Here is a 57,305-nt window from a genome sequence, read left to right as displayed (position 1 = left end):
CAGCAGGGCGGCGGTGAGCAGCACGGTGGCGGGCGCGGCGACGGCCCCGAAATGGTTGACCCACTTGGTGGGCGTGAACACCAGCGACACCAGCGCCAGGCCGGTCAGCACGGTCGCGACCGCGAGCAGCCGCCCGGTCGGGCCGCGGGTGCCCCGCCTGCGCCCGACCGACAGCAGCCCGAGCACGAGCACCGCGATCGTCAGCAGCACCGGGAGCCGCTTGCCCCACGAGCCGGTGTCGGCCGGGGCGAGCAGCGCCGCGTAGTGGACGTACTCGTCGTACCAGGCGTACTGGCGGTAGTACCAGCGGTGCACGGCGACGGACTCGAGCACGTCGCCCAGCGACGCGTCGGCGAACCCGACGGGCACCACCACCGAGGTGGCCGCGACCGCCGCGAGCACGGCGGCGACCCGGGTGCCCCGCGCGGCGCCCCGCCACCAGCGGCCCAGCCAGGTCAGGGCCAGCAGCAGCGGGACGACGGCCACCAGGGCCGTCGGGGACACCGTCATCGCGAGCGCGGCCAGCGCCGTCGCCGCGACGAGCGCCCCCACCGAGCGCCGGCGCCGCGCCAGCTCGACCAGCACGAGCACCCCGGCGGTCAGCACGACGATCAGCGGTTCGGGCCGCAGCGTCATGCCGTAGGGCAGGAACCACACCAGGTGTGCCGCCGCGAGCGCCCATGCGGCACGGCGCCCGGGGCGTCCCCGCCCGACCCGGCCCAGCGCGGTGGCCAGCAGCACGCGCAACAGCAGGTAGGTCACGAGGCCGTAGACCAGCGGGAGCACGCGCAGCCACAGCAGGCTCCAGCCGCCGATCCCGCCCCAGGCCTGCATCGCGTACTGCGCCAGCACGAACGGGTTCTCGGTGACGTTGAACTGGTAGACGTGGTTGCCGACGTAGCCCGACGCCGCCGCGCCCCGCGCCATCAGCGAGTACCAGGCGTCGTCGACGTTGACCGGCCCGATGACGGCCCACACCGCCGAGACGGCCAGCACCAGCACGTCCGGGACGCCGGGCCGGGGCAGCCGCAGGCCGGGCCCGCGCCCCGGCCAGGCGCGCCACGCCACCACCAGCAGCGCGACCAGCGCGAGGCCGTGCCCGATGAGCAGCGCGGTCTTCAGGGGCGAGGGCACCGACTGGTACCGCGCGTCGGTGTGGATCTCCACCGCGAGCCCCGCGGCCTCCGGGCGGCCCTGCGCGCCCGTCTCCAGCTGGGCGACCTGCGGGGTGAGCAACCCGGGCCGTTCGGCGACGAGGGTGCCGTCGCGCAGCACCCGGGTGCCCGCACCGTCCGCCTCGACGGTGTAGGCGGCGCACCCCGCGGCGAGCGGTTCGGTGACCAGCCGCTGCCCCGAGGAGTCGATCGTGACGGTGCCCCCGGCGGAGGCCACGACCAGCCCGGAACCGAGGGTCGCGTCGACGTCGGCGGGCAGCGTCCGCAACACCTCGCCGTCGACGGCGCGCAGCGTGGCGCACGGGATCTGCGCCCGCAGCTCCAGCGGGCGGTAGGGCGCCAGCGGCACGACCGTGGACGTCGGCGCCTCGCCCGCGCGGGGCCAGGTCAGCACCGGTTCGTCGGCGTCGACGGGGGCGAGCACCGCGGCCACGCCGAGCAGCCCGGTCAGCAGGGCCAGCACGACGACCGGCAGCCAGGACGGCCGCGCGGGCCGGGCCGGGACGGCCCGCCGGGGCACCGGCCGGGTGTCGGTCAGCACGGCCGGGAGCGCCCCAGCACCGGTGGCCGCCCCACCACCCGTGGCCGCCCCAGCACCGGTTGCAGCAAGGCCACCTTCACGCAGCCCCGTTGCGGCAAGGTGGCCTTGCTGCAATCCGCGGCCCACGGAGCGAGGGCCGCACCGCCGTCGCGCGGGCCGTCGTTCATGCGTCGAAGATGCGCTTCCAGCCCTCGCGGCCCGTCAGCTCCGGGACCGCCGCGCGGTAGCGCTCCCGCAGCTGCGGCCAGGCCCGCCCGATCTCGCGCAGCTGCGTCACCGAGGTCCGCATCATCGACCGGAACAGCGCGGGGTCGCGGCGGCGGAACGTGACGCCGCGGCCGTCCGGTGTGGAGACGGTGGCCGAGTCCAGGCGGGAGAGCACGAACCACTGCGCCTGCTTCGACGGCACGTTGCGCTGCGGCACGACCTGGTGGGCGGGGTCCACCGCGCGCAGGTTGTGCAGCACGCTGCGCGCCAGCCCCTTCACGATCGCCAGCTTCCTCGTCGGCGGCTCCGGGAACACCTGCGCGGCCAGCGCGTCCAGGTCGGAGTGCGGCACCTGCGTGGCCGAGTCGAGCGGGCGACCGTCGTCGAACTCGGCCCTGATGGCCCGGATCTCCCCCAGCGCAGAAGGCAGCTTCGGGAACAGCTGCTCGGGCCCGGCCAAGAAGTCGCGCAGCGCCATCTCCTGCAGCGCCATCGCCGAGTACTCCATCAGCATCAGGTGCCGCAGCGAGCGCTTCACCGTGTCCACGAGCAGCGCGCGCGGGTTGTCCGGCCCGTGCAGCGCCGCCGCGACGAACCGGTTGCGGTAGTGGAAGTAGGCCTGCCAGTCGCTGGTGTCGTCCTTCTCCAGGAACGACATGTGCCAGATCGCGATGCCGGGCACGGTGGCCGTGCGGTAGCCGCGCGAGCGGGCGCGCAGGCCGTACTCGGCGTCGTCCCACTTGATGAACAGCGGCAGCGGCAGGCCCAGGTCCTCCGCGACGGCGCGTGGGATCAGGCACATCCACCACGCGTTGTAGTCGACGTCGGTGCGCCGGTGCAGCCACGGCGTCTGCCGCAGCGTCTTCTCGGCGAGGTCGTGGTGCGGCTCGGTGCCGGGGGCGTTGCGCCACAGGAAGGCGTTGCGGTCGACGACCTCGCCCATCGTGGACAGCTGGGAACGTGCCTGCAGCGACAGCATCTGCCCGCCGACCAGCATCGGCTCGCGGCTGTAGCGGGAGAACGCGACGGCGCGCAGCACCGAGTCGGGCTCGAGCAGGATGTCGTCGTCCATGTAGAGGATCTGCTCGCAGTCGGTGGACCCGAGCGCCTCGTACATGATCCGCGCGTAGCCGCCGGAGCCGCCCAGGTTGGGCTGGTCGATGATCCGCAGCTTGTCGCCGAGCAGCGCGGCGACCTCGGCGAACCCCGGCTCGTCGCGCACCTTCTTCGTGCCCTGGTCGGGGATGATCACCGTGACGACCGTGTCGAGCACCAGCGGGTCCTCGGCGATCGCGTTGAGCGTGGCCACGCAGTCGGCGGGACGGTTGAACGTGGGCATCCCGATCGTCACGGCTGCGCGCGTCGCCGACTCCTGCGCGGCGAACCAGCCCCCGGAGTGCAGCGTCAGCTCGCCGGAGTCGGTGGTGAGGTCGAACCAGTACCAGCCACCGTCCTCGAAGGGCCGCAGGTCCAGCGCCATGTCGAGGTCCAGCCGGCCGTCCACGACCTCGCCACCCACGAAGATCTGCGAGCCGTCGGCCTTGGTGCGGTAGACGTCGACGCGCCCTGAGCCCGACAGCGCGAGCCTCAGGTGCACCTCGGTGAGCGCCGACCAGTGCCGCCAGTAGCCCGCGGCGAACGCGTTGAAGTAAGCCCCGAAGGACACCTCGCTCTGCTCGGGGACCAGCGCCGAGGTCCGGGAGACCACCCGCAGCCGCCGCGCGGTGGCGGCCGTACCGATCAGGTTGACCTCGCGCAGCGGTGAGCCCGGCAGGGGCGGCGGCGTCGTCAGCCGCACCCCGGTCCGCTCGTCCAGGTACAGCGAGCGCACGCTCATCGGGTCGCCGGAGCGGGGCAGGATCACCCGCTGCAGCAGGCCGCCGGTGCCGCCGCCCGTCGTCGGGGCGGCTGCGGGGGCGGGTGCGGCGGTCGTCGTCACAACGCTGTCCTCGGGATGGTCGTCAGGGGGTACCGGTCCGGTTGTCGAGGGTAGCGGCGTGATGGCGGCTACCCCGGTCGGGCTCGGGTGGCGCGGCGGGGCGTCCGGCACCCGCGCACCTTCTGGCGGCCCGCGCACGTCCCGACGTGCGCACATGACTGAAGAGTGCGCAAGCGCCCCGGGACGATCGAGGGCCGGCGGGTCCGGTCAGTCCTCGCCGGTCTCGGTGCCGGACAGCGCCCGCCCGTCGGTGAAGTACGGGGCGATGCGGTTGTCGAACATGGTCAGCGCCGAGCCGATGGCCATGTGCATGTCGAGGTACTTGTAGGTGCCCAGGCGGCCGCCGAAGAGCACGTTGTAGTTGGCGGTCTCCTTGCGGGCGAGCTCGCGGTAGCGGGCGAGCTTGGCGCGGTCCTCGGGGGTGTTCACCGGGTAGTACGGCTCGTCGCCCGGTTCGGCGAAGCGGGAGTACTCGCGCACGATCACCGTCTTGTCCGAGGGGTAGTCGCGCTCGGGGTGGAAGTGCCGGAACTCCAGGATCCGGGTGTAGGGCACCTCGGCGTCGTTGTAGTTGACGACGGTCGTGCCCTGGAAGTCGCCCGTGTCCGTGAGCACCTCCTGCTCGAAGTCGAGCGTGCGCCAGGACAGCGGACCCTCGCTGTTGCCGAAGTACGCGTCCAGCGGGCCGGTGTAGACGGTCGGTGTGCCGGCCGGGATCTCGTCGCGGACCGCGAAGTAGTCGGTGTCGAGCCGGACGTCGATGTTGGGGTGATCGGCCATCCGCTCCAGCCACGCGGTGTAGCCGTCGACCGGCAGGCCCTCGTAGGTGTCGTTGAAGTACCGGTTGTCGAACGTGTAGCGCACCGGCAGCCGCGTGATGATCGACGCGTCGAGCTTGCGGGGGTCGGTCTGCCACTGCTTGGCGTTGTAGCCCCGGATGAACGCCTCGTAGAGGGGGCGACCGATCAGCGAGATCGCCTTCTCCTCGAGGTTCGTCGCGTCCTTCGTCTCGATCTCGCTCGACTGCTCGGCGATGAGCGCCCGTGCCTCGTCGGGGGTGTGCGAGCGGCCGAAGAACTGGTTGATCAGCGCCAGGTTCATCGGGAACGCGTAGACCTGGTCGCCCACCTTCGCGAACACCCGGTGCTGGTAGCCGGTGAAGGCGGTGAATCGGTTGCAGTACTCCCACACGCGGGTGTTGGAGGTGTGGAACAGGTGCGCACCGTAGCGGTGGACCTCGATCCCGGTCTCCGGCTCGCGCTCGGAGTAGGCGTTGCCGCCGATGTGCGATCGGCGTTCCAGCACCAGCACCCGCTTGTCCAGCTCGGCGGCGGCGCGTTCGGCGACGGTCAGGCCGAAGAACCCGGAGCCGACGACGACGAGGTCGTATCCCGCATACGTCACGAGCACCGAGGGTAGCGGCCGGTACGGGCACGCCGACGGGGGCCGGGGCCCAGGACCCTTCGCCTACTGGTCCACCCGTTCTGTCAGAGTCCTTCACACGTCGCCGACGTCGGATCCGAGGTCGCCGTTCCACGTGCTCGACACCCCCGTCTCGGGCCGATCGCGGCAGTCGATCAGACCCGGTCGAACGCGAGGCGGATAAAGGTGTAGTCGAGCCCGGTCCGCTTCCAGTGCACCGGACGCTCCGAGTGATCGAACGTCAGCTCACCGCGGATCTTCAGGCCGTGGGTACCGGCGATCTCGACCAGCTCGCGGATGCCGGCGGGCGAGAAGATCCGGACCGGCTGCCCGTAAGCCCGATGTCCCGACACGTCGGGCGGATCCTGGTCGTAGTCGGTCGAGATCACCAGGAGGCCACCCGGACGAAGGATCCGCGCGCTCTCGGCGAGGAAGGGACCCACCGGTACGCCGTGCTCGATCACGCTCATGCAGGTCACGGCATCGAATCGGCCATGGGGGAAGCCGGTGGACGTGATGTCCCCGTACTGGAACCGGACCCCGTCGCGACGGACCTCGGCGCCGAACTCAAGGTTGTTGCCCACCAGGTCCGTGAGCCCGTAGAGCCGCAGCCACGGCAGGACCGACGAGTAGCGGGCGCTTCCTGCGTCGAGCACGGACCCGTCGCGCCCGACGACGTCGAGCACGGTGGCGACCGCCCCCAGCGCATCCCAGTTCTTGGGTCGATCCCAGTGCAGCGGGAGTCGCAGGCGCCGGCACTCCGCAGCCGCGGCTCGCCACTGAGCCGCGGTGCGCAGAACATCCGTCGGAGGCATCGGCGCGGGCGCCGGGCGGTCCCGCCCCGGCAGTGCGCGCTGCACACGCACCCGCGCCCACAGCGCGTGCTCGACGACGCGCTTGGCCGCTGCGAGACCGACCCCGCCCGGTGGATTCGCCTCAGCCACGTCCGCCCTCTCCCTCACGATGGGGAACCGACCTTACGGTCCCCGCGGGTTCGTCCGACCCACCACCCGGCTGCGAGCGCGGCGTCGACGAACATCAGGGCGAAGCGGGAGACCAGGACCACCGCGATCGCCTGAGGCACGGCCAGCACCCCGGCCAGTCCCGCGGCGAGCGCGAACTCCCGAACGCCGGCACCGGCCGGGGACGGCAGGAAGAGCACACCCGCGCAGAACGCCAGGGCGAACGCCCCGATCGCCAGCGCCACCACCCGCGGTCCCGCGGCGCCGACCGCGGCGACGAGTACGTAGCAGTGCAGCCCGAGCAGGATCCAGCTCAATGTCTGCCAGAGCGCAGCGCGGCAGGTACCCGACCAGCTCGGACGGACGGTGAGGGGCGTTCTCCGCAGGGCCCTGAGCAGGAGGTTGACGCCGCCGACGGTGACCGCCGGGTGCAGCGCGGCGGCCAGGACCGGCAGCGCGAGCAGGATCCACCAGAAGGAGCGCAACGCCTCGGCGGGACCGACCAGCAGCGTGGCGGCCGCCACCGCGGCCCCGACCGTGAGCGACAGCACGATCGCCAGGATGCTCACGGCGAAGGACACCGCGCGTGGGACCTTCAGCTCACGGCCGAGCTCGATCTGCGCGAGGAACGGCCACACCGAGCCCGGCACGTACTTGCCCAGCTGGCTGGTGAAGTAGACGCGTCCCGCGTCGCTGACCGAGAGCTTCGAGCCGAGATCGGCCAGCAGCGTCCGCCAGGCCAGCATCGCCGCAGCTACCCCGCCGATCGCGGGTGGCAGTGACCCGGCCAGCGCGAGCCACCCGATGCTCCCGAGCGCCACCGAGATCTCGTCCCAGCTGTCGACCACCAGCCAGGTGGCTGCCACGAGGACGGCCACACCGAACCCGATCTTGGTCCAGAACAGGAGGCCACGTCGTGGACGCGCTGGCCCCTCGTCGTTCGGCTCGTCGGCTGGGGGAATCACGCGTCCGCAGCGTCCACGGTTGCGACCAGGGCAGCGCAGTAGCGGTCCCAGGCCGGGCCCGAGTCGACGGATCCGACGCCCGCTCGCAGGCGCGCCGGCTCCCCCTCGCGGTAGAAGCGTTCGATCGCGGCACGCAGGGAGTCGACGTCGTCGGGCTCGCACAGCACGCCGTCGACCCCGTCGGTCACGTCGTGCTCGATCGTTCCGACCCTCGTCGCGATGACAGGGACACCGTGCTCGAATGCCAGGAACGCGTTGAGCGACGCCGTCGCCGAACGGTACGGCAGCACCAGCGCATCGACGTCGGCGAACAGTTCGGGCACGGCCGAGCTGTCGACGTAGCCGGACCGGAGTTCCACCCGATCGCCGAGACCCAGTCCCGCGATCAGCCGGTCCGTCTCCGCGGTTCCGCCCCAGAACTCGCCGGCGACCCGGAGTCCGATGCCGTCCGGGCCCGCGGCGAGCGCGCGCAGCAGCACATCGAGGCCCTTGTAGGGCCGGACCATCCCGAAGAACAGCAGCCGGGACCGGATCGGACCGCCGGCGCCCCGTCGGCCGCCGGCCGCCACGACCAGCGGCGACATGTGTTCGACAGTCACCGGTCGTGCGGTGAGCGCGGCAGCCTGCTCACCCTGCGAGACCGAGTGCACGACGACCCCGTCGACCCGGGAGAGCACGGCGCGCACGAGAGCGACGTCGAGGGCCGACTTCTCGTGGGGGAGCACGTTGTGGCACTGGGCGACGACCCGGGTGTCCCGACGTCTGCCCAGTCCGGCGAGGATTCCCAGGTACGCCGGGACCTGGACGGAGTTGACCATCACGAGAACGACGAGATCGACGCCCCGCAGGCGCCGCCCGCATCGGAACCACGAGTCCGGACGTCGCCAGGACAGCCGTCGGTGTGTCGGCGCGAAGAGCGGTAGCTCCGGTTCCGTGACCGTCAGCTGACCCGGGTACAGCGCGGCCGGGTACTGGTGCGACCAGGACTCGATGCAGGCCTCGTGACCGGCGGCGCCCAGCCGGCGGGCGAGCTCGGTGGTGTACTGCGCCACCCCGCCCTTGTACGGGTGGGCGGGGCCGATCACGGCGATCCTCATGCGCGGCCCCCATCCGTTCGTCCGCGGCGGGCACTCTACCCGCGGGCCTCAGCGGTCGCCGTGGGGCAGGTGCTGGCTATCCTCGCGACGTGCGGCGTCGAGCCCGCCGACTTCTCGATCATGGGACCAGATGGCTGAGACACCGACGACGACCGCGGCGGCCGTGACGCCGGAACCGGTACCGGGGGCCGCAACCAGGCGCCGGAGGACCGCGGATCCCCTGACGGTCGTCGCGGTCGCGGCGCTGGCCCTGTTCACGGTGCTCGGCATCGGTGGGCCGCTGTTCGGCCACGGGGTCTTTGCCGGTACCGACGAGCTCGTCACCAACGCCCCGTACGAGGGCGCCGGCTTCGCCACGTCCCCGGTCCGCAACGACTTCCTCGACGACACCTGGGGCTCCGGGATCCCGAGCACGTTGCTGTTCGCCGATGCCGTGGGCGAAGGCGAGTTCCCCAGCTGGAACCCCTACGTCTCGGCCGGCTCACCTCTGGGAGCCACTCCGACCAACGCGCTGCTGCACCCCATCACGGTCCCGTTCCTACTCCTCCCCGGGTGGCTCGCACCCGCCTTCGTGAAGCTGCTGGAGATCGTCGTCGCGGTCTTGGGCTGCCACTTGTTCCTCCGGCGCCTCGGACTCGGACGGACTGCGGCGGTCACCGGCGGCTTGGTGTTCGTGACCAGCGCGTTCATGGTCGTCTGGACGAACTGGCCGCAGACACGGGTGGCGGCCGTCGTGCCGTTCCTGTTCTGGGCGGTCGAACGCCTGTCCACGCGCCGCCGCCCTGCGGACGTCGCGCTGGTCGCCCTGCCGGTGGCTGCGATGCTGGCAGGCGGCTTCCCGGCGGTGACCGGCTACGCGCTGCTCGCCGCCGGCATCTGGTTCGTCGTCCGGGTCGTCGCAGAGCATTCGGGCGCGCCGGTACGGGCGATGTGGACACTGGCGGCGGGCGCGGCAGGAGTCATCGGCGGGGCCGCGCTCGCAGCCGGGCAGTTGGTGCCGTTCGCGTTGTTCATGCGGTCGGCGTACGTCGAGGGCCGCGCCCAGACCCCCGAGGATCATCTCGCGCCAGAGAGCCTGATCACCGGCATCGCACCGTGGGCGCTGGGCGGGGTCGCGCCGGACGGGTCACCACGGTGGTTCCTGGAACAGAACTTCGTCGAGTCACTGTCGTATGTCGGGGCGGCTGCACTGGTGCTCGCGATCGTCGCCGTGGCGTCACCCCGGCCGGCCCGCGACATCCTGCCGCGCGGCGCCTGGGGGGTACTCGTCGCTCTCACCGGTTTCGGGATCCTGGTGGTCTGGAGCGGCGGCATCCCGCTCGCGGTGCTCCAGCAGCTGCCTGTGCTCTTCTCCGACAACTTCGTCGGCCGGGCCAGGAGCGTGCTGGGTCTCCTGGTCGCGGTTCTGGCGGCGGTCGGTCTGGAGGTGCTCCTGCGCGGTTACCGTGCTCGGGACGAGGCCCGTGCCCGGTCGTGGCCCACCCTGTTCGGCCTACTCGTCTGGATAGGAGCTGCGGCGGTCGGATTCCTCGTGTGGCGTCGAGCCCGGTGGGCCGCCGACGCAGCCGACGACCGAGCTGCCGACGGCGTGGACCGGCTGGCTCAGCTCGACACCCAGGTGGCGCTCGGCCTGGCCTTCGTCCTCGCGGCGGTGCTCTGTGTGGCCGCCTTGCGTTGGGTGCCGACGGCAGCTCCGCGTCGTGCCCTGGTCTCGACGACGGCCGTCGTCCTGCTCTCGACGCTGATCGTGGTGCAGGCCCTCACCCTGGTCCGGCCCTACTGGCCTCGCGTCGATCGGGACACCTTCTACCCCCAGACCACCACGCATGAGTTCCTGACAGCCTCACTGGGCAGCGAACGGTTCGCGGGCACCTGGGGGGCGATGGTCATGGGCGCCGACGCCGCACAGCGGATCCGGGCCGTGACCGGGCACTCGTTCGTGGACGCGAACCTCGGTGAGCTGGTACGCACGGTCCCGGGCACCGAGAACCTCTACCCCACGTACATCAACTTCTCGGCCGCGGTGGAGTCCGCCACCGCCCCGGCCCTCGACCGTCTCGGCACCCGCTACTTCGTCACCGCACCGGAAGCACCGGTCTTCGGTTCGCTGCGTGAAGGCTCGACGGACGGGTCGACGACGATCTTGCGGCCGTCCGAGCCCGTACGGATCGACCTGCCCGGCGCCGGTCCGCTGCGCGGCGTGGGAGTGGTTCCGCTGGGACCGGTCGCCGACGACGCCACGGTGGAGATCTCTGTGCGTGATGCCGCGGGCCGGGTGGTGGCCGACAACGACCGCGGTCTCGAGGGTGCCGGGGACGGGACGCCGTTCGTCGTCCCGGTCGCGGGCGAGGCCGTGGCGCCCGACGAGGACCTCGTCGCGACGGTGGTGCTGCGGTCCGACGAAGCCCTCCCGGTACAGGGCTCCTCCGGGGCGCCGACCGTGACGACCGTCGCCGCCGCCGATGACGGTCTGCGGCTCGTGTTCGCCGACTCCGGTGTCGTGTACGAGCGGCTCACGGCTCTCCCGCGGATCCGCTGGGCACCGCGCAGCGTCGTCGAGCCGGACGAGGACCGCCGGCTCGACATGCTCGGCACCGGTGCGGTCGCCTCGGACGTCGTCGTGCTGAGCACCCCGTCGGCGCCGTCGTCGGGAACCGCCGCCGAGTTCGACGTCGTCGAGGACGGTCTCGACGCCATCGAGGTACGGGTCGACGCGGACGGTGCCGGTCACCTGGTGGTCGCCGACGCCCTGCAGACCGGCTGGGTAGCAACGGTCGACGGAGTCTCCGCACCACTGGTTGCCGCCGACCATGCCGGCGTCGCGGTGCACGTTCCCCCAGGGCAGCACATGGTCCGGCTGATGTACCAGGCGCCCGGAGGGGGCATCGGAACGGGGATCAGCATGGCCGCAGTCGTCGTGCTGGCCGGCCTTCTGGGTTCCCGCCGTCACACGGAGCGGGCGAAGCCGTCAGTCGCCGCGCGACCGCACGATCAGGTCGGCCAGTAGCGCGACAGCGGCGATGATCAGACCGGTCACGAACAACAAGGTGGCGTTGGTCGTGATCGCGAGCGAGAACCGGAAGAGGTCGGTGGTTCCCTTGACGATGCCCGCGAGAAGCAGGATCAACGCCAGCGGCATCAGCACTTTGAGCGGATTGAAATACATGACCATCCGCAGCACCTGCAGGATGTAGCGGTAGGCGTCACGCACGAAGTGGAACTTCGAGGTGCCGGCCCGCTTGCCGTAGTCGATCTCCAGGTAGTCGATGGGGTGCTGGTTGGACAGGAACGACAGGGTCAGCGTGGTCACGCAGGAGAACCCGGGCGGCAGCAGCCGCAGGTAGGGCAGGGACACCTCGCGGCGGAACGCCCGCAGCCCGGAGTTGAGGTCAGGGATCTTCGTGCCCGCCAGGAATTCCGCGGTCCGCCGGATCGCCCACTTGGCCGGCACGCGCAGGATCTTGTGGGTGCCCTGCTCGGTGGTCCGCGCCCCGACCACCTGGTCGACGTCGAGGTGCTCGTGGAGATACTCGACGAACTCCGGGATGCGCTCGTTCGGGTAGGTCATGTCGGCGTCGGTCCACACCACGATCCGCCCGGCGGCCTCGGCGGTGCCGATGCGGCGCGCGGTGCCCGACCCGCCGTTGCGCCGGAACGGCATCAGGCGCATGTGCGGGAAGCGCGGCAGGGCCTCCTCCAACACCGCCAGCGTGCCGTCGGTGGACTTGTCGTCGATGACAAGCAACTCGTAGGACAGGTAGCTGTTGTCGAGGGCCTTCGTGATCCGCTCAACCTCGTCGAGCACATGGTCCTGCTCGTTGTAGCAGGGCAGCACGACCGTGACGTCCACCCGCTCCTGATCGGCCCGGTCGGCGACCAACCGACCAGAGGGATCTGACACAAGGGACGAGTGCCGTTGCGGGACCGGGCTCGTGGGGGTCATCGAGACCTTCCGGGGCGTTGGGGGACGGCGTCTTCAGACACTTCGACGACGCCGAGCGTATCGCCCGAGCCACCATCGGCATGCGGGGTACCACCGCCAGGAACGGGCGACCGCAGTGGCGACGCCGATCCAGATGCCCGGGACCGCCGGACACCGTGTCGAGGTGAGCGCGACGGTGTGAACGCCTGGGGGCACGTACCGACGCACTCGCCGTGCCGCGCTTGCGGCCCGGGATCTACCCTCGGCCCATGCTGCAGGTCGCGATGCGGTTCGTGGATCGGGCGCCGTGCCCGACCGCGACGTCGCGGACCGCCCGATGATCGACTGGCCGGCCTGGGCCGCAGCCACTCCGGTGCTCCTGGTCGCCGTGGCCTGGGTGACCGTGCCCGGGCTGGCCGCCACCTACGCGCTCGGCCTGCGCGGCATCGGTGCGTGGGGACTCGCCCCGGTCGTCTCGATCGGTTCCGTCGCGGGCGGCGCGGTCGTGGCGGGGCAGCTGGGTCTGCCGTGGTCGCCCGCGGTGGCCGTCGGGCCCGCGGTGGTGCTCGCCCTGCTGGCGGTGGGCGCCCGCCTGCTCCCCGCCGCACGGCGACGGCGGGGCGGTCCCGCCGGCGGGGCGTCCCGACCGGGCGCCGACGGCGCCCGGCACGCCCTCGCGGCGACCGCAGGCATGGCGGTCGCCGCGACGATCGGGACCCTCACCGTCGCGTCCGCGATCGGCACGCCGTCGCGGCTGTCGCAGACCTACGACGCGGTGTTCCACTACAACGCGGTCATGGAGATCCTGAGCGACGGAACGGCGTCGTCGCTCCAGCTCGGCAGGTTGACCACGCCGACGGCCGACATCGCGTTCTACCCGGCCGCGTGGCACGACCTGGTCTCGCTGGTCGTCCTCACCACGGGGGCGTCGGTCCCGGTCGCGGCCACCGCCGCCGTCACCGCACTGGCCTGCGTCGTCTGGCCGCTGAGCTGCCTGGTGCTCGTGTGGGTGATCTGCGGACCGGTGCCCGCCGCGGTGGCGCTCGCCCCGGTCGTCGCGGTCGGGTTCGTCTCGTTCCCCTGGTCGCTGATGGGGTTCGGCGTGCTGTGGCCGAACCTGACCGGGCTGTGCCTGACGCCCGCGGTGCTGGCCGTCGTCGTCGCGCTCTGCCGACTCGGCCCGCCCGTCGATCTGGGGCGCGGCACCGCAGCGGTGCTGCTGCCCGTCGGGGCGGGGACGCTCGGCCTGGCCCACCCGAACGCGCTGTTCTCGCTGGCGTTGCTCGCGGTGTTCCCGGTGGCCTGGGCGCTCGGGCGGGCCGCACGGCGACGGCTGCGCGGCGGGGAGCGGATCGTCCCGGCCGGGCTGGTGCTCGGCCTCGCCGCCGGGATCGCGGCCGCGGTGTGGTTCGTGCTGACCAGCCCGGTCTTCGACGACGTCCGCGAGTTCGACTGGGCCGCCTACCAGGACCCCGGGCGCGCGGTGGGGGAAGTGGCACTCGGGGCGACCAACAACCGCCCCGCCGCCTGGGCGCTGGCCGTCGTGGTGTTGCTGGGCCTCGGGGCGGCCTGCCTGCGGCCGGCGTTCCGCTGGCTCGTGCCCGCGCACCTGCTTTCCGGGGCGCTGTTCGTGCTGGCCTCGGCGCAGGAGACGGAGTTCGCCGCAGCCGTCACCGCCCTCTGGTACAACGACTCCTACCGCCTCGCCGCGGTGCTCCCGGTCACCGCGGCGCCGCTCGCGGTCCTGGGACTGCTCGCCGTGGGCCTGCTGGTGTCCCGAGCCTGGCCGGTCCGCGCCCGGCCGCCGTCCGCCGCGGCGGGGGCGCTGGTCGCCGGGCTGCTCGTGCTGGTGGCCTCCGGCGGGATGTACTCCGCGCGCAACGCGGAGTTCGTGCGGAGCTCCTACCCCGGGCCGCAGGCCGAGTCGGACCTGCTGGACCCGGACGAGGCGGAGTTCTACGAACGCATCGGCGGCCTGATCGAGCCCGGTGCGGTCGTCGCCCAGAACCCGTGGAGCGGCAGCGCGCTGCTGTGGCCGCTCACCGGACACGAGGTGCTGTTCCCGCACCTCACCGGTGACTGGTCAGCGGACCAGGTGCTGTTGGCCCGCAGGCTGCGCGACGTGCAGGACGATTGGCGGGTGTGCGCGGCAGCGGACCGCCTCGGCGTGCGCTACCTCCTGGCCGGCACAGCGGACTTCTGGCTCGGCGACTCCCGTGCGCGTCGCTATCCCGGGCTGGAGGCGCCCGCACCGGACAGCGGCTTCCGGCTGGTCGCCGCCGCCCCCGACGCCGACGAGAGCGCCCTCTACGAACTCACCGCCTGTGACGGCGCGCCGGGGAACCGCCCGGGTTGAGCCGGGCACCGCCCCGGCCGGGACGGTGCCGGCCGACCACTAGAGTGGGCGTCGGCCGAGATCACCAGCGGCCGGAGCCACACCCGACCGCGTCCGGCACGGAGGACAGATGCCGGATCCCGGCACCGCGACCACCCCGATCCTGATCATGCTGATCGTGGTGGCGGTGCCCGGTCTGCTGTTCGCGCTGGCGGCCGGCCTGCGCGGCTGGCTGCTCGCCGCGACCGGTCCCCTGTGCACCTTCGGCCTGATCGGCATCGGGGCCTCGGTACTGCCGGTGCTCGGGGTCCGGTGGAGCCCCGTGACCCTGGCTCTCGGCACGGTCGTCGTGGCCGGTCTCGTGGCGGTCGCCCGCTTCACCCTCGGCCGCCTGCGGTCGCGGCCCGCGGGTGGACCGCCCGCCGCCCGTGCGCCCTGGCGCCGGGTCGACCACGCCGCGGTGGCCGCCGCGGTGGTGGTGAGCACCGCCGTCGGCTTCGGCGTGATGTCCACGGGCACCGCCGGGTTCACCGCGATCCCGCAGTTCTGGGACACCGCGTTCCACGCCAACGCCATTCGCTACATCAGCGACACGGGCGCGTCCGCACCGTCCGCGCTGGGCGCGCTGAGCGGCGCCGAGGGCGAGTTCTACTACCCGAACGCGTTCCACGTGGTCGCGGCCACCCTGGTGATGATCACCGACGTGCCGGTGACGGTCGCGCTGGAGCTGCTCACCGCGTTCGCCCCGGGCCTGTTCGCCCTCGGCACGGCCGCGCTGGTGCGCACGGTGTCGGGACGGCCGTCGATCGCGGTCGCGAGTGCGCTGCTGACCTGCGCGTTCTCCGCCTTCCCCTACGACCTGGCGGGGGTCCTGCTCCCCTATGTCGTCGCGCTGGCCCTGTTGCCGGCGTTTCTCGCGCTCTGGGCCGACGTGCTGGCTCCCGACCGGCCCCGGCGGGTGACGCGGGCGGTGTGCCTGGCCATCGCGACCGTCGGGCTGATCGCCCTGCATCCGAGCGCGGTCGTCGCGGCCGCCGTACTCGGGGCCGCATACCTGGTGCAGCAGTGGTGGACCCGCGGACCGTCCACCCACGACGCGGTCGTCATCGGGGTCGGTGCCGTCGCGACGGTGCTGTTGGGCGCGCCGCTGGTGATCGCCTCGGCCGGGGCCGCAGGCGGCGGCTCGTTCGACTGGCCGGTGGCGATGTCCTCCGCCGAGGCCGTCGGCACGCTGCTGACGTTCGCGCACTCGCACGAGCACCCGCAGTGGTGGCTCGCGGGCGCCGTCGTCCTCGGCCTGGCCGGGGTGCGTCGGCATCCCGAGCTGCGCTGGCTGGCGGCGAGCGCCCTGCTGTTCGGTGCCGTGTTCGTGATGGCCGCCGCCTACGAGGGCGCGCTCGTCGAGGTGCTGTCGCGACCGTGGTGGAACGACCGGTTCCGCCTCGTCGCGCTGTGGGTGGTGGCGCTGGTGCCCCTGGCCGGCAGCGGCCTGGTCGTCGTCCGCGACGTCGCACTCGACGCGCTGCGCAGGCTGCGGGTCCCGGACGCCGTGCCGGCCGCACGGGGACGGCTGCTCCCGGCCGCCCTGCTGGCCGTGCTGCTGTTCGGTGTCGTCGAAGCCAGCGACGGCCTCTACTTCGGCCGCAACAGCCAGCGGATCTCCGAGGGGTTCACCGACGGCCCCGCGGTGAGCTACGCGGAGGAGCGGGCCTTCACCCGCCTCGCCACGATCGTCCCGCCGGGTTCGCTCGTCATGAACGACCCCTACGACGGGTCCCCGCTGATGTACGCGTTGAGGGGTGTGCGCCCGGTGTTCCCCCAGCCCCTGCACCAGCAACTCGACCTGGCGGGACTCACCCCCGACCGGGCCCTGCTCTACACCTCCTTCCGCGACATCGACACCGATCCCGTGGTGCGCGAGGTGGTGCGGCGGATGAACATCACGCACGCGATCGTGTCCGCCGGTCTGGTCTACAGCGCGCCCGGCAACGCCCCGGGGATGGTCGGCCTCGACGCGGTCGACTCCCTGCGGATCGTGTACAGCTCGCCGACGACGATCGTGTACGAGGTGCAGATCGACGACCAGCTCGCCGCAGGCTGAACCGGCGCGCTCAGCGCTGACCGAAGGCGTGCCGGGCCAGCGTGCGCATCCCGTCGGTCCGGCCGTGGCGGACGGCCACCGGGAGCCGGATCAGCGCGTTGATCCGCGACGACAGGTGCCGGCGGGCGGCGCGGGCGGCGCGCGGCCAGCCGTGCGCGGCCAGCCGGTCGGCGGTGCCGGCGAAGAAGTCGCGCTCCTCGGCGAAGCGGCGCCCGTCGGCGGCCTGGGCCGAGGAGACCGAGCCGCCGTGGCGGCGGTAGCGGAAGCAGGTCGACGGCTCGACCAGCAGCGACTCACCCGCCAGCACCAGGTCCATGACGAGCGCGAGGTCCTGCACCACCGAGAGACCGTCCCGGAACCCGGTGCGCCGCAACGGCCCGGACCGCCAGCAGATCGACGGGAAGTACAGCCAGTTGCCGCGCATCAGCCCGGTGGCCAGCTCCTCCCCACGCAGCACGGTCGCTGCGGCGATGCGCGGCGCGTACACCCAGCGCTTGGACAGGTCCACCAGCGTGCGCGCCGGCCGGCCGTCGCCGTCGACGACCTCCACGCCCGGCTGCACCATCGCCACGTCCGGGTGGGCCGCGTGCGCGGCCCGCACCGTGGCGACGTAGCCGGGCAGCATCAGGTCGTCCATCCCGATGAGCACCGCCAGCTCGTGCTCGACGAGGTCGACGCAGCGCTGGAAGTTGCGGTTGATGCCCAGGTTGCGCTCGTTGCGCAGGTACCGCACCCGCGGCTCGTCGAGGCCGTCGAGCCACGCCGCGAGGCCCTGGTCGGGCCGCTCGCCGGAGTCGTCGACGACGGTGAGCCGCCAGTGCGGGTCGTCCTGGGCGAGCACGCTGCGCACCGTGTCCTGCACGAGGTCCAGCCGCCCGTAGTGGGGCAGCATGACGTCGACGATCACCCTCGCAGGCTCGGTCACGTGCGGTCGGCGGTCGGGACCGGGGTGCCCTCACCGGTGGAGACGACCGGCGGGGTCGTGACGCCGCGCTCGGCGTTGACCACCTCGGCCTCGCGGATCGCGACGGTGCGGGCCAGCTCGGTGTAGCGGCGGTCGACGATCCGGAAGCGCTGGTAGAAGCTGAACATGCCGGCCATGAACGCGACGACCAGCGCGTAGAGCACCAGGTCGGTGCCGCGGCCGACACCGAGGACCCGCGCGATGGTCGTCAGGTCGTCGGGGCGCATCACGGCGTAGATGTTGGCCAGCGCGAACAGCACGAGCGCGATGCGCTTGCTCGCCTGCACGTACACGGCCCCGCTGCTGCGCACGAACAGGAACAGCAGCCCGAGCACGGCCAGGACCAGCAGGATCTGGATCAGCACGGCTCAGCCCCCTCGCTGGCGGATCGACAGGTCGAACAGGATGTTGACGCCGTTGAGCAGCGACTGGCCCTTGCTGCGCGAGTACTCCGTGTAGCGGATCGTCACGGGCACCTCGCGCACCCGCCACGACGAGCGGCCCAGGTAGGACACGATCTCCGAGGCGTGTGCCATGCCGTTCATGGTGATCTGCAGGTCGTCGGCGACCGGTCGGGTGAGCACGCGCAGCCCGTTGTGGGCGTCGGTGAGCTTCAGCTTGCGACCGGCCGGGCTCAGCAGCACGGCCGTGCGCAGCACGATCCGCTTGAGCAGCGGCACGGAGCCGGCGTTGTCGGCGAAGCGGGTGCCGAGCACCACGTCGGCGGCGCCGGTGCGGGCGAGGTCGACCATCGCCGACGCGTCCTCCAGGCGGTGCTGCCCGTCGGCGTCGAACATGACGAAGTACCGCGCACCGGGCTGGGCCCGCGCGTAGGTGAGGCCGGTCTGCAGGGCGGCGCCCTGGCCGAGGTTGACCGGGTGCCGGACCAGGTGCGCGCCGGTGCGCAGCACCGCCGGCACCGAGCCGTCGCCGCTGCCGTCGTCGACGCACACCACGTTCGGGAACACCGCGAGCGTCTGACGGACGACCTGCTCGAGGACCTGCACCTCGTTGAAGACCGGGATCACGACCCAGACGTCGCCGTTGATCGGACCGGGGTCGGTCACCGTCGAGCTCCTCCCGCCGTCTGCACGTCAACCTACCCGCGGCGCGACGGCGGCCACGTCCGGGTGGCCCGCCCGCAGCGCGTGCACGGCGCCCCCGGAGAGCAGCGCGACGACGACGGCGGGGCCCGCCAGCTGCGCGATCAGGGCCGCCGTGATCGGGTCGAGCGGCAGCACGAGCAGGCCCAGGAACACCACGGTGCCCGCGACCCAGGCCACGGTGACCACCTGCTGGCGGCCGAGCGCGATCAGTGTCGGCTGCATCACCATCGCGACGAGCATCAGCATCGTGGCCGCCCCGAGCAGGCCCAACGTGGCCACCGGCGGCCGCTGCGCGGTGTTGAACAGCACCTCCGCGGCCCACGGCCCGACCAGCACGCACCCGAGCACGCCGACCGCGCCGACCCCGACCACGACCCCGACGACCTGCCGCAGCCGCCTGCGCAGCTCGGCGCCGTGGCCGAGCGTGGCCGCGCGGGTCAGCTTGGGCAGCAGCACCGCCTGGACCGGCGCGAACAGGAACAGCGGGATCCGCGCCAGCACGAAGGTGGACGCGAAGACGCTCGCCGAGACCAGGTCGTCCGGCGAGCGGAACGTGACCACGACCGGTGCCAGGTTGGCCACCAGCTGGCTCAGCGCCACGGCGACCATCAGGTAGGACAGCGATCGGCCCATCCCGGCCGGGACCGCGGGCGCCGCGTCGGGCACGCGGGGCGTCGCGACGGTCGTGGCGACGCTCAGCGCGGCCAGCGCCGACCCGAGCGCGAACGCGAACCCGTACGCGGCGGGCTCGGCCACGGCGAGCAGCACCAGTCCGAGTCCGGGCAGCAGCCGCACCGCACCCTCGACGTAGAGGGTGCGCGCGTAGGCGGTGAACCGCTGCTGCCCGCCGAGGACGCCGCGGGCCCAGTACACGGCCGCCGAGCCGGCGATCGCGACGAGCAGCGCGGCGAGCAGCCCGACCCGCCCGTCGAGCACCCGGTGCAGCAGCAGCGGCCACGCCACCAGCACCACCGCGACCAGCACCACCAGCGACCGCAGCACCAGGACCGCGGCGTGTCGCGCGACCGGTCGCACCGGCTCACCGCGGGCGACGGCGGCGCTCACCGCGCGGCTGGTCTCCTGTTCCAGCGCGGCGAAGATGCCCGGGCCGACGATGTTCACGACCAGGTACAGCGAGATCAGCGCGCTCAGCGCGCCCGCCTCGTCGGGCCGGGAGAAGACGTGTCCGACGACGGCGACGAACGCGTACCCCGCCGCACCGAGTACCCCGAGGCCCAGGGCCAGGTGCAGCGCGGTGCCGATCCGCGCGCGCCCGCCCATCACGTCCGGGCGAGCGTGACGAACTCGTTGTACGGGAAGACCTTGCCCACCGGTCGCGGGAACGGGAACGAGTACTGCCGGTCCACGCCCAGGCCGACGGCCCCGCACAGCGCCGCGACCTCGGCGAACCCGCAGAACCGGACGTGGGTGGCGTCGGTGGTGTAGCCCTTCTCCTGCGGCGTGATGAACACGACCTTGCCGCCCTTGCGGACGTGGGGCAGGTACTCGCGCAGCAGGCCGAGCGCGTCGTCCTCGGTCATGTGCTCGACGACGTGGGCCAGCAGCAAGCTGTCGAACGCGCCGGGCCGGGCGTGCGGGCTCTCGGCGAAGTCGTCGGGTGTGTAGGCCTCGAACCCGCGCTCGGTGGCCAGCGCCACCGACGACGGGTTGTGGTCGACGCCGACACCGTTGCCGTCGAGGTGGGCGAGGTTGCGCCCGAGCCCGCAGCCGACGTCGAGCGTGCGGCCCAGTGCGAGCAGGCGGATGTTCCAGCGGTAGGGAGCCTGCACGTCGAGACGCTGCTTCCAGCCTGCGCTCTCCATCGACGCCAGGCGCTGGGTGTAGTCGGCGGCGTCGGTGCCCGGGCGGGGTTCGGGTGCGGTCACCCGACCAGTGTGCCGGGAACCACCCGGGCCCGACCATCCGGACCGTCCTGCCCGCCCCGGATCCTCCTTCCTCGGACCGTCGGCTCCCCCGCCTGCGACACTCGCGGCCGTGAAGATGGTGCAGACGTCGATACCCGGGTTGCTGGTCGTCGAGCTGACGGTGCACGCCGACGGCCGCGGCTGGTTCAAGGAGTCCTACCAGCGGGCGAAGCTGGCCGACGCCGGGCTGCCGCGGTTCGAGCCGGTGCAGAACAACGTGTCGTTCAACGCGGAGGTGGGGGTCACGCGCGGCATCCACGCCGAACCGTGGGACAAGTACATCTCGCTGGCGCACGGGCGCGCGTTCGCGGCGATCGTGGACCTGCGGCCCGGCGAGACGTTCGGCCGGGTCGAGACCGTCGAGCTGCACCCGGGCAACGCGCTCTACGTACCCCGGGGCTGCGGCAACAGCTACCAGACCCTGACCCCGGACGTCGTCTACACCTACCTGGTCAACGAGCACTGGTCGCCGGACGCGCGGTACACGCTGGTCCAGGCGTTCGACCCCGCGCTGGGCATCGACTGGCCGATCGGCGAGGACGCCGCGATCCGGTCGGACAAGGACCGCGCCCACCCGGCCCTGGCGGCGCTGTGAAGGTCCTGGTCCTCGGCGCGGGCGGGCAGGTCGGGCGCGCCCTGGCCGCCGCGCTCCCCGACGCCGTGGCGCTGACCCGGGCGCAGCTCGACCTCACCGATCCCGGCGGCGCCGACCGGGCGGGGGTCGACTGGGCCGCGTTCGACGCCGTGGTCAACGCCGCCGCGTACACCGACGTCGACGGCGCCGAGACCGCGGGGCGCGTCGCCGCCTGGCGGACAAACGCCACCGGTCCCGCCCGCCTCGCGGAGCTGGCCCGCACGCACGGATTCACCCTCGTCCACTTCTCCACCGAGTACGTGTTCGACGGGACGTGGCCCGGTCCGGTCCCGGAGGACGCACCGCCCGCCCCACTGGGCGCCTACGGCGCGTCGAAGGCGGCCGGGGACCTCGCCGTCGCCTGCACCCCCGCGCACTACCTGGTGAGGCCCACCTGGGTCGTCGGGGACGGCCGCAACTTCGTGCGCACCATGCTCGGACTCGCCGCCCGCGGGATCGAGCCGACGGTGGTCGCCGACCAGATCGGGCGCCCCACGTTCGCGGCGGACCTCGCCGACGCCGTCGTGCACCTCCTGCGCACCGGGGCCCCGCACGGCACCTACCACCTCACCGGCGGCGGCGAGCCCGCGTCCTGGGCCGAGGTCGCCCGCGCCACCTACGGCCTGGCCGGGCACGCCGATCTGCGCGTCACCGACACCACGACCGAGGCCTACTTCGCCGACAAGCCGCACGCCGCCCGCCGCCCCCTCAACAGCGTGCTGGACCTGACCCGGATCGAGCACGTCGGCGTGCGGCCACCCGACTGGCGCGACCGTCTCGCGGAGTACGTGCGGCGCGGGTAGCGACGCAGCCGAGGCCGAGCAGCGGCTTCGCGCGCCGAACCGGGTCTCGCGCGCTGCCGACGGCGCGCGGAACCCGGTCGAGCGCGCGAACCGGGGCCCGGCCCGCGCGGACCGCTCAGCGGGTCTTGAGCGGCTCCCACCACGCGCGGTTCGCGGTGTACCAGGCCACCGTGTCGGCCAGGCCCTGGGTGAACGGCACGCGCGGCGCGTAGCCCAGCTCGTCGGCGATCTTGGACCAGTCGACGCTGTAGCGACGGTCGTGGCCCTTGCGGTCGGTGACCTGCTCGACCATCTCCTCGCCCGCCCCGACCGCGGCCAGCAGCCGGTAGGTCAGCTCGCGGTTGGTGAGCTCGGTGCCGCCGCCGATGTTGTAGACCTCGCCGTCGCGGCCCTTCTCCGCGACGAGCTGGATGGCGCGGCAGTGGTCGGCGACGTGCAGCCAGTCGCGCACGTTGAGGCCGTCGCCGTAGAGCGGCACCGTGCGCCCGTCGAGCAGGTTGGACACGAACAGCGGGATGACCTTCTCCGGGAACTGGTGCGGCCCGTAGTTGTTGGAGCAGCGCGTGATGCACACCGGCAGGCCGTGGGTGCGGTGGTAGGAGCGGGCGAGCAGGTCCGAGGACGCCTTCGACGCCGAGTACGGCGAGTTCGGCTCCAGCGGGTGCGTCTCGGGCCACGATCCGGAGTCGATCGAGCCGTACACCTCGTCGGTGGAGACGTGCACGAACCGGTCGACGCTCGCGTCCAGCGCCGCCTGCAGCAGCACCTGCGTGCCGACGACGTTGGTGGAGACGAAGTCGGCCGCGCCCGAGATCGAGCGGTCGACGTGCGACTCCGCCGCGAAGTGCACCACCACGTCCGCGCCGTCCATCGCGGCGGTGACCGCGCCTGCGTCGCGGATGTCGCCGTGGACGAACGTGTACCCGTCGGCGGGCAGGTTGGTGCGGGTACCGGCGTAGGTCAGCAGGTCGAGCACCACCACCTCGGCGCCGGCGAACGCCGGGTACTCACCGGCGAGCAGCGAGCGCACGTAGTGCGAGCCGATGAAACCGGCGCCGCCGGTGACCAGGACCTTCATCGTGCGCGCTCCGCGACCGCCATGACGTACTCCCCGTAGCCGGACTTGCCCTGCGCCGCGCCGAGCGCGTGGCAGGCGTCCGCGTCGATCCAGCCGCGCTCCAGCGCGATCTCCTCCAGGCACGCGATTCGCACGCCCTGCCGGTGCTCGAGCACCTGCACGTACTGCCCGGCCTCCAGCAGCGAGTCGTGGGTGCCGGTGTCCAGCCAGGCGAACCCGCGGCCCAGGTCGATGAGGCGGGCCGCGTCCTTGTCCAGGTACGCCCGGTTGACGTCGGTGATCTCCAGCTCGCCGCGCGCGGACGGCGACAGGCCGCGGGCGATGTCGACGACCCGGTCGTCGTAGAGGTAGAGCCCGGTGATGGCCCGGTTGGACCGCGGCCTCGCCGGCTTCTCCTCGATGTCGACCAGCCGCCCGCCCGCGTCGGCGACGCCGACGCCGTAGCGCTGCGGGTCGCGCACCGGGTAGCCGAACAGCACCGCACCGTCGTCCCCGCGCTCGACCCCGGCGATCGCGCCGCGCAGCGTGTCGGCGAAGCCGGGACCGTGGAAGATGTTGTCGCCCAGGACCAGCGCGCAGGACTCGCCCGCGATGTGGTCGGCGCCGATGAGGAACGCCTGCGCGATGCCGTTCGGCTCGGGCTGCGCGGCGTAGGAGATCGCCAGGCCCAGCTCCGCACCGTCGCCGAGCAGGCGCCGGAACATCGACTGCTCCTCGGGCGTGGTGATCACCAGGATGTCGCGGATCCCGGCCAGCATGAGCACCGACAGCGGGTAGTAGATCATCGGCTTGTCGTAGACGGGCAGCAGCTGCTTGGACACCGCGCGCGTGATCGGGTGCAGCCGCGTACCGGCCCCACCGGCGAGGATGATGCCCTTCACGCGTACACGGCGACGGTCAGGGTGGCGATCCACAGCACGGCAAGGACCTGCAGGACGCGGTCGCCGAGCGCGATCTCCTCGGGCTCGCCGCCGGTGCCGTTGTCGACGTCGACCGCGTAGCGCAGCACGGCCACCACGAACGGCACGATCGACACCGCCGACCAGATCGGGTTGTTCTCGGCCTCCCGGATCTCGAAGGCCCACAGCGAGTACGTGGTGATCAGCACCGTGGCCGAGAGGCCCCACACGAACCGCAGGTAGGACGCCGAGTAGCTCTCCAGCGACTTGCGGATCTTCGCACCGGTCCGCTCCGCCAGCATCATCTCCGCGTAGCGCTTGCCGGCCACCATGAACAGCGACCCGAACCCCGCGACCAGCAGGAACCACTGCGACAGCGCGATCCCGGTGGCCGCGCCGCCCGCGATGGCGCGCAGCAGGAACCCCGAGGCGACGATGCAGATGTCGAGGACCGGCTGGTGCTTGAGCCAGAAGCAGTACGCGAGCTGGACGGTGACGTACACCGCCAGCACGGCCACCAGCTGCATGCTGGCCAGCAGGCTGACCGCGACCGCGGCGGCGAGCAGCACCACGGCCACCCCCACGGCCAGTGCGGGCGGCACGATCCCGGCCGCGATTGGCCGGTTGCGCTTCGTCGGGTGCGCCCGGTCGGCCTCCACGTCGTTGGCGTCGTTGACCAGGTAGATGCCCGACGCGGCCAGCGAGAACGCCACGAACGCCATCGCCAGCTGGAACGCGATGCCCGGCGCCAGCAGGTCGCCCGCCGCGAACGGCGCCGCCAGCACCAGCACGTTCTTCACCCACTGTCGCGGGCGCATCGTCCGGAGCACGCCGCGGGCCACCGATCCCGGCGTGCGGGGCATGTCGGTGGCGGCGGCCGGCACGTCGGTGCTGGTCATCGGGTCTTCCTCCGCTTCGGTACGCGGCGCGCGGCGGCGGCGACCGCGGCGCCGAGCAGGGAGCCCGCGACGACGTCGCTCGGGTAGTGGACGCCGAGCACCAGCCGCGACAGCGCCATCGGCGGCACGAGCACCGCCACGAGCGGCCGGTGCAGCAACGCACCGAACAGCACCGCCGCCGCGGTCGTCGACGTGGCGTGGGCCGACGGGAAGCTGAGCCTGCTGGGGGTGCCGACCCGCACCTGCACCGCCGGGTCGTCGGGCCGCGGGCGGCGCACCACGCGCTTGACGCCGATCGACACGCCGTGGGCGAGAGCCACACCGGCGGTGGCGACGAGCCAGTCACGGCGGCGCGGCCGGTCCAGCACCGCGCCCGCGGCACCGAACGCGAGCCACCCCGCGGCGTGTTCGCCGAACAGCGACATCCCGCGCGCCACCCGGACCACGGGCGGTGGGCCGACGGTGCGCTGGACGGCGCTGAGCGCGCGCACCTCGATGGCGCGGACGGTGCCGGTGGGTGGCTGGGCCACGACAGGGGCCTCCAGGGCGGCGCGAATCGGAGTCCGCGGGCGGATCGGCGACAGGGATCGGATCGGGATGGATGCTACGCGGACGCTCAGAACCAGCGTTCCAGCACCAGCGCCAGCCCGTCGTCGCTGTTGCTCCCCGTGACCTCGTCGGCCACGCCGTGCAGCACCGGGTGCGCGTTGCCCATCGCGACGCCGTGCCCGGCCCAGCGCAGCATCTCCAGATCGTTGGGCATGTCCCCGAACGCGACGACGTCGGCGGTGGCGACGCCGAGCCGCCGCGCCACCTCGGCCAGCCCGGTGGCCTTCGTGACCCGCGGCGGGGAGAGCTCGACGAGCCCGCCGGGATGGGAGAACGTGAGGTCGGCGACATCGCCGACGGCCGGGGCCAGTGCCGCCATCATGATCTCGCTGGGCAGCTCGGCGCACCGGACGAGCAGCTTCACCGCGGGCCGCGACACGAGCTCGGCGCGGTCGACGACGTGCTCGTCGGCGTCGGGCCACGCGTGCCGGTAGGAGGGCTCGGCGACGAAGTGTCCGTGGGCGTCGTCGAAGGCGCTCGCGCCGACGCGCTCCACCGCCAGCCCGCCGGTCGGCAGGGCGGCCGTCACGGTGGCGGCGAGCTCGCCGAGCGTGTCCGGGGCCAGCGTCCGGCTCCACAGCACCCGGTCGTCCACCGCGTCGTAGAGGACGGCGCCGTTGGCGCACACGGCCAGCCGGGTCTGCGGGAGCTGTTCGACGACCGGATGGATCCACCGCGGCGGCCTGCCGGTGACCAGCACGAACCCCACGCCGGCCGCCACCGCGCGCCCGATCACGGCCGCGGCGCGCGGCGTGACCCGGTCGTACGGGTCGAGCAGCGTGCCGTCGACGTCGGTGGCGACCAGAAGGGGAGCCTGCACGGACCCAGCGTACGGGGCCGGCCCGCTGGCGACCCGGCGTCGCGGCGGGTCGGTCAGAGCCGGACCGGCATCAGCAGCGAGTACGTGCCCGGCCGGCCGGACGGCCGGATCGTCACCGGGGCCAGCGGGCCGTCCAGCTCCAGCCGCAGCTGTCCCGCTCCGCCGGCGTCCACCGCCTCCAGCAGGAACTCCACGCTGACCCCGGTGCCTTCGGGTCCCGTGCCGACGTGCAGCCGCCCGTCCGCGTCCACCGACAGCACCGTGACGTCGACGTCCACACCGTCCTGCTCGCGCCGCACCTGCCTGGTCCCGGCCGCGGCGACGGCCGTACGCAGCTCGGTCGCGTCGACGGGTACCTGGTTGCCCGCGGCGGGCACCAGGCGGCGGAAGTCGGGGAACGCGTTGTCGAGCAGCCGGTCCTGCACCGTGGCGGCGCCGCACCGGGCCGACACCGCCGACCCGTCGATCCGCAGTAGAACGTCGCCGGCGTCGAACCCGGCGAGCTGGTCGGCGAACCTCGCGGGCAACAGCGCCGCCACGGCCGGGGCGGCGCCGCGCCGCACCGTGGACACGGCGAGCCGGTAGCGGTCGGTCGCGACGAGCGTCACGACGTCCGCCGTGACGTCGAGCAGCACTCCGCGCAGCGCGGGGTAGGTCGGGTCGGAGCCGACGGCGAAGCGCACGGCCCGCAGGGCGGCAGCGAGGTCGGCGGCGGGCAGGGTCACGGTCGTGGACACGGGGGTCTCCTCCGGAGCGGTCAGCAACGTGCGGACGGAGGAGAGCTCGCGCCGGGCGTCGGCCACGCCCTGTTCCAGGCGCCGCAGATGGCCGTCGAGCAGCGCGTCGACGGCGTCCGGGTCGTGCCGGTGTTCCAGCACCTCCCGGATCCCGGCCAGCGGCATGCCCACCCGGCGCAGCGACGCCACGAGCCGGGCGACCACGAGCTGGTCGGGCGCGTAGAAGCGGTAGCCGCTGTGCGGGTCCACGTGGGCGGGCCCGAACACCCCGGCGCCGTCGTAGAACCGCAGCGCGCTGACCGTCAACCCGGACTCCCGGGCCATCCGGCCGATGCCACGCCAGCTCTCCATGCCCGCGAATCTCCCGTCTCGACCAGGTCGAGGGTCCACTCACACGCGGACGATCTCGAGCCCGGCGATGCCCTCGACCGGGGCGAAGTCGTCGTCCTGGGTCACCACGGGTAGGCCCCGCGCGGCCGCGCTCGCCGCGATCCAGAGGTCGTTGACGTTCACCCGCCGCCCGGACCCGGCGAGCTGCACGCGCATCCGGGCCCACATGTGCGCCGCGGCCTCATCGATCCCGATCAGCTCGATGTCGGCGACGGCGTCGAGGGTGAGCATCCGTCGCGCGCGGGTCTCGACGTCGGCTGCAGCCAGCACACCGGCCTGCAGCTCGGCCAGTGTCACGACCGAGACCGCGGACTCGTCGGGGAGCAGGTCCGTGCGCAGCGGGCGCCCGCTCTCGGCTGCGATGAAGACGCTCGTGTCGAGAACACCCCTCACCGGATCGGGCCCAGGTCGTCCGTGCTGTCCCCGGCGAGGCGGGCGAGGTCGGCCCGCAGCCCCGGATCGGCCTGCACCCGGTGCAGTCGCGCGGCGAGGTCGTCACGGCCGATCCAGCCGCGACGGGACCGTTGCACGGGAACCAGCTCGGCCACCGCGCGCCCGTTGACCGTGACCGTGACCCGCTCGCCCTCCTGCACCCGGCGCAGCACGCCGGCGGTGTCGTTGCGCAGCTCCCGGCTGGGCACCTCACTCATGCTACGACTGTAGCATTCGTGTAGGCCACTCCTCAGATGATCGCGACCGCGACCACGAGCCCCAGTGCCACGTGCGCGGCGGCGATCACGTAGCTCTGCGGGAGCATCCGGTCGGCGGCCAGCACCGCGCCGATGTCGATGCCCATCACCCACTCCAGCAGCCGCACCGCCCCGACCTGGGCGAGGATCCCGACGATGCCGAAGACCGCGGTCTGGATCAGCCCCTCGGTGAGGAGACCCGACGAGGTGTAGATCGCGGTGACGACGATCAGCGCCATGCTGACCATGCCCGCGGCCGTGACGACCACGGCGTTCGGCAGGCCCTCGCGCACCATCACGTTGAGCTTTCCGGGCGTGGTCAGGTCCACGGCGTAGAAGCCCAGCAGCATGAGGATCACGCCGAGCACGGCATAGAGCAGGATCGCACCGATGCCGATGCCGATCACGGAGAAGAAGCCCGGGTTGATCATTCGGGGAGCCTTTCGGGTCTATTCGGGGATGCGGTGGGGGACGAACGCCGCGCCGTCGTCGGTCACCAGACCGACGGTCTCGCGGATGCCGAGGCCGGCCGCCGTGTCGCCGACGACCCACGCGCCCAGCGCCGGGCGGAAGCCGTCGAACTCGGGGAGCGGGGCGAAGAGCTGGTAGACGTAGCCCTCCTCGCCGTAGACACCGCCGGTCTCGTGCTCGGAGCCGGGCGAGACGATCGAGATGTTGGCGCCCTCGCGGCCCAGCCGGGGCTTGCGGACGTACTCGGTGAGCATCCCGGGCTGGTCGAGGTAGGCGGGCAGCAGGTTGGGGTGGCCGGGATACATCTCCCACAGCACGGCCAGCAGGGCCTTGTTGGACAGGACCGACTTCCACAGCGGCTCGACCCACAGCGTCTCGGGCAGGCTCGCGAGCACGTGCCTGCCGAAGTCGTCGGTGACGACCCACTCCCACGGGTAGAGCTTGAACACCGCGGCCATCGGCGACTCCTCGAGGTCGACGAAACTCTCCAGTGCGGAGTCCCAGCCGATGTCCTCGATCGCCAGCCCGACGGTGTTCAGCCCGGCCTCGGCGGCGGTCTCCTGCAGGTAGCCGACGGTGACGTGGTCCTCGCCGCTGGCGTCGGCGCCCGACCACGTGAAGTAGATGTCGTCGCCGGGCAGCCGGGCCCTGAGCTCGGCCCAGCGCTCCACGAGCTTCTCGTGCAGCGAGTTCCACTGGTCGTCGGCCGGGTGGACGTCCTTCAGCCAGTACCACTGCAGCAGTGACGCCTCCAGCAGCGTCGTCGGGGTGTCGGCGTTGTACTCCAGCAGCTGCGCCGGCCCGGAGCCGTCGTAGCGCAGGTCGAAACGGCCGTAGACGTGCGGGTCGCTGCGCCGCCACGACGCCGCCACGCCGTCCCAGGCGTACTCGGGGATCGCGAAGTCGCGGAAGCGCTCGGTGGTCACGACGTGGTCGACGGCCTCCAGGCACATCGAGTGCAGCACCTCGACGTCGGCCTCCAGCGACAGGACCTCGTCCATCGTGAACGTGTAGTGCACCGACTCGTCCCAGTACGGGCGGGCGAGGCCCCCCTGGCCACGACCCGGCGCGCCGAACACCATCCCCTGCTCGCGGACGATGTCCGCCCATCCCGCGCGCGGCTCACCGCGGCCCCGCTCCACCTACGAGCCACTCGAGGAACCGCCGCCGGAGACGCCCAGCCCGCCGCGGGACACGCTGCTGCTCGACGCGCGCGGCGAGACGTCGCGGCCCGAGGACGAGCGCACGCGGGTGCCGTCCGGCGGCACCACCGTGGTGCCGCCGCTCACCCGCTGACCGACCGTGCCGCTGCCGCCGTAGTTGTAGTGGTACTGCCGCCCGCCGCCGCCGATGAAGATCGGGTAGAAGCCGCCGCCGTAGCCGCCGCTGTTCGCCACGGGCGTGACGCAGTTGGAGTCGTCCACGATCTCCTGGGTCTCCTCGTCCACGCACTGGGCCGCGACCTCGTCCTCGGAGCGCACCACGGAGTAGCCGACCGCGATGAGCGCGACGACGCCGACGGTCACGCCCGCCCCGACGAGGACCCGCCTGCGCGTGCGGGCCGAGCGCTCCTCGTCGTCCGCGGCCTGCCGGGCGGCGGCCTCCTGGCGGCGCCGCGCCTGCTCGCGGGCGCGCCGCTGCGCCAGGGTGGGCTCGCGGGGTGTCGTCGAGCCGTCCTGGAACCGCATACTCCCGGGTTCCGGCCGATCCTCGTCGCTCATGAGCGCCCCCTCACCGATCCGACACGCGCGCGCACGGTACCGGCCACGGCGAGCGGGACGGACGGCGACGCTCGCAGCACGGCGACGACCGATGGTCGCGCGGGAGCGACCGCGACGACGGGCCACCCGCCAGGTCACGGCATGATGACGGGCGATATGGACCGCACCCTCACCGCTCCCCGGCCCGTGAGAGACGACGACGCTCCCCCGTACGAGTCGCCGTCTCCGAGTGCCGGCGGGCGTCTCCCCGTCACCCCGCCGGGCCCGCCGATGCACCCGGTCTGGCGGATCGTCACGGGCATCGTCATCGGCGCGCTCGCGATGTTCGGTGTCGCCGCGTTCGACACCGTCACCGGCACCGAGGTCCCGGTGCTCGGCTCGTTCGCCGCGCTGCCGGCCGCACCCGACGAGCCCGAGGTCGTGGAGGTGCAGGCCCCGCCCGCCGTGCCCGGCACCTGCCTGAACTGGACCCGCCCCGACGCCGCCGACACCGCGCTCGTCGACTGTGCCCAGCCGCACCTGTTCGAGCAGGCGGGCACCGTCACGCTGCTCGACCAGGTGGAGCTGCCCACCGACGCCACCTTCCGCCAGCTGGTCGACGAGCGCTGCGGCCCGGTCGTCATGACCTACCTGAACGACGTCTTCGACCCCTACGGCCGCTACCGGATCGGTGCGCTCAAGCCGTCCCCGAGCAAGTGGGAGCAGGGCGACCGGGAGCTGCGCTGCGGGTTGCAGAGCGCGTCGCGCTCGGGCGCGCTCTACCCGCTCACCGGCAAGGTGGCCGACGGCGACCAGGCCGACGTCCAGGAGCCGGGCGTGTGCCTGGGGATCAGCGGCCGCAGCGTCGGCGACCCCGTGGACTGCGCCGGCACGCACGCGCTGGAGACCGTGGGCATCGTCGACCTGAGCGCCGACTTCCCCGACGCCTTCCCGTCCATCGCCGACCAGGACGCGCTGCTGCAGCCGCGCTGCAACGAGCTGGCCGCGCAGTACGCGGGCGGGCCCACGGTCGTCGCCGACAAGGGGCTGACGGTGTACTGGAACAACATCCAGGAGGAGTCCTGGGCCGCCGGCACCCGCCGCGCCAACTGCAACGTGGCCACCCTGCTGCCCGACCGCAGCGGGTTCGCGCCGGTCACCGGCTCGGTCAAGGGCGATGTCGTGGTCGGCGACCAGGTGGCGCCGCAGACGGAGGACACCCCCGACGCCGGGGTGCCCGCCCCGCCCACCCCCACTCCGGCCGCCCCGTCGGAGGCCACCGCGCCCACCTCGCCCGCCGAACCCGGTGCCCCGTCCGGCGAGCCGGAGGCCCCGGCGGACGGGGCACCGGCGCTCCTGCCGCCGGAGCTCCCCGTGCCCGTCGGCGGGGCGTGACCGCCGGGTCATGGAGATGACCCGGCGGCACTTCGAGGAGCTCGTCGCCGACGCACTGGACACCATCCCCGCCCAGCTCACCGCGGCGATGGACAACGTCGTCGTCCTCGTGGAGGCCCGCAACGACGAGGAGCCCGACCTCCTCGGGATCTACGAGGGAGTCGCGCTCACCGAGCGCGACTCCACCTACGGCGGCGTCCTGCCCGACCGCATCAGCATCTACCAGGACGCCATCCTGTCGATCTGCCACACCGATGCCGAGGTGGTGCACGAGGTCGCCGTCACCGTGGTGCACGAGGTGGCCCACCACTTCGGCATCGACGAGGACACCCTGCACGCCCTCGGCTGGGGCTGACGCACCCCCACCCCGCGAGTCGCCCTCCGTGCCCGCGAGTCGCGCCCTCCGTGCGCAGCCTGCACCGGCTCGCGCACACGCACACCCCGACTCGCGCACACGCACACCCCGACTCGCGCGCACGCACACCCCGACTCGCGGAGGGGCGGGTCGGTCAGTCGGGGGGGCCGCCGGCGGTGACGTCGCCGGGGACGGGGACCGCGTCGTCCCAGTGCTCCAGGGTCCAGCCCGCCCCGCTGCGGTTGAGGATCACCAGGCCGGTGTTGGGCACGTACCGGGTCTCGGCGTGGTCACCGAGCAGAGCGGCCGCGGCCAGCCGGATCGCGGCTCCGTGGCTGGCCAGCACGACCGTGCCGGTGACGTCGCGGGTGATCCGCGCGACGGCCGGGACGAAGCGGGCGTTCAGGTCGAGGGCCGACTCACCACCGGGTAGGCGCGCGGCGAGCTCGCCGCGGGCCCACGCGCCGTAGACGGCGTCGAACTGCTCGCGAGCGTCGTCGTCGGCACGGCCTTCCAGGTCGCCGCAGGAGACCTCGTGCACGCCCTCGACCACGCCGACGGCCAGCCCGTGGGCCGCGGCGACGGGCGCGCCGGTCTGCTGGGCCCGCGTGGCCGCCGACGCGTGCACCGCGACGATCGGCTCCCCCGCCAGGCGCATGCCCAGCGCCGCCGCCTGCCCCAGCCCGAGCGCGTTGAGCGGCGGGCCGGGCGGGCGGGAGTCCAGCACGCGACCCACGTTGGCGTCGGTCTGCCCGTGCCGCACCAGGATCAGGCGCGTCATGCCCCCTCCCCGCCGACCGGCGACGGGCCGCGACGTGCGGTGCGCCGCGGTGAACGCGCCTGCCCGGTCACGAGGCGCTGCCCGCGCGCAGGCCGTCGACCCACTGCTGGGCCGCGGCGAACTCGGCGTGACCGCTCCCGCCGAGCGGCGCGGCCGGATCGCCCGAGCCGTCGGCCGGGACCCCGTTGCCCGCTCGCGGGAACGAGCCGAGGAACCGCACGCGGTCGCAGCGGCGATGCAGCGCCGCCAGCGCCTCGCCCATCGCGGGCTCGGCCACGTGGCCCGTGCAGTCGATGTGGAACCAGTACTCGGCGTGCCTGTCCTTGATCGGCCTGGATTCGATGCGGGTCAGGTCGATGCCCCGCATCGCGAGCTCGGTGAGCAGGCCGAGCAGCGAGCCCGGCACGTTGCGGGTGGTGGCGGCGAACGTCGTGCGGTCGCGGCCGGTGGGGTCGGGCGGCGGCGCGGGCGGGGCCAGGAGCACGAATCGGGTGACCGCGCCCGGGTTGTCGGCCACGTCGTCGACGATCACGTCGAGCCCGTGCTGCTCGGCGGCCAGCGGGGCGGCGACGGCGGCGTCGAGGTCCCCGCGCGCCACCTGCGCCGCCGCCTCGGACGTCGACGAGGTCAGCAGGACCTCCGCGGCGGGCAGGTGCGCGGACAACCAGCCACGGGTCTGCGCGACGGCGTGCGGGTGCGAACCCACGCGCCGGACGTCCGCGGTGACCGTGCCCGGCCGCGCCATCACCGCGAACCGGACGGCCACCAGCGCCTCGCGGACGATCACCAACGGCGGGTCGCCGACGAGCCCGTCGAGCACGGCACCGACCGCCCCCTCGACGCTGTTCTCGATCGGGACGCAGCCGGCGTCGACCTCCCCGCGGCGCACCGCCTCCAGCACCGCCGGGCTCCCCGCACACGGCACGAACTCGGCGTCACGGGCTTCGGGGAGCGACCGCAGCGCCTGCTCGGTGAAGGTGGCGTGCGGTCCGAGAAACGCCAGTCGACCCACGCCCGGAACCCTAGCGCCGGGCGTCGCGGGCACGCGGAGCGCCCACACCCGCCGGTCCCGGCCGGTCAGCGGGGAAGCAGGCCCAGGCCGGCCAGGGTGGTGTTCGGGCCCTGGTCGGGATCGGTGCCGCAACGCGACAGCAGGCCGCGGACACCGGCGACGGCCCGCTCGGACAGGGCCGCCAGCTCCGCGGCCAGCGCGGCCCCGTCGGTGCTGCGCAGGGCGCCGTCGACGTCACCGCCGCCCAGCGCGCGGGCCACCGCGACGAGCATGTTGACGATGCCGTGGCGACGTGGCCCGGCACCGTCGACGCGCACCGACTCGTACAGGCCCAGCGTGGTGAACCCCCGACCCGCAGCCACGACGACGCCGACGAACTCCTCGACGTCCCGTGTGGACGGCGCGTCGGACGGCCGCGGACCGCCGCAGCGCAGCCGGGGCGCGCACCCCTGGTCGGCGACGCGGCGCACGGCGTCGAGCCAGGCGCCGGTGCCGCCGGGGTCGCCCTCGACCGGCCTGCGCGGCTCCACCACCGCCACGACGTCCTCGGGCACGAACTCGGCGACGCGGTCGAGCCAGACGGCGTCGACGTCCGGAGGGGCGGCGGTCTCGATCGTGCGCGGGGTGAGCAGGTTGGGCCGCGACAGGACCGTGGAGAGCGCCTTCGGCACCGCCCCGAGCCCGGTGTCGACGACCAGCGACAGGTCGACCGGGCGGCTCGGCGCGGCTCGCGCCAGCTCCTTGACCAGCGCGGGAAGCCGCGACACCGGGCACACCAGCTGGCCGACGAGCCCGCCGTTGTGCCCGTCGCGCGCCCGGAGGTAGCGCGCCACGACCGTCTCGGTCGGCGGGCCTGCCGCTCTGGGGCGCAGCAGGCTCGTGTCGTCGACGAGCTGCGCGAACAGGGGCGGGGTTCCCGCCGTCGGCACCGTCGTCACGGCCACAGACGCTAACGGGTGGGTCACGGCGACCCGACAAGGGCTGCTGCTTGCGCAGATCCACCCTCCGAAGCTAGCTTAGGCTCACCTAAACTGGAGGTGCGCCTTGGGAACCACCCGCCTGCGCAGGCCCCCGGCCCCGACCGCCGCCGAGCGCGCCCGCAGCGTCGCGGCCCGCTCGGGCAGCGTGGCCGCGCTCGTCGGCACCGGATCGCCGATCGCGCAGCCTCGGACGCACCACGTGCACGCCGACGGGTCCGCGGTCCTGCTGCTCGCCGACGACGAGCCGGTGCTGCGGCGGATGCAGGGTGGGCCGGGGCCCGCCTCCACAGCCGGCGGGCCGGCTTCTGCCTCCACAGCCGGCGGGCTGGAACCTGCCTCCACAGCCGGCGGGCTGGCCGTGATGCTGGAGCTCGCCGACCCGGCCCCGGTCGACCTGCGCGAGCCGGTGCGGGGCCTGCTGTGGATCACCGGGCACCTCACGTCCGTCGACCCCGAACGAGCCCGGCGCATCGCCGTCGGCCTCGCCGACCACCACCCGCATCCCGCACTGCTCGAGCTCGGCCACGGCGCCACGATGGTGCGGTTGACACCCGGGTCGGCGGTGCTGTCGGACGCGGAGGGCAGCGCGGTGTTCGCCCCCGTCGACCTCGCCGCGGCCCGACCCGACCCGTTCTGCCACTACGAGCAGCAGTGGCTCACGCACCTGGAACAGGCCCATCCGCAGGTCTTCACGGCGCTGGCCCGGCACCTGCCGACACCCCTGCGCGACGTCCGGGACGCACGGGTCCGCCCGCTGGGGGTGGATCGCTGCGGGCTGCGGCTGCGCGTCGAGGCCGGCGATCAGGACCACGACGTGCGGCTGGCATGGGAACACCCGATCGCGACACCGGAGGAGCTGCGGGTGCAGCTACAGCGGCTGGTCGGCTGCCCGCTCCGACGGCGCTAGATCGGCGCGCACCCGACGCGTGACCATGCGCTCGGCCACGAACGACGCGATCGGCACGGTGCCCGCGAGCAGCACCACCAGCGCCTCCAGCGGCTTGGCCCGCACCCGCTCGGCGAGGATCAGCGTGCAGACGATATAGATCATGTACAGGAAGCCGTGGGTGACGCCGACGACGGCGACCGGCCCCGGGGTGTCGAAGAAGTACTTCAGCGGCATCGCCACGAACACCAGCACGATCAGGCCGATGCCCGTGATCCAGGCGGCGACGCGGTAGCTGCGCAGGGCGGTCGGGATCGACACGTCGTGGTACCTCTCAGTTCTCGCGCTCGGCGAGCTCGCGGAGCATCCGGTTGTAGGCGACGAGCTGGGGGTTCTCGTCGACGGTGAGCGCGGGCGCGGCGGCCGGTCGGGCGGTGAACGGGCTGGGCCCGTCGTCGACGGCGGGCTCCGGGCCGGCGGCGGGCGCCGGTTCCGGTTCGGCCGGCAGGTCGCGGGCCTCCAGGCTCAGGAACCGCCACCACATCACGCCGAAGAAGATCGCGAAGACGGGCCACTGCAGGCCGTAGCCGACGTTGAGCGCGCTGCCCAGCGCCGATCCGGCCCGCTGCCACTGCCAGACCGCCAGCCACCCGCAGGTGACCATCGCGCCGAGCGTGAGCGCGTGCCAGACCAGCCAGCGGGGGGACAGCGCGAGCCGCAACACGGGGACCAGACTACGCCGCGGGTAGCGTCGCCGATCGTGTCCCGGCCCTCCCCCACCGCGGTCGTCACCGACCCCGGGGCGCGCCGGCTGATCGGCACCGAGGTGCTGGTCGTCCTCACCGTCACCCTCGGGCTCTCCGCGGTGCGCAGCGCGCTGAACCTCGCCGACGCACTGCTGCAGCCGGTGCCGCTGAACGAGCAGCAGGTGGCGCTCAACGCCCCCGCGGCCCAGGCCGATCTCGTCGACCTCGCCCTGCAGCTCACGCGCGTGCTGCAACTGGTCGGCTGGGGAGCGCTGGGGGCCTACCTGCTCATCCGCGCCGGGTTCGCCCTGCGCGCCGTGGGCCTGGACGCGCGGCAACCCGGCCGCGACGCCCTCGGCTCGGCCGGGCTCGCCGCGCTGATCGGCGTCCCGGGGCTCGGGCTCTACCTGGTGGCGCGGGCGCTGGGGGTCAGCGTCACCATCGCGCCGACCACGCTCGACGCCACCTGGTGGCAGCTTCCGGTGCTCCTGGCCTCGGCGGCGGCGAACAGCTGGGCCGAGGAGGTGGTCATGGTGGCGTATCTGATCACGCGACTGCGCCAGCTCGGGTGGTCGGAGAACACCTCGCTGCTGGCCCAGGCCCTGCTGCGCGGGGCGTACCACCTCTACCAGGGGCTCGGCGGGTTCGTCGGCAACGTGGTGATGGGCCTGGTGTTCGGGCGGGTGTGGCAGCGCACCAACCGCCTGTGGATGCTCGTGGGCGCGCACGCCCTGATCGACGTGGTGGCCTTCGTCGGCTACGCGCTGCTGGCCGGGCGGGTGGGCTGGCTGCCCTGACCCGGCGGGACACGGCAGCGGCGACCGTGACGTGATCGTGACCCCGATCCGGGGCCGATCGGTGAACGCCCGCACGGTCACCTCCCGTACCCCCTCAGGACATGTTCGCGACGAGGAGGGATCCACTCCTGATGCAGAAGACCGTGATCGGCCGGCTCGCGGCCGCGGCCCTGGTGGTGGGAGTCGTCGCCGCCTGCGGGTCCGGCACCGACACCGGCAGCCCACCGGCCACCGACGCCGCCGGTGGCGGCCTGGCGGTGGCCACCGAGTCCGATACCGTCGACGCCGCGCCCGGTGACGGCACCTGTGCCGACGCCGACGGCGCCTGCTCGCTGCGGGCCGCGGTCCAGGAGGCGAACGCCGCGGGCGGGGGCACCGTGACGCTGCCCGCCGGCACCTACACCATCGGGATCGACGGGATCGACGAGGACGAGGGCGCCACCGGCGACCTCGACATCACCAGCACCGTCACCATCGAGGGCCCGGAGGCCACGATCGACGCCGCCGGTGTCGACCGTGCCCTGGACGTGCTCGAGGGCGGCGCGCTGACCCTGACCGGGGTGACCGTCACCGGCGGTTCCGCGCAGGGCGAGGGGATGCCGGCCTCCGGCGGCGGGATCCGCAACGCCGGCGAGCTGACCGCCGACGGCGCCACCATCACCGGCAACACCGCCGTGCGCGCGGGCGGCGGCATCGAGGCCGTCGCCGGGTCGACCACCGAGCTGACCGGGGTGACCCTGTCCGACAACGAGGCCGGGCCCGGCCCGGGCAACGGCGGCGGCCTGCACATCACCGAGTCGGGCACGGTGACCGTGACCGACAGCATGGTCACCGGGAACCGGGCGGCGTCCGAGGGCGGCGGCCTGTGGAACGACACGATGAGCACGATGACCGTCACCGGCACGACCATCAGCGGCAACACCGCCAGCGGGGCCGAGGCCACCATGGGCGGCGGCGGCGTGTTCACCATCGGTGGTGAGCTGACCCTGCGCGACTCCGAGGTGACCGACAACGTCGCCGACGGCATGGCCGGCTCCGGCGGCGGCGCGCTCAACGACGACGGCACGCTGGTCGTGGAGAACACCACGTTCTCGGGCAACACCTCGGTCCGCGCCGGCGGGGCGATCGAGGCCAACATCGGCACGACCGAGATCTCCGGGACCACGATGACCGGCAACTCGACCGGCGACAGCCCGGGCAACGGCGGCGGGGTGCACCTGACCGGCGCGGGCACCGTCACCCTCGACGGCGGCGCGGTCACCGGGAACATGGCGGCCAACCAGGGCGGTGGCCTGTGGAACTCCGCTCCCGGGACGATGACGGTGACGGGAACCGACGTCAGCGGCAACGAGTCGCCGACGGGCCCGGACCTCTACCAGGACGGCGACGGCACGGGCTTCACCGCCGACGGTGAGGTCGTGCCACCCGCGGGCGGCTGAGCCGCGGTCCACGGTCCGACGAGGCGGCCGCCGGTGGGTCACCCCACCGGCGGCCGCGTCGTTCCCGGGTCCTGGGCGGATCGGGCTCAGGTGCCGAGGATCTGGTAACGCATCCTCGCCATCATGTTCTCGGCGCCGGGCGTGATGCCGCTGGCCGTCCACAGCTCGTCGATGCGGGCGCCGATGTCCTCGGGGTCCCAGCGCTTCCCGTCGTTGCGGACCTCGGCGACGCTGGTGAACGGCTGGAAGATCTCGATGCTGTCACCCTGCACGCCGAACACCTTGCCGCTGATGTGGTTCGACGCGTCCGAGCACAGGAACGCCACCAACGGCGCGACGTTCTCGGGGGCGAAGAAGTCGAACTCGCCGCGCGCGAGGGCGGCCTCGCGGTCGTCCCGGAACTCCTGCGGCATCAGGTCGAGCGTCATGGCCGTCAGGGCGGTGGGCGCGATCGCGTTGGAGGTGATCCCGCCGCGGGCGCCCTCCATCGCGACGATCGTGGAGAACGCGGCGATGCCCGCCTTGGCCGCGCCGTAGTTGCTCTGGCCGAAGTTGCCCAGGATCCCCGAGGTCGACGCCGTGTGGACGACGTGACCGGGCTGCTTGGCCTCCTTCCAGTGCTGCACCGCGGCACGCGTGGGCAGGAAGTGCCCGCGCAGGTGCACGCGGATCACCGCGTCCCAGTCGTCGTCGGAGAGCTTGGCGAGCGTCCGGTCGCGCAGGATGCCGGCGTTGTTGACCACGGCGTCGAGCCGCCCGAACTCGGCCAGCGCGGTGGCGACGAGGCCGTTCGCGACGTCGGCGTCGGCGACGTCGCCGCTCGCGGCCACCGCCCGGCCACCCGCGGCGACGATCTCCTTGGCCACCGACTCGCCCGTGTCCGGGTCGAACTCGGCCACGACGATCGCGGCACCCTGTGCCGCGCACTCCAGCGCCTCACCGCGCCCGATCCCCCGGCCCGCGCCGGTGACGATGACGACCTTGCCGTCCAGTAGTCCCATGCCCAGCAGCATATGACCCGCCGGTAACCGCGCAGCCGTGACGTACTGCACGCGTGTGACCGAGCACGCCCGCGCACCGCCCGTCCGGCGGTGCCGCGCTGGTGGGGGACGATGAGCAGGTGGCCGCACCGCAGCGCACTGCGACACCGCACGGGCCGGGCACGTGAAGGCCTCGTGGGCGACCTACCGCAGCAGCATCGGTGACCGTTGCGGGCTGTTCGCCGCCCTGCGCGAGCGGTGGAACCCGGCGACGGCGCTCTACCCGGGCAGCTATCTCGACCTGTCCCCGTCGACGGCGATCCCCTCGGTCACCTACGTCGACTCCGACCGCCGGGCCGCACGCTACTTCGCCGACGAACCGCTCGTGGCCGCCGAGCTCGAGGGGCGCACGCTGCCCGGGGCGGGCGCGGAAGTGACGTTCCTGCACCGGGACTACACCACGCCGCTGTCGCTCCCCCGGGCCGGCTTCGACCTGCTCATTTCGCTCTACGCCGGCCCGGTCTGGGATCACTGCCGCCAGCACCTCGCCCCGCAGGGGCTGCTCCTGGCCAACACCAGTCACGGGGACGCGAGTCTCGCCGCGCTCGACCCGGCCCTGCGACTGGTGGCCGCCGTGCACCAGCGCGACGGCAAGTACCGCCTCGACACCGAGCGACTCGACAGCCACCTCGTCCCGAGGAGGCCGGACGCGGCCGACCCCGAGCGGATCCGCAGCCAGGGACGGGGAATCGCCTACACCAGGACCGCGTTCGCCTACGTGTTCCGCGCTGCCTGCTCCCGAGAATGATCAACGGTCCGATGCGCTACGGCCGGGAGCGATTCGGGGGCCGGGAGCGATGTGGGCGCCGGGCCGTCGGTCGGCCTCGCGTGGCGCGGGCGGGCCGGTGGCCAGCAGGCGGGCGGCGTCGAGCGGATCGACCCGGTCCAGGCCGCCGACCCCGTCGAACGCCCGGTCCGGCGAGACGATCACGCCGATGCCCCGGCGCAGGGCCGTCGCCGCGTGCACCGCGTCCCGGATCCCCAGCCCGGTGCTCGTGGCGACGAGCCCGAGCGCGGTGCGCAGCTCGGGTGCGCCGAAGTCGTGCAGCAGGCACAGCGAGCCGACCGCGAGCGCCTCGTCCCGCACCACGGCGCCGTCCAGACCCCGCCTGCGCAACACGTGCGCGTACTCCTGCACGAGCTCGACGCTGGCCTCGCCGGTGAGCGACCCGTGCTGGCAGAGCCGGACGAGCTCCCGACACGGGGCCCGGTACTCGTGCTCCCGGCCGCGCGCGTACAGGAAGACGGCGGTGTCGAACAGGAACCGCGTCACGCGTCGCCCGGGTACATCGACTCGATCTCGGACTTGGCATCCGCCCAGTCGCCGAGATCGAGCGGTTCGGCGTCGAGCAGGAGCTGCCCGGCCGCGCTGCGGCTCGGGCCGTCCGGCGGGTAGCAGGCATCGATGGCCTCGCGCACGAGCGCGGCCACCGAGCTACCGCGACGCTCGGCCTCCTGCGTGATGCGGGCCAGGCGGTCCTCGTCCAGCAACAGCTGCAGCCGCTGGGTCAACACAGCCATGTGTAGATGTTAGCAGGCTCAGGTGTGTGTAGGTCGGGACCGAGCTACCGCAGGGTGACCTGCTTGCCGGCGAGCGCGTCGCGAGCACGGCGCTCGTCTGCCGTCAGCGGGGCGTCGTCGGCCAGGGCCTCGGTCAGGCGCTTCGCGAACGCGGTGACGGGCTCGCTCCACTCCTTGGGGTGCTGGTCGCGGTCGAGGTCCCAGACGGGCACGAGCAGGCCGTGCGCTCGGAAGGACCCCGCGTAGCGGGTCTCCGGGCCGAGCGCGAGCTCGCCCCGGGCCTGCAGCCGGGCCAGTGCCGCGATCAGCTGCTCCTCGGGCTCGGGCCGGACCCAGCGCAGGTGCGCCTTGGTGCCGGTGTCCACCCAGTACGCGGCCCGGACGCCCTCTCCCGTGACGGCCTCCGTCGGCATGATCACCGCGTTGGCCCGCTCGACGGTGGCCAGCACCTCCGCGGTGGGCTCGCTGCCGTCCTCCGGGGCCACCCACCACGCGAAGTCGGCGTGCAGGGTGACCTCGAGCGGCGCGTCGGCGTCGAGGACGTCCTGGAGCCGCTCGGTGCCCGTCAGCCCGGGTCCCACCACCGGCAGCGCGCTGCCCGGTTCGGCGGCCCGGGCCCAGTCCAGCGCGCGGGCGAGGTCGGCGGACAGGTCGCCGGAGCGGGTCTGCACCTGCATCCCGAGCAGGATGTCGCCGCCGGGGCGCACGACCGCCGCGGAGGCGCCGGGCAGCACCGACGCCAGCGTGGCCGTGCCCTCGCGCAGCGGCAGCGGCGCCGTCGCCGACGGGAGGAACTCGCGAAGCGCGACCAGGTCGCACTCCGCGGCCAGGCCGGCGAACGGGCGGGTGACGATGACGTCGTCACCCGCTCCGTGGCAGGCCTTGTAGCGCTTACCGGATCCGCAGGGGCAGGGCCGGCGCGGGTTCTCCCCGGCCGGGGCTGCCACACGTGTCTTCTTCGCCATGGTTCCGAGGACCCTATCCGGGGGTGGGCCGGGCTAGCGGGGGCGGGGGCCGGGCCGGGGGGCAGGACCCTCGACGAAGGCGTGCTGCGGCCGCGGTGCGCGCGGGGCCTCGCTGACCGCCTGGCGGCCCTCGGCCCCGGCACCGGTCAGGGCGCGGACCTCCATCTCGGCGAACCGGCGGTCCGCGTCCTCGTCGCGCGGGCCGAGGAAGGTGCCGATCGCGCCGAGCAGGAAGGACAGCGGGATCGAGACGATGCCCGGGTTGGCCAGCGGGAACAGGGCGAAGTCGGCACCGGGGATCATCGAGGACGGCGAACCCGACACCGCGGGTGAGACGATCACCAGGAACAGGGCGGTGCCCATGCCGCCGTACATGCTGTAGAGCGCGCCCGTGGTGTTGAACCGCTTCCAGAACAGCGAGTACACCAGCGGCGCCATGTTGGCCGACGCCGCCACCGCGAAGGCCAGGGTGACGAGCACGGCGACGTTCTGCCCGATGGCGAGGATCCCGCCGGCGATCGCGAGCACGCCCACGCCGACCGCGGTGCGCCGCGCCACCCTGACTTCCTGTCCGGCTTCGGGTGCCCCGCGCTTGATGACGTTGGCGTAGACGTCGTGGGCGAAGGAGGCCGACGCCGCGATGGTCAGGCCGGCCACCACGGCCAGGATCGTCGCGAAGGCGACGGCGGCCACGATCCCCAGCAGGAGCGTCCCCCCGAGCCGGAACGCCAGCAGCGGAGCCGCGGAGTTCGACGCTCCGGGTGCGGCGAGGATCGTGTCGGGGCCGACGAGCGCCGTTGCGCCGTAGCCGATCACCAGCACCATCAGGAAGAAGCCGCCGATCAACCAGATCGCCCAGGCCACGGATCGACGGGCCTCCTGCGCGTTCGGCACGGTGTAGAAGCGCATCAGGATGTGCGGCAGGCTCGCCGGGCCGAGCACGGCCGCCAGCGACAGCGAGATGAAATCGATCTTCGAGAGCTCGGTCTGTCCGTACAGCAGCCCGGGAGCAAGCACCTGCTCCCCGGCCTCCGGGCTGTTCTCCGCAGCCGCGCCGAGCAGCGCGGAGAGGTTGAACCCGTACCTGCCGACCACCCACGCGGCAAGCACGAGCCCGCAGACGAGGAGCAGGTTGGCCTTGATGATCTGTACCCAGGTGGTGCCCTTCATGCCGCCCACCAGCACGTAGACCATCATCAGGCCCCCGACCACCGCGATCACGATGCTCTGCCCGAGCCGGTTGCTGCTGGGGATGTCGAGCAACAGCGCGACCAGCCCGCCCGCGCCTGCGATCTGCGCGATCAGGTAGATCAGCGAGATGAGCAGCGTCGAGGTGGCTGCGGCCGCACGCACCGGTCGCTGCCGCAGGCGGAAGCTCAGGACGTCGCCCATCGTGAACCGGCCGGTGTTGCGCATCCACTCGGCGACCAGCAGCAGCGCGACGAGCCAGCCCACGAAGGCGCCGATCGCGTAGAGCAGGCCGTCGTAGCCGAAGACGGCGACGACGCCCGCGATCCCGAGGAACGCGGCGGCGGAGAGGTAGTCACCGGCCAGCGCCACACCGTTCTGGCCGCCGGTGAACCCGCGCCCACCGGTGTAGTAGTCCGAGGCCGTCTGGTTGCTGCGGCTGACGCGGAACACCACCACGAGGGTCAGCACCACGAAGGCGCCGAAGACCGCGATGTTGACCGCCGGGTTGCCGACCGACGCCGGTTGCGCGAGGAGCACGGGAACATCCTTCCGGGGCAGAATGCGAGGACCGCCCGTGTCATCCAACGACCGCCGCTGCGGAAAGTCACCGATCCGTCACGTCAGGAGATGCGCAGTGGCCCCTTTCGACCCCGCCGATCCCGGCTTCCTCGACGACCCGTACCCGGCGTTCGCGGTGCTGCGGACCTGGGCACCGGTGCACGACCACCCCCTGCTCGGCACGCCCGTCGCCGTCACCCACGCCGCCTGCGCGGCGGTGCTGCGCAGCCGCGGGCTGGGGCGGATCTGGGCCGACGCCGAGCCCGCCACCGAGTTGTCCGCGTTCAACCTGCTGCACCGCAACTCCCTGCTGGAGCGTGAGGGCGAGCCCCACCACCGGCTGCGCGCGACCGTCGCGGGGGCGTTCAACCGGGGCCACACCGCGCGGCTCGCCCCGTGGGTGCACGACCTCGCGGTACGGCTGGTCGACGAGCTGGCCGACGGGACGGGCCGCGGCGGCGACGTCATCGCCACGGTGGCCGCCGCCCTGCCCGTCGAGGTGATCGCCGAGCTGCTCGGGGTACCGGAACCGGCGCGGTCGGCGTTGCGGGGGTGGTCGAACGCGATCGTGACGATGTACGAGCCGACGGTGTCCGGTCCTTCCGGCGACGCCCGGCGCGCGGCCGCCGAGCGGGCGGCCACGGAGTTCGTCGACACGCTGCGCGGGCTCGCCGACCACCGCAGGCGCCACCCCGGCGACGACCTGGTCAGCGACCTGGTGCGGGCGGGCGTCGACGCCGACGAGCTGGTGGGCACCGCGGCGCTGCTGCTGATGGCGGGCCACGAGGCCACCGTCAACGTGATCGGCAACGGGGTGCTCGCCCTGCTGCGGCACCCCGAGCAGTGGGAGCGGCTGCGCGGCCTACCCGCGGGAACCGGGCCGCTCGCCCTCGCGGTCGAGGAGCTGATCCGCTACGACCCGCCGCTGCAGCTGTTCGAGCGCACGGCCGTCGTCGACACCGAGGTGGCCGGGCACCCGGTCCCCGCAGGCACCCGGATCGCCGCGCTGCTGGGGGCCGCCGCCCGGGACCCGCAGGTGTTCGACCGCCCCGACGAGCTCGACGTCGGCCGCACCCACAACCCGCACCTGGGGTTCGGCCTCGGCGTGCACTACTGCCTCGGCGCCCCGCTCGCCCGCCTGGAGGTCGCCGCCGCCCTCGACGCCCTGCGCACCCGCATGCCCGGGCTCACCCTGACCGCCGAACCGCTCCGCCGCCCCGACTTCGTGATGCGCGGGCTGCGCGAGCTCCGGGTGACGGCCTGACGCGCCCGCGCCGCGCCCACACCCCGGTTGCAGTGGGGTGGCCTTGCTGCAGCCGGGCTGGAGTGAAGCCACCCCACTGCAAGCCGCGGGGGGGCGCGGTGGGGTGGGTCAGGGGTGGGGGTGGGGGTGGGGGGGGTGTCCGGACCAGCAGTTCGCGGCGGGCGGCGACGGCGGGGCCCAGCAGCCGGGTGAGGCGCCCGATCAGCACCGCGGTGACGCCGGCGGTGACGGCGGCGAGCAGGTCGAGCACCGCATGCAGCAGCACCCCGTCCGCGCGGGCCTGCACGCCCGTCCGGAGCCCCCACAGCAGCACCACCGCGGCGAGCACCACCCCGGCCGCCCACAGCGCCCACCAGCCCAGCACCAGCCGCGACGGTCGCGGCCGCGCACCGGCGGGCAGGCCGAGCGCGCCGTGCTCGATCTCGGCGAGCACCGAACCGGGGACGGTGAGGTTGACCCCCGGCACGAGCCAGCCCAGGACGATCTCCCGGGGCCGCCGGGACGCCACGACGCCGGCGCCGGTGGCCGCCGCCTCGGCGGCCCGCACCGTCCACAGGACGACCAGCCCACCCGCGAGCAGCGCCAGGATCGGCGCGATCGTGCCCGCCGACAGCACCAGTGCGTCCGAGGCGGCCACCACCCCGGCCTCCAGCGCGTCGGACCGGCTCGCCAGCAGCAGCACGTAGCGCCAGACCTCTGCCGCGGCGGCGACGGTCGCGACCGCCGCGACCGCCCAGAGCAGCGGTACGACGGTGCCGGCGGTCGAGCGGGCGGCGTGGGGCGCGTCCGGTGGACGCGCCCGGTCCGGGGCCGGCCACGGACGGGGCGCGAAACCTCCGCGCGGCCGCTCCCGGTACCGCGGCGGTCCGGCGTAGGGCGCGCGCGGAGCCGGCACGGCCGCGGGCGGACCCGGGCGCGGTGGCTCGGCCACCCACTGCAGCGCGGCCAGGTGGCGGCCGCAGAAGGGGCAGAACGGACCGGCGTCGGGTGTCGAGGCGCGCCCGCACCGCGGGCAGGTCAGCGGTCCGGGCGCCACGGCTAGATGATCTCCGGCGCCCCGCCGCCCTCGGCGACGAGCGGGCGGCCACCGGCGGCCCACTGCTGCATACCGCCGCCGACGTTCACCGCGGGGCGGCCCTGGGCGACGAGGTACTGCACGACCCGCGCCGAGCGACCGCCGGAGCGGCACACGACGTAGAGCGGGTCGTCGGCAGGCACCTCGCCGATGCGCACGGTGAGCTCGGACATGGGCAGGTGCCGCGCACCGGGTGCGTGTCCGGCGTTCCACTCGTCGGCCTCGCGGACGTCGAGCAGTGCCGCATCGGCGGGCACCTCGGCGGCGGGCAGGGATGGGACCGTCATGCGGGCGATCCTGCCATGGGATCCGGTCAGGGGCCGGTGAGCCCGGGGGCCCGCCGGTGCGCGACCGCCTTCTCCGCGCCCGCACCGGTCAGGGACCTGACCTCCATCTCGGCGTACTTCTCGTGGTCGAAGTTCTTCGACCCGCCCACGAACGTGCCGATGACGCCGAGCAGGAACGACAGCGGGATCGACACGATGCCGGGGTTCTCCAGCGGGAAGAGGTCCCAGCCGCCGTCCGGGAACATCACGCTCTGCGGCCCGGACACGACCGGCGAGAAGACGATGAGCAGCACGCAGCTGGTGAGGCCGCCGTAGATGCTGAACAGCGCGCCGGTGGTGTTGAACCGCTTCCAGAACAGGGAGTACAGGATCGTCGGCAGGTTCGCCGACGCCGCGACGGCGAAGGCCAGTGCCACCAGGAACGCGATGTTGATGCCGTTGACCAGGATCCCGCCCGCGATCGCGACGCATCCGACGACCAGCGCGGTGAACCGGGCGACGCGCACCTCCGCATCGGGCGACACCGCCCCGCGCTTGACCACGTTGGCGTAGAAGTCGTGGGCGAACGACGCGGACGCGGTGATCGTCAGCCCGGCCACCACGGCGAGGATCGTCGCGAACGCGACCGCCGAGATGATGCCCAGGAGGATCTCACCGCCGAGCCGGTAGGCCAGCAACGGCGCCGCGGAGTTGGCCCCACCCGGCGCCGCGGCGATGTTCTCCGGACACACCAGTGCCGCGGCCCCGTACCCCAGGACCAGCGTGAACAGGTAGAACAGCCCGATCAGCCAGATCGCCCAGACCACCGAGCGGCGTGCCTCGGTGGAGGTGGGCACGGTGTAGAAGCGCATCAGGATGTGCGGCAGACCCGCGGTGCCGAGCACCAGCGCGAGTCCGAGGGAGATGAAGTCGACCGGGTTGGTGTACTGCAGGCCCGGGCTGAGCAGGTCGGCTCCGCGCTCCGGGCTGTTCTCGACCGCCCGGCCGAGCAGCTCGGAGAGGTTGAACCCGACGATCCCGAGCACCCACGCGGTCATCGCCGCAGCGCTGACGATCAGCAGCGCCGCCTTGATCATCTGGACGTACGTGGTGCCCTTCATGCCGCCGACCAGCACGTAGACGACCATGATGAGGCCGACGACGGCGATCACGACGCTCTGCCCGAACCGGTCGGAGTTCGGGATCTGCAGCAGCAGCGCGATCAGGCCGCCTGCGCCTGCCATCTGCGCGAGCAGGTAGAAGAACGACACCGCCAGCGTGGACGTGGCCGCGGCCGCGCGCACCGGGCGCTGGCGCATCCGGAACGCCAGGACGTCGCCCATCGTGAACTTGCCGGTGTTGCGCAGCAGTTCCGCCACCAGCAGCAGGGCGACCAGCCAGGCCACCAGGAAGCCGACGGAGTACAGGAAACCGTCGTAGCCGTTGAGCGCGATGGCCCCGGCGATGCCGAGGAACGACGCCGCGGACAGGTAGTCACCCGCGATGGCCACGCCGTTCTGGGGGCCGGTGAACGAACGACCGGCGGCGTAGTAGTCCGACGCGGACCGGTTGGTGCGGCTGGCGCGGTAGACGACGTACAGCGTGACCAGCACGAAGGCCAGGAAGATGCCGATGTTCAGCCCGACGTTGCCGACCTGGGTGGGGTCGAGCTCCGCCCGGGCCGGTGAGGTCAGCGGACCGCTCCCTCGACCCGCTCCCGCAACCGGGCGGCGGCCGGGTCCAGGTGTCGGTTCGCGTACCGCACGTACATCGTGGTGATCGCGAACGTGGTGACGAACTGCAGCAGCCCGATGATCAGGCCGACGTTGATGTTGCCGAACACCGGGGTGGCCATGAAGTCGCGCGCGTAGGACGCCAGCAGCACGTACGCGAGGTACCAGATCAGGAACGCCGCGCTCATCGGGAACACGAAGCGCCGCAGCCGCGACCGCAGTGCGGCGAACTCCGCGGTGTCCTGGACCTCTTCGTAGACGGTTCTCGTCGACCGTTCACCGGTGCTGCTCACGGCACGCCTCCCAGATCGTCACCACGCGTACCCACCCGGGCCACTACGGAGCGAACGATAGGGCAGCAGCATCCGCAACGGCGCATGACCCCATCGGGTGGGATCGATGACGTTCAGCGACCGCCCGACCGGCTCCGTTCATCCAGCCGGTCGCGACTCAGGCCCAGCCGCTCCGGGGCGTGCAGCCGCAGCAGCACCTGGTCGACGTCGGCCGGGCGCCGCTCGCGCGTCAGCAGGCTCACCCCGACCATCGTCAGGAACGCCACCGGAACGCTGATGATCGCGGGCCGGTGGAGCAGCACGCCGAGCACGCCGTCGTCGCCGAGGCCGGCCAGGCTCACCGCCACCGCGCCGGTCGACAGCAGCCCGCCCGCGAGCATCCCGGCCACCGCGCCGCGGTCGGTCAGGTCCCGCCACCAGATCCCGAGCAGCAGCAGCGGGCAGAAGGTGGAGGCCGCCACCGCGAACACCAGCGCGACGGCCTCGGAGAAGTCGAGCCGGGTGACGCCCAGCGCGAGCCCGAGCGGCACGATCCCGGCCAGCACGGCGGAGAGCCGGAAGTCGCGCACCCGCCGCCTCCGGAACACGTCCGTGGACAGCACGCCGGCCACGCTGACGATCAGGCCGGACGACGTGGACAGGAACGCCGCCCACGCGCCGGCGGCCACCAGCGCCCCGAGCGTGACGCCGAGCCATCCGCTGCCCAGCGCGGCCGAGGGCAGGAGCAGCACCGCGGCGTCGGTGTCGCCGCTGACCAGCAGCTGCGGGGTGTAGAGCCGCGACAGCGCGCCGAGCACCGTCACCGTCACATAGAACGCACCCAGCAGCGCCAGCACGACCACGGCGCTGCGGCGGGCCGTACGGCCGTCGGGGTTGGTGTAGAAGCGGACCAGCACGTGCGGCAGGCCCATCGTGCCGAGGAACGTGGCGATGATCAGCGAATAGGTGGCGAGCAGGCCCTGCTCGGGGCCGTCCGGGTACGGGGTGAGCCACACCTCGGTGTCCGCGGGCGTGCCGGCCACGACCGGCACCGGGTCACCCGCCGGGAACTCCAGCTCCGCACCCGCCTCCACCGCGTGCAGGCCCGGCTCCCAGCGCAGGGCGGCGCCCGACACCTCGATCCCGTCGACGGTGCCGGTGGCGACCAGCTCCGCGGGCACCCGCACCTCGAGTTGCACGTCGGTGCGGATGTCGACGGTCGTGCGGTCGAGGAACTGCGGCGACGACGGGCGGCTGAAGTCCCGGGCGTCCCCGAGGAAGAAGATGACCACGATGACCGCGGGCAGGGCGATCGCGGTGAGCTTGAGCCAGTACTGGAACGCCTGCACGAACGTGATAGACCGCATCCCGCCCAGTGCCACCGTGCCGACGACGACGACACCCGCCGTGAGCATCCCCGTCCACGCCGGCAGCCCGGTGACCGTGGCGACGGTCAGGCCCGCGCCCTGGAACTGGGGCAGGACGTAGAGCCAGCCGATGAGCAGCACGAACGCCGTGCACACCCGGCGCAGCGCGGGCGAGCCCAGCCGCGCCTCGGCGAAGTCGGGCACCGTGTACGCACCGGACCGGCGCAGCGGCGCGGCCACGAACAGCACCAGCGCGAGGTACCCGGCGGTGAACCCGACGGGGTACCAGAGCGCGTCGACACCGTCGCGCAGGATCAGCCCGGCCACGCCGAGGAACGACGCCGCCGACAGGTACTCCCCCGAGATCGCGCCCGCGTTCGCCGCCGGGCCGACCGTGCGGGAGGCCACGAGGAAGTCCGAGGTGCTCCGCGCCACCCGGACGCCGAGCGAGCCGATCACCGCGGACGCGAGGGCGACCAGCGCCATCGCGACCAGCGCGGAAACCCCGGCCGTGGTCATGGGCGCCACTATGGCAAGCGGTGCGGTCCACGGTCACTACCCCACCCCGTCACAGCGACCGGTCCCGGGCCGGCTCGGGATCGCTGTCGAGGCGGTCGTGGGTGAGCCCGAGTCGCTCCGGGGCGTGCAGCCGCAGCAGGGCGTGGTCGACGTCGGCGGGCACCTCGGCGCGCGTCCAGCGGCTGACCAGCACCATCGTGAGGAACGCCGCAGGCACCGTGACGGCCGCCGGGCGGTTGAGCAGCACCTCGACCCAGCTGGGCGGCAGGTCCACGAACATGCTGACGACCGTGCTCCCCCCGGACAGCACGCCGCCCACCAGCACGCCCGCGATCGCCCCGCGTGCGGTCAGCCCGCGCCACCAGATGCCCAGCACCAGCAGCGGGCAGAACGTCGAGGCCGCCACGGCGAACACGAGCGGCACGGTGAGCGCGAAGTCCAGCCGCGGCACCAGCAGCGCCAACGCCAGCGGGGGGACCGTCGACACCACGGCGGCGAACCGGAAGTCGTGCAGCCTGCCGCGCAGCACGTCGGTGAACAGCACCCCGGCCAGGCTGACGACGAGGCCCGAGGACGTCGACAGGAACGCCGCCGCCGCCCCCGCGGCGACGAGCCCGCCGAGCAGCCAGCCGACCCAGCCCGGCCCGAGCGCGGCGACCGGCACCAGCAGCACGGCCGCGTCGGTCTGCCCGCTGACCAGCAGCTGCGGGGTGTACAGCCGCGACAGCGCGCCGATCAGCGTGACCAGGACGTAGAAGCCACCGATCATCGCGAGCACGACGACCGTGGTGCGCCGCGCCGCCCGGCCGTCGGGGTTGGTGTAGAAGCGGACCAGCACGTGCGGCAGGCCCATCGTGCCCAGGAACCCGGCGATGAGGATCGAGTAGATCTCCAGCAGCTGGTTCTCGGCGTCGCCGGACATCGGTTCCAGCCACGCCGCGTCCGTCGGTGGGGTGCCGGCGACCGTCGGGACCGGTGTGCCCTCGGTGAACTCCAGGCTGCTGCCGGCGAGTACCTGGTGCCGGCCGGGGTCCCACGTCAGCGGACCGTCGACCCGCGTCCCGTCGACGTCGCCGGTGGCGGTCAGCTGTACCGGCTCGACGACCTCCAGCAGCACGTCGGTGCGGATGGTGACCGTGGTGTCGGCCGGGAAGTCCGGGGCCGAGGGCCGGTCGAAGGTGTGGGCGCCGCCCAGGAAGATGCCCGCCACGACCACCGCGGGCACCGCGAGCGCGGTCAGCTTGAGCCAGTACTGGAACGCCTGCACGAACGTGATCGACCGCATGCCCCCGCCCACGACGGTGAGCAGCACGACCGCTCCCGCCGCCGCCACACCGGTCCACGCCGGCAGCGCGGTGAGGATGGTCAGCGCCAGCCCGGCGCCCTGCAGCTGCGGGAGCAGGTACAGCCAGCCGATCAGCAGCACGAACACCGTGCAGACCCGGCGCAGCAGCGGGGACTGCAGGCGCACCTCGGCGAAGTCGGGCACCGTGTAGGCGCCCGAGCGCCGCAGCGGCGCGGCCACGAACAGCACCAGCGCGAGATAGCCCGCGACGAACGCCACCGGATACCACAGCGCGTCGGCACCTTCGCGCAGGATGAGCCCGGCGATGCCGAGGAACGACGCGGCCGACAGGTACTCGCCGGAGATCGCGCTGGCGTTGGCGACCGGGCCGACGGTGCGCGAGGCCACCAGGAAGTCCGACGTGCTCCGCGCCACGCGCACGCCCAGCGAGCCGATGACGGCCGACACGATGCCCACCAGCGCGATGGAGATGAGCGCGACCTGCGCGGAGATCGTCACGTCATTCCTGGACGTGGTCGGCGAAGTTCTGCTCCACCCGCTCGGCCATGCGGGTGTGCCACCAGCCCAGACCCCACAGCACGGGGTAGACGGCGAAGCCCAGCAACAGCCACGGCAGGCGGAACCCGAGCAGCTCGACCCGGCCGATCGCGGGGAACACCGCGAACACCACGGGGAGCAGGCCGAGCGTCAGGCCCGCGAGCAGCGCGAACCGCAGCGCCACCCGCAGCTGCGACCCGATGAGGTCGCTGCGCAGCAGGTCGCCTACCGCTCCCTCCTCCTGGATGTCCACGACCGTGCGCACCGGGTGGGCCCCGCCCCGTCGCTCCGAGAACACGATCTTCACGCGGTTCGGTGCCACCTCGGCCGCACGCTGGTTCGGCACCTCGACCGGGACCGCGGGGGTGGCCGTCGTCGTCGACCCGTCGACGAGGGCGGGGGTGCTCGCCGACCAGAGCACGGTGTCGTCGTCGGCGGGGTCCCGCGTCGGATCCTGCGCGGGCTGCACCGGGCCGGTCAGGTCGAGCCGGTCGAGCCGGTCGAGCCGGTCGAGCCGGTCGGCCGCGTCGGGTCCGCCCGGCGCCGGGCGGCTGCCCGGCTCCTCGACGTCGGACGGTGCGGCGGGCGGGGCCGGTGCGGCCAGCAGGCGGCCGGGCCGGGCCGGCGGGCGGATGTCCGTCGCACCGTCCGGGTCAGCCGCGGAGCGGGTCCGTCCGGGTGCCCACGACGCGGGCGGCCCGTCGGTGGCGGTGGTGGGCGCGGCGTCGCCGGGCGGTCCGCCGGGGTCGCGGGTGAGATCGCGGGTGGACGGGTCCGCCTCGCCCGGGACGGCGGGCCGCGCGTCGTGGACCGGCGGCGCGGGGTCCGCCTCGGGGCGGGTCGCCGGAGCGTCGAAGCCCGGCCCGCCGAACGTGGCGGGCGCGGCGCTCGCGACACCCCGGGCACCGGGACGGAACGCCGTGGGCACCCGCCGGGGCGCGGCCTCCGGCGGGTCGGCGGGGGCGGGTGGGGCGGCCGGTTCGGGACCCGACCATCCACCGCCCGCCGGATCCGGGGAGTGACGGCGGCGGGCCGGCACCCCGCCGGGGGGCAGCGAGGGTCCGCCGAACGGCACGGGCGGGGGGGCGGGCCGTTCGGGCGGCGGCGCCGCGTCGGGCACCGGTGGTGCGTACGGGCCGGGTCGCGGGGCGGCCTCGGGAGCGACCGAGTGGCGGGGGACGTGCTCGACGCCGCGGGGTGGCTCGGTGGAACCGTCGCGCCGGGCGTGCCGGGCCCCGCCGCCCGCGCTGCGCTCGGCCATCCGGCGGCGCATCTCCTCCTGCAGCCAGCTCGACCCGGCACTCGTCGGCTCCGGGCCGGGGCGCTGCTCGGGCGCGGGCTCGGCGTCCTCCCCGGTCCCGGCCTCCACCGACGACGGCGCGCCGTCGGTGTCTGTACTCACGACTTAACCCGCGCCCGGGCCGGCGGTCATCGCTGGCTCCACGCCTGCTTGGTGGCCCGGACCAGGCGGTCCTTCAGCTCGCGGGTGTGGCGACGGCTCACCGGCAGCTCGGCGCAGTCGGGCCCGGTCCCCACGCGCACGACGTACCCGGAGCCGGACAGGCGCAGCTCGGTGACCAGCGGCAGCGAGACCAGGAACGACCGGTGGATGCGCACGAAACCGGCGTCGCGCCAGCGGTCCTCGAGCACCGACAGCGGGATCCGGACGAGGTGGCTGCCCTCGGCGGTGTGCAGGCGGGCGTAGTCGCCCTGCGCCTCGACGTAGCGCACGGCGGATCGCGGCACCAGCTTCGTGGTGCCGGCGAGCTCGACGGGGATGACCTCGTCCTCGCCGTTCTCCTCGCGGGCCGGCTCGGCCGTGGCCGCGGTGCGGCTGGCCAGGATGCGGTCGATCGAGGCGGCCAGACGCTCCGAGCGCAGCGGCTTGAGCAGGTAGTCCACCGCACCGACCTCGTAGGCGTCGACCGCGCGGTCGTCGTGGGCGGTGACGAACACGACCGAGGGCGGCACGGCCATCGACGAGAAGACCCGCGCGAGCTCGAGGCCGTCGAGGCCCGGCATCCGGATGTCGAGGAACACCACCTCGACGTCGGTGCGCTCGGCCACCCGCGTGCCGGTGGCCGCGTTCACGGTGCCGCGGGCGGCCTGCCCGGCCGGGGCCGCCTCGCGCACGCCCTGCCGGCTGTTGAGGATGCGCAGCGCGTCGGTTGCGTCGGCCGCCTTGAGCACGATCCCGACCCGCGGATCCTCACCGAGCAGATACGCGAGTTCCTCGAGTGCCGGCTGCTCGTCGTCCACGGCGAGCACGACCAGTCCACCGGAGCTGTCGATGCTGTCCACGATCTCCTCATCCTGCGCCGGCCCTGACACTGCCCGCCAACCGAACCCGCTGAGCCACGGATCTCGCGACGATCACGAGGTCCGCGGACCATGGTGACGGCGAATCCGTGTGAGTGCCAGTGGCAGACACCAATCGGGTCCGTCCGATCACACGCCGCTACAAACCGTACCGCGCCCAGGTGGCCCGGATCTCGGCCGCCTGCGCCATCCCCAGCAGTCCGTCCGTCCCGAACGGGGAGCCGGCCGCCGGTGCCCCCGCCAGCCCCAGGCGGGCCAGCAGCGGCTTGCGACCCTCGACGGTCACGAGCTCGGCGTCGGGGAAACGCTCGGCGAGCACGCCACGTGCGGTGCCGAGGCCGTCGACGAGTCCCAGCTCGACGGCGCGCTCCCCGGTCCAGACCTCGCCGGTGAACAGGTCGGGACCGGTGGCCAGCCGGTCACCGCGCCGGGCGGTGACCCACGCCCGGAACATCTCGTGCAGCTGGTCCTGCAGGTCGCGCAGCCACTCGACGTCCTCGGGCTTCTCGGGCAGGAACGGGTCCAGGCGCGCCTTCGACGTTCCCGCGGTGTAGAGGCGCCGCTGGACGCCGAACCGCTCGATGAACCCGTCGAGACCGAAGCCCTGGCTGACGACCCCGATCGACCCGACCAGCGAGGTCGCGTGAGCGTGGATCTCGTCGGCGGCGCAGGCCAGCCAGTACCCGCCGGAGGCGGCGACGTCCTCGCAGAACGCGAGCACCGGCACGCCCTTGTCCTCGGCGAGCCCGCGGATCCGGTCGGCCACCAGCGCCGACTGCGTCGGCGAGCCGCCCGGCGAGTTGATCGCCAGCGCCACCGCGACGAGCCCGTCCGGCGCGAACGCCCGCTCCAGCGTCTTCTCCATCGTGATCGCGTTGATCACCGCGCGGGGCACCGGCCCGGCCGTCGGCGTGATCACCCCCTGCAGGCGCACGACCGACACGACCGGTCGGTCGGTCCGGCCGGGGAGCCGGGAGGCGAGCAGGTCCGGGATGCGCAGGCCGTCCATGTGGTCTCACGCTACGCGTGCACCGGACCGGGGTCGTTCAGACGCGGACGTTCGCCCGGAACTTCGGCACCCGCAGCGTGATCTTCATGCCCTCGCCGATGTTCGTCTCCACCACCAGGCCGAAGTCGTCACCGAACGCCGAACGCATGCGGTCGTCGACGTTGCCCAGGCCGACGTGGGCGCCGGAGAGGTGGGCGTCGTCGAGATCCTCGGAGAGCCGCGCGGGGTCCATGCCCACGCCGTTGTCCTCGACGATGATGACGCACTCGGAGCCGGCGTTCTCCGCCGTCAGCGTGATCGTGCCGCCGCTGGGCTTGCCGGCCAGACCGTGCCGCACCGCGTTCTCCACCAGCGGCTGGAGTGCGAGGAACGGCAGCACCACCCCGAGCACCTCGGGCGCGATCTGGAGCTTGATGTTGAGCCGGTCGGAGAACCGGGCCTTCTCCAGCTCGATGTAGCGCTCGATGTTGGTGAGCTCCTCCTTCAGCGTCGTGTACTCACCGGCCGAGCGGAAGGAGTAGCGGGTGAAGTCGGCGAAGGCCAGCAGCAGCTCGCGGGCGCGCACCGGGTCGGTGCGGATGAACGAGGCGATGGTCGTGAGCGCGTTGTAGATGAAGTGCGGTGAGATCTGCGCGCGCAGGGCCCGGACCTCGGCGCGGTTGAGCCGTGCCCGGGACTCGTCGAGCTCGGCCAGCTCCAGCTGGCTGGAGACGTAGCGCGCCACCTCGGCGGTGGCGCGCAGCAGCACCGGGCTGGCGGTGGAGGTCGTCAGCGCCGCGAGGGTGCCGACGATGTTGCCGTCGGTCTCCAGCGGCACCACGACGATGCCGCGCACCTCGCAGCCGGGGTGGTCGCACGACAGCGACGAGTGCGAGAGCACCTGCTGGCGCCCGGTGGAGATGACGAGCTCGGCCAGCGTGCGGACGTCGGGCTGGTGCTGGTCGGAGTCGCCGTCCCAGCCCAGCCGCTCGCCGCGGGCGTCGGTCATCGCCAGCGCGCAGGTCTCCAGCAGGGTGCGCAGGTAGGGCAGCGCGAACGAGGCCGACTGGGTGGAGAGCCCGACCCGCAGCGCCGGGGCGGCGAGCGCGACCGCGTGCAGGGTGCCGAAGGTGGCCTTCTGCAGCGGGTTGTCGAAGGCGTTGCGACGGCTGCGCAGGTAGAAGAAGACCGCGGCACCGGTCGCCAGCACGAGCAGTCCGGCGAGCCCCAGCGTCACCGGCGACTGCACGACGTCCACCGCACTCCCCTCACCGGCCGCCTCGGATACGCTCATCGACATCGTCAGACTAGCTGCGGAGAAGTGACATCATGCCGACAGCACCCAACGCATGCCGCCATCCCTCGACCGCCCGCGCGGAAGTGATCGAGGACGGCAAGGGGAACGTGATCGGCTATCACCACCGGTGCACCGAATGCAGCATGATCATCAAGACCGAGATGCTCTGACCCGAATCCGCAGGTAGGTGCGCGACACGGGCCCCGAAATGAGGATGGGTGCCCTGCTGAGCTGGGAAAATGGTCTGTGCGAAGAGATCAAAGTCCCGGGCGGAAGGGCACCCATCAGATGCGGAAGATACGCGGT

General features: G+C 73.3%; 56 protein-coding genes (1 of these 56 running past the window's edge). 13 read left to right on the top strand and 43 right to left on the bottom strand.

Features of this window, described 5'->3' with window-relative positions; genetic code table 11:
* The 6 genes from Q1K26_RS16870 to Q1K26_RS16845 form a co-directional block, all read right to left on the bottom strand.
* On the bottom strand, positions 1 to 1,716 hold the 5' portion of the coding sequence (locus Q1K26_RS16870; protein WP_300013436.1) for an arabinosyltransferase domain-containing protein. It extends 1,317 nt beyond the left edge of the window; 1,716 of the gene's 3,033 nt are visible here — the first part of the coding sequence; the start codon lies at positions 1,714 to 1,716; its stop codon lies off the left edge, out of view.
* 163 nt (positions 1,717 to 1,879) lie between these two features.
* Positions 1,880 to 3,862: a glycosyltransferase gene (locus Q1K26_RS16865; protein ID WP_300013433.1), complete on the bottom strand. Its 1,983-nt coding sequence runs from the start codon at positions 3,860 to 3,862 to the stop codon at positions 1,880 to 1,882.
* A 207-nt stretch (positions 3,863 to 4,069) separates the two neighbouring features.
* Positions 4,070 to 5,266 (bottom strand): UDP-galactopyranose mutase, encoded by a 1,197-nt coding sequence (gene glf, locus Q1K26_RS16860; protein ID WP_300013430.1) that lies wholly within the window; start codon positions 5,264 to 5,266, stop codon positions 4,070 to 4,072.
* A gap of 173 nt (positions 5,267 to 5,439) precedes the next feature.
* Positions 5,440 to 6,228, bottom strand: a complete 789-nt coding sequence (locus Q1K26_RS16855; protein ID WP_300013427.1) for a class I SAM-dependent methyltransferase — start codon at positions 6,226 to 6,228, stop codon at positions 5,440 to 5,442.
* A 14-nt stretch (positions 6,229 to 6,242) separates the two neighbouring features.
* A complete protein-coding gene (locus Q1K26_RS16850) occupies positions 6,243 to 7,211 on the bottom strand; it encodes a lysylphosphatidylglycerol synthase domain-containing protein (protein ID WP_300013424.1) in 969 nt (322 codons plus the stop codon).
* Complete coding sequence (locus Q1K26_RS16845) at positions 7,208 to 8,308, bottom strand: glycosyltransferase (RefSeq protein WP_300013422.1); 1,101 nt, start codon at positions 8,306 to 8,308, stop codon at positions 7,208 to 7,210. The genes Q1K26_RS16850 and Q1K26_RS16845 overlap by 4 nt, the downstream gene beginning before the upstream one ends.
* A 130-nt stretch (positions 8,309 to 8,438) precedes the next feature.
* On the opposite strand from Q1K26_RS16845, the gene Q1K26_RS16840 reads away from it, so the two are divergent.
* A complete protein-coding gene (locus Q1K26_RS16840) occupies positions 8,439 to 11,315 on the top strand; it encodes a hypothetical protein (protein ID WP_300013419.1) in 2,877 nt (958 codons plus the stop codon).
* Here the strand turns inward: Q1K26_RS16840 and Q1K26_RS16835 are convergent.
* A complete protein-coding gene (locus tag Q1K26_RS16835; protein WP_300013416.1) occupies positions 11,277 to 12,158 on the bottom strand; it encodes a glycosyltransferase family 2 protein in 882 nt (293 codons plus the stop codon). The genes Q1K26_RS16840 and Q1K26_RS16835 overlap by 39 nt on opposite strands.
* A 409-nt stretch (positions 12,159 to 12,567) precedes the next feature.
* On the opposite strand from Q1K26_RS16835, the gene Q1K26_RS16830 reads away from it, so the two are divergent.
* Together Q1K26_RS16830 and Q1K26_RS16825 are read left to right on the top strand one after the other, a co-directional pair.
* Positions 12,568 to 14,586: a DUF6541 family protein gene (locus Q1K26_RS16830; protein WP_300013413.1), complete on the top strand. Its 2,019-nt coding sequence runs from the start codon at positions 12,568 to 12,570 to the stop codon at positions 14,584 to 14,586.
* 109 nt (positions 14,587 to 14,695) lie between these two features.
* A complete protein-coding gene (locus Q1K26_RS16825) occupies positions 14,696 to 16,666 on the top strand; it encodes a DUF6541 family protein (protein WP_300013410.1) in 1,971 nt (656 codons plus the stop codon).
* A gap of 10 nt (positions 16,667 to 16,676) precedes the next feature.
* Here Q1K26_RS16825 and Q1K26_RS16820 read toward each other — a convergent pair whose 3' ends face one another.
* The 5 genes from Q1K26_RS16820 to Q1K26_RS16800 are packed head-to-tail and all read right to left on the bottom strand — an operon-like array spanning position 16,677 to position 20,622.
* Entirely contained in the window at positions 16,677 to 17,573 is an 897-nt protein-coding gene (locus Q1K26_RS16820; protein ID WP_300013407.1) for a glycosyltransferase, read from the bottom strand.
* 14 nt (positions 17,574 to 17,587) lie between these two features.
* Complete coding sequence (locus Q1K26_RS16815) at positions 17,588 to 17,995, bottom strand: DUF2304 domain-containing protein (protein ID WP_300013404.1); 408 nt, start codon at positions 17,993 to 17,995, stop codon at positions 17,588 to 17,590.
* Positions 17,996 to 17,998: 3 nt separating this feature from the next.
* Complete coding sequence (locus Q1K26_RS16810; RefSeq protein WP_300013401.1) at positions 17,999 to 18,697, bottom strand: glycosyltransferase family 2 protein; 699 nt, start codon at positions 18,695 to 18,697, stop codon at positions 17,999 to 18,001.
* A gap of 27 nt (positions 18,698 to 18,724) precedes the next feature.
* Positions 18,725 to 20,020, bottom strand: coding sequence for a hypothetical protein (locus Q1K26_RS16805; RefSeq protein ID WP_300013397.1), 1,296 nt, complete (start codon positions 20,018 to 20,020; stop codon positions 18,725 to 18,727).
* Positions 20,017 to 20,622 (bottom strand): class I SAM-dependent methyltransferase, encoded by a 606-nt coding sequence (locus Q1K26_RS16800; protein ID WP_300013394.1) that lies wholly within the window; start codon positions 20,620 to 20,622, stop codon positions 20,017 to 20,019. Before Q1K26_RS16800 ends, Q1K26_RS16805 begins: the two co-directional genes overlap by 4 nt.
* Before the next feature lie 115 nt (positions 20,623 to 20,737).
* Here Q1K26_RS16800 and rfbC point away from each other — a divergent pair, with 115 nt between their 5' ends.
* Both rfbC and rfbD read left to right on the top strand, forming a co-directional pair.
* A complete protein-coding gene (gene rfbC / locus Q1K26_RS16795) occupies positions 20,738 to 21,256 on the top strand; it encodes a dTDP-4-dehydrorhamnose 3,5-epimerase (RefSeq protein ID WP_300013468.1) in 519 nt (172 codons plus the stop codon).
* Positions 21,253 to 22,098, top strand: coding sequence for a dTDP-4-dehydrorhamnose reductase (gene rfbD / locus Q1K26_RS16790; RefSeq protein ID WP_300013391.1), 846 nt, complete (start codon positions 21,253 to 21,255; stop codon positions 22,096 to 22,098). The genes rfbC and rfbD overlap by 4 nt, the downstream gene beginning before the upstream one ends.
* 115 nt (positions 22,099 to 22,213) lie before the next feature.
* On the opposite strand, the gene rfbB is transcribed toward rfbD, so the two are convergent.
* From rfbB to Q1K26_RS16735, 11 genes are all read right to left on the bottom strand, one after another.
* Positions 22,214 to 23,176, bottom strand: a complete 963-nt coding sequence (gene rfbB, locus Q1K26_RS16785; protein WP_300013388.1) for a dTDP-glucose 4,6-dehydratase — start codon at positions 23,174 to 23,176, stop codon at positions 22,214 to 22,216.
* Entirely contained in the window at positions 23,173 to 24,057 is an 885-nt protein-coding gene (gene rfbA, locus Q1K26_RS16780) for a glucose-1-phosphate thymidylyltransferase RfbA (protein ID WP_300013385.1), read from the bottom strand. The genes rfbB and rfbA overlap by 4 nt, the downstream gene beginning before the upstream one ends.
* Positions 24,054 to 24,938 carry a decaprenyl-phosphate phosphoribosyltransferase gene (locus Q1K26_RS16775; protein ID WP_300013465.1) on the bottom strand — a complete coding sequence of 295 codons (885 nt, stop codon included), beginning with the start codon at positions 24,936 to 24,938 and terminating at the stop codon, positions 24,054 to 24,056. Before Q1K26_RS16775 ends, rfbA begins: the two co-directional genes overlap by 4 nt.
* A 32-nt stretch (positions 24,939 to 24,970) precedes the next feature.
* Positions 24,971 to 25,471: a phosphatase PAP2 family protein gene (locus Q1K26_RS16770; protein ID WP_300013462.1), complete on the bottom strand. Its 501-nt coding sequence runs from the start codon at positions 25,469 to 25,471 to the stop codon at positions 24,971 to 24,973.
* Between the two features lie 119 nt (positions 25,472 to 25,590).
* A complete protein-coding gene (locus tag Q1K26_RS16765; RefSeq protein ID WP_300013382.1) occupies positions 25,591 to 26,403 on the bottom strand; it encodes an HAD family hydrolase in 813 nt (270 codons plus the stop codon).
* 53 nt (positions 26,404 to 26,456) lie between these two features.
* Complete coding sequence (locus Q1K26_RS16760; RefSeq protein ID WP_300013379.1) at positions 26,457 to 27,491, bottom strand: MerR family transcriptional regulator; 1,035 nt, start codon at positions 27,489 to 27,491, stop codon at positions 26,457 to 26,459.
* 39 nt (positions 27,492 to 27,530) lie between these two features.
* The gene (locus Q1K26_RS16755) at positions 27,531 to 27,923 is read right to left on the bottom strand and encodes a type II toxin-antitoxin system VapC family toxin (protein WP_300013376.1); all 393 of its coding nucleotides are present in this window, start codon (positions 27,921 to 27,923) and stop codon (positions 27,531 to 27,533) included.
* Complete coding sequence (locus Q1K26_RS16750; protein ID WP_300013373.1) at positions 27,920 to 28,180, bottom strand: type II toxin-antitoxin system prevent-host-death family antitoxin; 261 nt, start codon at positions 28,178 to 28,180, stop codon at positions 27,920 to 27,922. Before Q1K26_RS16750 ends, Q1K26_RS16755 begins: the two co-directional genes overlap by 4 nt.
* A 32-nt stretch (positions 28,181 to 28,212) precedes the next feature.
* Positions 28,213 to 28,650 (bottom strand): DUF350 domain-containing protein, encoded by a 438-nt coding sequence (locus Q1K26_RS16745; RefSeq protein WP_300013370.1) that lies wholly within the window; start codon positions 28,648 to 28,650, stop codon positions 28,213 to 28,215.
* A gap of 18 nt (positions 28,651 to 28,668) precedes the next feature.
* A complete protein-coding gene (locus tag Q1K26_RS16740) occupies positions 28,669 to 29,832 on the bottom strand; it encodes a glutathionylspermidine synthase family protein (protein WP_300013367.1) in 1,164 nt (387 codons plus the stop codon).
* Positions 29,833 to 30,411, bottom strand: coding sequence for a hypothetical protein (locus Q1K26_RS16735; protein ID WP_300013364.1), 579 nt, complete (start codon positions 30,409 to 30,411; stop codon positions 29,833 to 29,835).
* 141 nt (positions 30,412 to 30,552) lie between these two features.
* On the opposite strand from Q1K26_RS16735, the gene Q1K26_RS16730 reads away from it, so the two are divergent.
* Both Q1K26_RS16730 and Q1K26_RS16725 read left to right on the top strand, forming a co-directional pair.
* Positions 30,553 to 31,785 (top strand): septum formation family protein, encoded by a 1,233-nt coding sequence (locus Q1K26_RS16730; RefSeq protein WP_300013361.1) that lies wholly within the window; start codon positions 30,553 to 30,555, stop codon positions 31,783 to 31,785.
* A 10-nt stretch (positions 31,786 to 31,795) separates the two neighbouring features.
* Entirely contained in the window at positions 31,796 to 32,140 is a 345-nt protein-coding gene (locus Q1K26_RS16725; RefSeq protein ID WP_300013358.1) for a metallopeptidase family protein, read from the top strand.
* 154 nt (positions 32,141 to 32,294) lie between these two features.
* Here Q1K26_RS16725 and Q1K26_RS16720 read toward each other — a convergent pair whose 3' ends face one another.
* The 3 genes from Q1K26_RS16720 to Q1K26_RS16710 all read right to left on the bottom strand — a co-directional run bounded on the left by Q1K26_RS16720 (position 32,295) and on the right by Q1K26_RS16710 (position 34,871).
* Positions 32,295 to 32,921, bottom strand: coding sequence for a histidine phosphatase family protein (locus Q1K26_RS16720; protein ID WP_300013355.1), 627 nt, complete (start codon positions 32,919 to 32,921; stop codon positions 32,295 to 32,297).
* A gap of 67 nt (positions 32,922 to 32,988) precedes the next feature.
* Positions 32,989 to 33,933 (bottom strand): prephenate dehydratase, encoded by a 945-nt coding sequence (gene pheA / locus Q1K26_RS16715; protein WP_300013352.1) that lies wholly within the window; start codon positions 33,931 to 33,933, stop codon positions 32,989 to 32,991.
* A gap of 65 nt (positions 33,934 to 33,998) precedes the next feature.
* A complete protein-coding gene (locus Q1K26_RS16710) occupies positions 33,999 to 34,871 on the bottom strand; it encodes a hypothetical protein (RefSeq protein WP_300013349.1) in 873 nt (290 codons plus the stop codon).
* A gap of 106 nt (positions 34,872 to 34,977) precedes the next feature.
* On the opposite strand from Q1K26_RS16710, the gene Q1K26_RS16705 reads away from it, so the two are divergent.
* Positions 34,978 to 35,820 (top strand): DUF2470 domain-containing protein, encoded by an 843-nt coding sequence (locus Q1K26_RS16705; RefSeq protein WP_300013346.1) that lies wholly within the window; start codon positions 34,978 to 34,980, stop codon positions 35,818 to 35,820.
* Here Q1K26_RS16705 and Q1K26_RS16700 read toward each other — a convergent pair.
* Both Q1K26_RS16700 and Q1K26_RS16695 read right to left on the bottom strand, forming a co-directional pair.
* Positions 35,782 to 36,120, bottom strand: coding sequence for a DUF3817 domain-containing protein (locus Q1K26_RS16700; protein WP_300013343.1), 339 nt, complete (start codon positions 36,118 to 36,120; stop codon positions 35,782 to 35,784). The genes Q1K26_RS16705 and Q1K26_RS16700 overlap by 39 nt on opposite strands.
* Positions 36,121 to 36,133: 13 nt before the next feature.
* Positions 36,134 to 36,523, bottom strand: a complete 390-nt coding sequence (locus tag Q1K26_RS16695) for a hypothetical protein (RefSeq protein ID WP_300013341.1) — start codon at positions 36,521 to 36,523, stop codon at positions 36,134 to 36,136.
* Between the two features lie 36 nt (positions 36,524 to 36,559).
* On the opposite strand from Q1K26_RS16695, the gene Q1K26_RS16690 reads away from it, so the two are divergent.
* Both Q1K26_RS16690 and Q1K26_RS16685 read left to right on the top strand, forming a co-directional pair.
* Positions 36,560 to 37,342: a CPBP family intramembrane glutamic endopeptidase gene (locus Q1K26_RS16690; protein WP_300013339.1), complete on the top strand. Its 783-nt coding sequence runs from the start codon at positions 36,560 to 36,562 to the stop codon at positions 37,340 to 37,342.
* 131 nt (positions 37,343 to 37,473) lie between these two features.
* Complete coding sequence (locus Q1K26_RS16685) at positions 37,474 to 38,781, top strand: right-handed parallel beta-helix repeat-containing protein (protein ID WP_300013337.1); 1,308 nt, start codon at positions 37,474 to 37,476, stop codon at positions 38,779 to 38,781.
* An 86-nt stretch (positions 38,782 to 38,867) separates the two neighbouring features.
* On the opposite strand, the gene Q1K26_RS16680 is transcribed toward Q1K26_RS16685, so the two are convergent.
* The gene (locus Q1K26_RS16680; RefSeq protein ID WP_300013335.1) at positions 38,868 to 39,782 is read right to left on the bottom strand and encodes an SDR family NAD(P)-dependent oxidoreductase; all 915 of its coding nucleotides are present in this window, start codon (positions 39,780 to 39,782) and stop codon (positions 38,868 to 38,870) included.
* A gap of 163 nt (positions 39,783 to 39,945) precedes the next feature.
* Here Q1K26_RS16680 and Q1K26_RS16675 point away from each other — a divergent pair, with 163 nt between their 5' ends.
* A complete protein-coding gene (locus Q1K26_RS16675; RefSeq protein ID WP_300013332.1) occupies positions 39,946 to 40,569 on the top strand; it encodes a hypothetical protein in 624 nt (207 codons plus the stop codon).
* Here Q1K26_RS16675 and Q1K26_RS16670 read toward each other — a convergent pair whose 3' ends face one another.
* Genes Q1K26_RS16670 through Q1K26_RS16655 form a run of 4 tightly spaced genes read right to left on the bottom strand, consistent with a single transcriptional unit; the run spans position 40,570 to position 44,035 of the window.
* Entirely contained in the window at positions 40,570 to 41,094 is a 525-nt protein-coding gene (locus Q1K26_RS16670) for a type II toxin-antitoxin system VapC family toxin (protein ID WP_300013329.1), read from the bottom strand.
* Positions 41,091 to 41,342 (bottom strand): CopG family transcriptional regulator, encoded by a 252-nt coding sequence (locus Q1K26_RS16665; RefSeq protein ID WP_300013326.1) that lies wholly within the window; start codon positions 41,340 to 41,342, stop codon positions 41,091 to 41,093. The genes Q1K26_RS16670 and Q1K26_RS16665 overlap by 4 nt, the downstream gene beginning before the upstream one ends.
* Before the next feature lie 44 nt (positions 41,343 to 41,386).
* Entirely contained in the window at positions 41,387 to 42,307 is a 921-nt protein-coding gene (locus Q1K26_RS16660; protein WP_300013323.1) for a DUF5926 family protein, read from the bottom strand.
* Between the two features lie 33 nt (positions 42,308 to 42,340).
* Positions 42,341 to 44,035, bottom strand: coding sequence for a cation acetate symporter (locus Q1K26_RS16655; protein ID WP_300013320.1), 1,695 nt, complete (start codon positions 44,033 to 44,035; stop codon positions 42,341 to 42,343).
* A gap of 97 nt (positions 44,036 to 44,132) precedes the next feature.
* Between Q1K26_RS16655 and Q1K26_RS16650 the strand changes: the two genes are divergently transcribed.
* A complete protein-coding gene (locus Q1K26_RS16650; RefSeq protein WP_300013317.1) occupies positions 44,133 to 45,320 on the top strand; it encodes a cytochrome P450 in 1,188 nt (395 codons plus the stop codon).
* Here Q1K26_RS16650 and Q1K26_RS16645 read toward each other — a convergent pair.
* The 10 genes from Q1K26_RS16645 to Q1K26_RS16600 all read right to left on the bottom strand — a co-directional run bounded on the left by Q1K26_RS16645 (position 45,244) and on the right by Q1K26_RS16600 (position 56,996).
* The gene (locus tag Q1K26_RS16645) at positions 45,244 to 46,356 is read right to left on the bottom strand and encodes a DUF4328 domain-containing protein (protein ID WP_300013314.1); all 1,113 of its coding nucleotides are present in this window, start codon (positions 46,354 to 46,356) and stop codon (positions 45,244 to 45,246) included. The two genes, Q1K26_RS16650 and Q1K26_RS16645, sit on opposite strands and share 77 nt — an antisense overlap.
* Before the next feature lie 2 nt (positions 46,357 to 46,358).
* A complete protein-coding gene (locus Q1K26_RS16640; protein WP_300013311.1) occupies positions 46,359 to 46,682 on the bottom strand; it encodes a rhodanese-like domain-containing protein in 324 nt (107 codons plus the stop codon).
* 26 nt (positions 46,683 to 46,708) lie between these two features.
* Positions 46,709 to 48,274, bottom strand: a complete 1,566-nt coding sequence (locus Q1K26_RS16635) for a cation acetate symporter (RefSeq protein ID WP_300013308.1) — start codon at positions 48,272 to 48,274, stop codon at positions 46,709 to 46,711.
* Positions 48,275 to 48,351: 77 nt separating this feature from the next.
* Positions 48,352 to 48,687, bottom strand: a complete 336-nt coding sequence (locus Q1K26_RS16630; RefSeq protein WP_300013305.1) for a DUF485 domain-containing protein — start codon at positions 48,685 to 48,687, stop codon at positions 48,352 to 48,354.
* Between the two features lie 113 nt (positions 48,688 to 48,800).
* Positions 48,801 to 50,552, bottom strand: coding sequence for a cation acetate symporter (locus tag Q1K26_RS16625; RefSeq protein WP_300013303.1), 1,752 nt, complete (start codon positions 50,550 to 50,552; stop codon positions 48,801 to 48,803).
* A 49-nt stretch (positions 50,553 to 50,601) separates the two neighbouring features.
* Positions 50,602 to 52,356: a cation acetate symporter gene (locus Q1K26_RS16620; RefSeq protein WP_300013301.1), complete on the bottom strand. Its 1,755-nt coding sequence runs from the start codon at positions 52,354 to 52,356 to the stop codon at positions 50,602 to 50,604.
* 1 nt (position 52,357) lies between these two features.
* Positions 52,358 to 53,797: a hypothetical protein gene (locus tag Q1K26_RS16615; protein ID WP_300013299.1), complete on the bottom strand. Its 1,440-nt coding sequence runs from the start codon at positions 53,795 to 53,797 to the stop codon at positions 52,358 to 52,360.
* A gap of 26 nt (positions 53,798 to 53,823) precedes the next feature.
* Complete coding sequence (locus Q1K26_RS16610) at positions 53,824 to 54,696, bottom strand: LytTR family DNA-binding domain-containing protein (protein ID WP_300013296.1); 873 nt, start codon at positions 54,694 to 54,696, stop codon at positions 53,824 to 53,826.
* A 157-nt stretch (positions 54,697 to 54,853) separates the two neighbouring features.
* Positions 54,854 to 55,723: a S49 family peptidase gene (locus Q1K26_RS16605; protein WP_300013293.1), complete on the bottom strand. Its 870-nt coding sequence runs from the start codon at positions 55,721 to 55,723 to the stop codon at positions 54,854 to 54,856.
* A gap of 37 nt (positions 55,724 to 55,760) precedes the next feature.
* On the bottom strand, positions 55,761 to 56,996 hold the full coding sequence (locus Q1K26_RS16600) for a histidine kinase (RefSeq protein WP_300013290.1): 1,236 nt from the start codon (positions 56,994 to 56,996) through the stop codon (positions 55,761 to 55,763).
* A 35-nt stretch (positions 56,997 to 57,031) separates the two neighbouring features.
* Between Q1K26_RS16600 and Q1K26_RS16595 the strand changes: the two genes are divergently transcribed.
* The gene (locus tag Q1K26_RS16595; protein ID WP_300013287.1) at positions 57,032 to 57,169 is read left to right on the top strand and encodes a hypothetical protein; all 138 of its coding nucleotides are present in this window, start codon (positions 57,032 to 57,034) and stop codon (positions 57,167 to 57,169) included.
* The last annotated feature ends 136 nt before the right edge of the window (positions 57,170 to 57,305 follow it).

The sequence above is a fragment of the Pseudonocardia sp. genome, from assembly GCF_029263155.1.
Lineage (GTDB): Bacteria > Actinomycetota > Actinomycetes > Mycobacteriales > Pseudonocardiaceae > Pseudonocardia.
Note: the sequence above shows the minus strand (reverse complement) of the source record. Positions and strands in the feature narration are given on the sequence as shown.

Bases quoted from the DNA above. Each gene is read 5' to 3' on its own strand.
- rfbC (WP_300013468.1), top strand. From the start codon at position 20,738: ATGGTGCAGACGTCGATACCCGGGTTGCTGGTCGTCGAGCTGACGGTG.
- Q1K26_RS16760 (WP_300013379.1), bottom strand. From the start codon at position 27,491: ATGGAGAGCTGGCGTGGCATCGGCCGGATGGCCCGGGAGTCCGGGTTG.
- Q1K26_RS16775 (WP_300013465.1), bottom strand. From the start codon at position 24,938: ATGCCCCGCACGCCGGGATCGGTGGCCCGCGGCGTGCTCCGGACGATG.
- Q1K26_RS16625 (WP_300013303.1), bottom strand. From the start codon at position 50,552: ATGACCACGGCCGGGGTTTCCGCGCTGGTCGCGATGGCGCTGGTCGCC.
- Q1K26_RS16685 (WP_300013337.1), top strand. From the start codon at position 37,474: ATGCAGAAGACCGTGATCGGCCGGCTCGCGGCCGCGGCCCTGGTGGTG.
- Q1K26_RS16665 (WP_300013326.1), bottom strand. From the start codon at position 41,342: ATGGCTGTGTTGACCCAGCGGCTGCAGCTGTTGCTGGACGAGGACCGC.
- Q1K26_RS16750 (WP_300013373.1), bottom strand. From the start codon at position 28,180: ATGAGTGAGGTGCCCAGCCGGGAGCTGCGCAACGACACCGCCGGCGTG.
- Q1K26_RS16830 (WP_300013413.1), top strand. From the start codon at position 12,568: ATGATCGACTGGCCGGCCTGGGCCGCAGCCACTCCGGTGCTCCTGGTC.
- Q1K26_RS16680 (WP_300013335.1), bottom strand. From the start codon at position 39,782: ATGGGACTACTGGACGGCAAGGTCGTCATCGTCACCGGCGCGGGCCGG.
- Q1K26_RS16605 (WP_300013293.1), bottom strand. From the start codon at position 55,723: ATGGACGGCCTGCGCATCCCGGACCTGCTCGCCTCCCGGCTCCCCGGC.
- Q1K26_RS16720 (WP_300013355.1), bottom strand. From the start codon at position 32,921: ATGACGCGCCTGATCCTGGTGCGGCACGGGCAGACCGACGCCAACGTG.
- Q1K26_RS16595 (WP_300013287.1), top strand. From the start codon at position 57,032: ATGCCGACAGCACCCAACGCATGCCGCCATCCCTCGACCGCCCGCGCG.
- Q1K26_RS16640 (WP_300013311.1), bottom strand. From the start codon at position 46,682: ATGACGGTCCCATCCCTGCCCGCCGCCGAGGTGCCCGCCGATGCGGCA.
- Q1K26_RS16840 (WP_300013419.1), top strand. From the start codon at position 8,439: ATGGCTGAGACACCGACGACGACCGCGGCGGCCGTGACGCCGGAACCG.
- rfbB (WP_300013388.1), bottom strand. From the start codon at position 23,176: ATGAAGGTCCTGGTCACCGGCGGCGCCGGTTTCATCGGCTCGCACTAC.
- Q1K26_RS16745 (WP_300013370.1), bottom strand. From the start codon at position 28,650: ATGATCAACCCGGGCTTCTTCTCCGTGATCGGCATCGGCATCGGTGCG.
- Q1K26_RS16600 (WP_300013290.1), bottom strand. From the start codon at position 56,996: ATGAGCGTATCCGAGGCGGCCGGTGAGGGGAGTGCGGTGGACGTCGTG.
- Q1K26_RS16725 (WP_300013358.1), top strand. From the start codon at position 31,796: ATGGAGATGACCCGGCGGCACTTCGAGGAGCTCGTCGCCGACGCACTG.
- Q1K26_RS16845 (WP_300013422.1), bottom strand. From the start codon at position 8,308: ATGAGGATCGCCGTGATCGGCCCCGCCCACCCGTACAAGGGCGGGGTG.
- Q1K26_RS16825 (WP_300013410.1), top strand. From the start codon at position 14,696: ATGCCGGATCCCGGCACCGCGACCACCCCGATCCTGATCATGCTGATC.
- Q1K26_RS16735 (WP_300013364.1), bottom strand. From the start codon at position 30,411: ATGAGCGACGAGGATCGGCCGGAACCCGGGAGTATGCGGTTCCAGGAC.
- Q1K26_RS16660 (WP_300013323.1), bottom strand. From the start codon at position 42,307: ATGGCGAAGAAGACACGTGTGGCAGCCCCGGCCGGGGAGAACCCGCGC.
- Q1K26_RS16730 (WP_300013361.1), top strand. From the start codon at position 30,553: ATGATGACGGGCGATATGGACCGCACCCTCACCGCTCCCCGGCCCGTG.